Below are 57,671 nucleotides of genomic sequence, written 5' to 3'. Positions count from 1 at the left end.
TCCCTACTCGCGCGAAAGCCCCGAAACCGCCTCACGAGGCGTGCGGCTCGTAGCGTGACACGATACGCTTGTCCCAGCAGCGGGCGCACGCTGCCCGCCTCTTTGCACGCTGACGACGACAGGTGTTGGAACGAAAAGAGAAGGTTCTGACCGTGGCGAGCGACCTCCTGCGAGTTCTCGAATTCGACCGCGTGCGCGAGCTACTGGCCCAACGCTGCCAGTTCTCGGTGGCAGCCGAGCGCGCCTCCGAGCTCGGCCCAACGGGTGATCCTAGCCAGGTCGCCTACCTGCTCGGCGTTACCCGCGAGGCTGTAGCGCTGCTGACCGAGCACCCGCGGTTCGGGGTCGGCGGCATGCGGGATATCCGGCCGATCCTCCAGCGCGCTGAGCATGGGCAGCTTCTGGGCCCGGCCGAGCTGCGCGAGACGCTCGACGCCGTGCAAGCAGCCCGCGCGCTGGCCCGAGCATTCTTCACGCTCCCGAACTGGGCCGAGCGCTACCCGCGGCTCGCCGAGTTCACTCTCGCGATCCCCGAGCTCAGCCGGTTGGAGGCCGACCTCGCGCGCACGGTCGGGCCGCGCGCTGAGATCCTCGACACTGCCTCCGACCGGCTGGTCGAGATCCGGCGCGAGCTGAAGCAGGCCCACGAGCGGCTGCTCGAGCGGCTTCGCCGGCTGCTGGCGAGCACGAACGTCGCCCAGGCGATCCAGGATCCGATCATCACCATGCGCGAGGGGCGCTACGTGATCCCGGTGCGTGCCGATCGCCGCAACCTGGTGGCCGGGGTCACGCACGACGTCTCGGCCAGCGGGCAGACGCTCTTCATCGAGCCGCTGGAGGTCGTCGAACTCAACAACCGCTGGCGCGAGCTCCAGCTCGCCGAGGAGCACGAGATCCAGCGCATCCTCCGCGCCCTGACCGATCAGATCGCGCTGGCCGCCGACGACCTCTACCGGACCGTGGACGCGGTCGCCGCCATCGACCTGGCGCTCGCCAAAGCTCGCCTGGCGTTCGACCAACGCGCCGTCGAGCCTCAACTGCTGGAGGCCAGCGGCCGGGCCGACGAGGGCGGCCATCCTCGTCACCGGGTGCTGCTGCGCCAGGCACGGCATCCGCTGCTGGATCCGGCGACGGTGGTACCGATCGATATCTCGCTCGGGGAGACCTACCGTATCCTGGTCATCACCGGGCCGAACACCGGCGGCAAGACGGTGGCGCTCAAGACCGTGGGCCTGCTGGCACTGATGGCCCAGAGCGGGATGTTCATCCCGGCCGCCGAGGGCTCGGGCCTGAGCGTCTTCCCGGCCATCTTCGCCGACATCGGCGACGAGCAGAGCATCGAGCAGAGTCTCTCGACGTTCTCCTCGCACATGACCCGGATCGTCGCCACGCTGCGCAGCGCCGACTCCGATAGCCTCGTCCTGCTCGACGAGCTGGCAGCCGGAACCGACCCCCAGGAGGGCGCGGCGCTGGCCCGGGCGATCCTCTCCCGCCTCCTCGAACTCGGTGTCCTCGGTGTCGTGACTACTCACTACCCCGAGCTGAAGGCGTTCGCCTACGCCACGCCTGGGCTGGAGAACGCGAGCGTGGAGTTCGACCTCAAGACGCTGACCCCGACCTACCGCCTGGTCACCGGCATACCGGGGCAATCGAACGCGCTGGTCATCGCGCGGCGACTGGGCCTCGACGAGGCAGTGATCGAGGAGGCCCGCAGCTACCTCGACCCAGCCGCCGAGCGGGCCGAAGAGCTGCTGGCCGAGATCAGGCGCCGTCGCGAGGCGGCGGAGCGTCACCTCGAGGAGGCGCGGCAGGCGAGAGCCGAGGCCGAAGCGCTGCGTCGGCAGGCCGAGGAGCTACTGCGCGAGGCAGAGCTGGAGCGACGCCGAGCGCGCGAGGAGGCACTGGCCGAGCTCGAGATCGAGCTGGCCGAGGCTCGCGAGCTGATCCGGCACCTCCGGCGCCAGGCCGCGCGCGAGGAGCGCCCCACGCCGGTCGAAGTCGAGCAGGCAGCAAAGGCGCTGGAATCGGCGCGCCGGAGCGTCCGCGCCGCGGCTCGGCGCCGCCGGCCGGCCGTCCAACCAGACGCCGTTCGCGTGGGCGACCAGGTGGAGGTTCCCTCACTCGGGCTTCAGGGAGAGCTCGTGGCGCTGCACGACGGCGACGAGGCCGAGATCCAGGTCGGCGCCTTCCGGGTACGCCAGCCGCTGGGCGTGCTCCGTAAGGTGGCCGCGGCTCCCGAGCCGCGGCCCACCCGCCCGGTAACGATCGCGGCGCCGCCACCGCCGCGGGTCGAGCCAGAGCTGCACCTGCGGGGAATGCGCGCCGCCGACGCGATCCAGCGCCTGGAGCGCTACCTCGACGACGCCGCCCGGGCCGGGCTGCCCTGGGTACGCATCGTGCACGGCAAGGGCACCGGAACCCTGCGCGCGGTCGTGCACGAGACCCTTCGCGAGCACCCGCTCGTCGACCGCTTCGAGCTGGCTGGGCTCGGGGAGGGCGGCGAAGGCGTCACGATCGTCTACCTGAAGGGGTAGGGCCATGAGGACTGGTTCGCTGGGCACGGACGATCTCGAAGACGCTGCGGTGGTGCCGGTGGCGGTCGCGCCGAACGAGATCATCGCCGCCCTCTGGCGCGAGGCGCTCGCCGAGGAAGGCATCGTCGCGCTGGTCAAGGCGACCGGGCCCGGGCTAGCCTACTTCACGAACTTCGCCAACGAGCACGTGCTCTACGTGCTGGAACCTCAGGCCGAGCGCGCGAGGGAGATCCTGGCCACCCTCGAAGACGGGGAAGTCCCGTAGCCACAGCGCCATCGCGACAGCTCCCGAGCAGATCTCCCGCGCAGTGGGCAATACTCCATGGGCTCAACCTGCCGAGAGGAGCAGCGTCGCGTTCGCCTCCTCGATCGCATCGAGAACCGCCACCACCGCCTGCCAGACATCGGTCGCGAGCCGGGCGGCAACCAGCCGCACCTGGTGCGGGGTGACGTAGACTCCGGCCCCGAGCTGGCGGCGAAGCGCCCCCTGGTCGAGCCGCGTGCCGATCACCGGCCGGATGTAGACCTCGCCATCTCGCTCGAGGATGGAGGTAATGCCGATCCCGTTGGCGCGCACCCGGAGACGGGCCAGATCGACCATGCGCTCGACCGGCGCCGGGAGCGGCCCGAAGCGATCCACGAGCTCATCCACGAGCTCGCGCAGCTCGCCCAGTGTACGGATACGGGCGAAGCGCTGGTACAGGCTCATCCGAACGGCTTCGTCGCCACAGTAGGATTCGGGAATCGTCGCCTCCACGGGCAAGTCGATGGTCACGCTGGTCGGCTCCTCGATCGGCCTGCCCTGCTTGATCTCCTCCACGGCGCGCGCTAGGAGTTGCGTGTACAGCTCGAAGCCGACGGCCGCGATGTGGCCACTCTGCTCGGGGCCGAGCACGTTGCCGGCACCGCGGATCTCCAGATCGCGCAGGGCGATCTGAAACCCAGCGCCCAGTTCGGTCGCCTCCTGAATCGCCTCCAACCGCGCCTGGGCCTCCTTCGAGAGCGGCTTTCGGTCGTTGTAGAGCAGGTAGGCATACGCCCGCTGGTAGCTGCGCCCGACGCGGCCGCGGAGCTGGTAGAGCTGGGTCAGCCCCAGCATGTGCGCCTGGTCGATGATGATCGTGTTGACATTCGGGATATCCACCCCCGACTCGATGATCGTCGTACAGACGAGAACATCGAACTCCTGGCGGATGAACGCCAGGATCACGCGCTCCAACTCGTCCTCGGGCATCTGACCGTGAGCGATCGCAAACCGGGCCTCGGGCACGAGGTGCTGGAGGTGACCGGCCAGGTGGCCGATGCTCTGCACCCGGTTGTGAACGACGTAGACCTGGCCCCCACGGGCGATCTCCCGCAGGATCGCCTCGCGGATGACCGTGTCCCTGGCCGGGGTGACGAAGGTGCGCACGGGTGCGCGATCCAGCGGCGGCGTGTTGATCACCGACAGATCGCGGATACCGGAGAGCGCCAGGTAGAGCGTGCGCGGGATCGGGGTGGCCGTCATGGTCAGGACATCGACGTTGGTGCGCAGGCGCTTGAAGTGCTCTTTGTGCGCGACCCCGAAGCGCTGCTCCTCGTCGATGATTACTAGGCCCAGGCGCTTGAAGCGAACGTCCCGCTGAAGTAGCCGGTGCGTGCCGATGACGATATCCACTTCGCCACGGGCGATGGCCTCCACGATTTCGGCCTGCTCCTGACGGCTGCGCAGCCGCGAGAGCATCTCCACGCGCACTGGGAACGGCGCCAGGCGCTGCTGGAATGTGGTGTAGTGCTGGAGCGCCAGCACGGTGGTCGGCACCAGGACGGCGACCTGGAAGCCATCGTTCACCGCTTTGAACGCCGCGCGCACGGCCACCTCGGTCTTGCCGAAGCCCACGTCGCCGCAGAGGAGACGATCCATCGGGCGCGGCCGTTCCATGTCGGCCTTGATCTCCTGGATCGCCCGCAACTGGTCAGGGGTCTCCTCGTAGGGGAACGACTCCTCCAGCTCGTGATCCCAGGCAGTGTCAGGCGAGAACGCATGCCCGACCGCGGCCTCGCGCGCGGCGTAGAGCTGGAGGAGATCGAAGGCCAGCTCGCGCACCGCCTGCCGTACCCGGCGCTTGATGCGCGACCACTCCGGCGAGCCCAGCAGGGTCAGAGCCGGCTCGCCGTCGAAACTCTCGTAGAGCGTGATGCGGTCGAGCTGGTCGACCGGCAGATAGAGCCGGTCGTTGTCGGCGTACTCCAGCAGGAGGTACTCCCGGGTCACCCCGCTGATCTCGAGCGTGACCAGCCCGCCGTAGCGGGCGATGCCGTGCTCGACGTGAACGACGTAGCTGCCAGGCTTCAGCCGCTGGAGCAGATCGGCCGACGTGGCTCGCGGCCGGCCGGCCGGGCGGCGCACGGCGCGGCGGTAACCGAAGATCTCGCGATCGCTGAGGACTAGGATCCGTTGCCCGGTATGCTTCCAGCCGCCGCTGAGCCGCTCACGGGCGACCTCGATCGTGCCTGGCTCCAACGGAGGAGCACCCTGGCCATCGAGCCCGGCCGGAGACTCCTTCTGGACTCGCGGGAAGATGCCGTGCTCCTCGAGCAGCTCGGTGAGCCGGTCGCGCTGCTCGCTCGCCAGCACCAGTCGCCAGCCGCCGGCAGTGAACTCCTCGACGAGCTTTGGGAGGTGGCCGAGGCGACCGGCCAGGTTGGGTAGATCGGTCGTGTAGCCATCCTGAGCAGCAGAGGCGGCGATATCGCGGGCCGGCCACTGCGGGGGCCGGGAACCGAGGAGAAGCTGGCGCGTACTCTCCACCCGCTCCAGGACTCGTTCGAGCGGGTGGTACGGGAGTGGGAGATCCTGGGGCAGCTCGCCGCTCTCCTCGAGCGTCGCCCGGAGTTCCTGGGCCTGCACGTCGATCTGCTCCAGCGCGAGGTAGACCGCGCCCGGATCCACCACGACGACTAGGTGGGGCTCCGGGAGATAGTCGAGCAGGCTTACCGGGCGATTCAGGAAGAAGGGGGCGAAGAGCTCGGGCCCAGGGGTCATCTCCCCGCGTTCGAGCTGTGCCAGGAGCCGCTCCCACTCCGCCAGCACCTCCGGCCTCAGCGATCCGGTGTCGATGCGGCGCAGCCGCTCCACCGCCTCCGCAAGCCGGCTCTGGTCGATCTCGACTGGCGGCAGGACAGTAGCCGCCTGGACTCGCTCCACCGAACGCTGGGTATCCGGATCGAACCGGCGGATCGACTCGATCTCGTCGCCGAACAGCTCGAGGCGCAGGGCAAGCCGGCTACCGGGAGGCCAGAGGTCGACGATGCCGCCGCGGTGGCTGAACTGCCCGGGAGCGCTGACGACCGCGGCGCGCTGGTACCCGGAAGCTAGCAGGTGAGCGAGGAAAGCGCGCAGCGAGAGCGTCTCACCGACTCGGAACTCGATCGCCTGCGACCAGAGCGTCTCGGGCGGGCTGAGGAGCTGCGTCAGCGCGCGCACCGGGGCAATGACCACCGCAGAGGGGTCGGTCGCCAAACGCCGGAGGAGCGCGACGCGCTCGGCGCTAGCGGCTCGGTCAGGGGCGAGGAGGTCGTAGGGGAGCGTCTCGGGCGCCGGCCAGAGGAGCGGCGACTGGCCCGCGGGGAGGTAGGTCGCGAGCGTGTCCTGGAGCTCGAACGCCTGGTCGTGCCGGGCAGTCAGCAGCAAGAACGGGCACTGGAGCCGGCGGATCAGCGTGGCCAGGACCGGCGCCCGGGCAGCAGCCGGGATACCTTCGACTTCGAGGACTTGGCCCTCACCCAGCGCGCGGAGGCTCTCGGCCAGCTCGCGGTGCCACGGATCGTCTACCAGTTGAGCGGTGATGTGCGCGAGCGTCATCTCTCCAGCAAGCCCAAGGCGTGTGCGAGACACGCAGAGACCGGCCATCGGCCATAGGTGGCCGTGGCAAAGTGGTTCAGTATACCACCTCGGTTCGCTGTCCACATGCCTAGGCTGCTTTACAGAGCTCCGAAGGCCGGCTAGGATCAGCCAAACAGTGGGCAGAGCCACGACGGGAAGGCAGAGGGCGTGGGGCGGTTGCAGCGATTCACCCCGATCCAGACGCTGATCCTCGGATTCGTTGTTGGACTGCTCGTCGCGCTGGCGCTCGCGCTGCTCCGGCAGGAGCGCGGGCAGGGCGACCTCGTCCTGCGCGTCGAACCGCTCGAGACACCTGCGGATATCACCGTGTATGTAGACGGGGCGGTGGCGAAGCCGGGGTTGTACACTCTGCCGACTGGCAGCCGGCTGGCGGACGCGCTCGACCGTGCCGGCCTGTTGCCCAGCGCCGATACGTCCCGCCTGCCGCTCGCCGAGCGACTGCGAGACGGGCAAAGCATCGTCGTCCCCGAGCGGCAGGCCCAGGTTGCAGAGGGCACCACTGCAACGGCACCCGCGCAACCAGGCTCGACGCTGATCGACATCAACGCGGCATCGGCTGACGAGCTCGAGACATTGCCCGGGATCGGCCCGGCGTTAGCCGAGCGCATCGTCGCCTACCGGACGGAGCACGGCCCGTTCCAGTCAGTGGATGAGCTGGCTCGAGTGCGGGGCATCTCGCCGCGCATGGTCGACGAGCTGCGCGATCTGGTGACCGTCGGTGGAGTGCCGTGATCGGCCTCTGGCTCGGCCTCGCCTTTCTCAGCGGCGTGCTCGCGCACGATCTGGGACTGGCTCTCGCGGCAGCGGTGACCGCTGTGGCCGGTGCCGCGCTCGTCTCCGTCGTCTGGCCTACCAGGCACGTCCGGTTGGCATCGATGGCGGCTCTCGTTTGCCTGCTGGCCGGCGCCGCGCGGGTTGCGACGGCGCCCTCGCCGGCCACGCTCCCGCCCGACGTCGCCGGGAGGCACCGCTTCACGGGCGTCGTCCTCAACATGCCCCGCGTCTATCCCGAGCGCACTGATGCGCTGCTCCGGCTGCGCTCGCCGGTCGAGGCCACTGTGCTCGCGCGCTTACCCCCGACGGCGACAGTGCGGCAAGGAGACGTGCTGTCCGGGGCAGGCGAGCTTGTCGTCGCTGAGCGAGCACAGTCGAGGAGTGGGGGTGTGGCAACGCTCCGCGTCTTCGACTTCACGGTCGAAGGCAGCGAGGCGACGTCACTGCAACGCCTGCGAACGCGCGCCCACGAGGCCATCGGCGAGCGCGTGCTGCGGAGCGTGGCGGAACCAGCCGGCACGCTGACACTCGGCGTGCTGCTGGGGGACGACAGCCGGATGACTGGCCCGACGCGGCAGGCGTTCCAGGCCGCCGGGTTGACGCACTTGACGGCGGTGAGCGGCTGGAATGTGGCGGTGGTGACTGGCGTGTGCGAACTCGGGTTGCGACGCTGGTTGAGCGTGCGACGACGCTTGCCCGTGGTAGCGGGCATCATCTGGAGCTATGCGTATCTCGTCGGCCTCCAGCCGCCGGTCGTGCGCGCCTCGCTGATGGCGAGCCTGTACCTGGCCGCGCGCTGGCGAGGACGCCCGCGCGACCCGGTCACCGCGCTGCTCTGGTCGGTCGTCGCAATGATCGCCGTTCAACCGGCGATACGGTTCGACGTGGCGTTTCAGCTCTCGGCGCTCTCGACCGCGGCGCTGGCATTGCTCGGGCCACAGATCGCCCGGTATCCGGCCTGGATAGGGGCGATCGTGCTGCCAGTCACGACGCAGCTCGCGGTGTCGCCACTCCTCCTGCACTGGTTCGGCGCCTACTCGCTCGTCGCGCCGGTGGCGAACCTGCTCGTCGGGCCGGCCGTGGCACCAGTCATGGCAGGCGGCGTGCTGGTCGCGGCCGCCTCGCTCGCACATCCCGTTGCTGCCGATGCGCTGGGCGTGCTGGCCTGGCTGCCAGGACGCTGGGTCGTTTGGATCGCGGAAGTCGCTGCTAGCGTGCCGGGACTCGCCGGCCGGACGCTGTCGCCGGGTGCAGACGCGACTGTGCTCGTGTACCTCGGGGCCGGCGTCCCGATCCTCTGGTGGTGGCAACGGACCACGGCGGTACCACTGCCGGAGGGGCTCGCGCTCCTGGCTCCGCAGGTAACAGAGATCGAGACTGAGGACTCGCCACAGCGGGAACCGGCGTGACGAGCATGCATCTCTATCCCTGGTCCCGTTTCGCTGCCCGCACATGGGACAACCACGCCCCATCGCGGAAAATTGACGAGATTCCATCCTGGACCGTACAATGAGTCGGATACGGCTATGAGCCGGGCGGCCGGCAGATGCCACGCAGGCCGGATCTCGCGTCGTCAGAGAGGATCGTGGAGGAGCTGTGGGTAGCAAGAAGATCCGCGTAGCCATCATCGGCGTCGGAAACTGTGCCTCCTCGCTGGTGCAGGGAGTCCACTACTACCGGAACGCCGATCCCGACCAGTTCGTCCCCGGCCTGATGCACGTCGACCTCGGCGGCTATCACGTCGGCGACATCGAGTTCACCGCCGCGTTCGACATCGACTCTAACAAGGTAGGCAAGGACCTCTCGGAGGCAATCTTCGCGCCGCCGAACAACACCTATAAGTTCACCGACGTTCCTTACCTCGGTGTCCCTGTCTACCGCGGTATGACACACGACGGCCTCGGCAAGTATCTCTCGCAGATCATCACTAAGGCGCCAGGCCCGACGGCGGACATCGTCGGGATCCTCAAGGAGACCCAGACCGATGTCGTCATCAACTACTTGCCGGTCGGCAGCGAGATGGCGACCAAGTGGTATGTCGAGCAGGTCCTCGACGCCGGGTGCGCATTCGTGAACTGCATCCCGGTCTTCATCGCCCGTGAGGAGTACTGGCAGAAGCGCTTCCGCGACCGCGGGCTGCCGGTGATCGGTGATGACATCAAGAGCCAGGTCGGCGCCACCATCACCCACCGGGTGTTGACCCGCCTGCTGGCCGACCGCGGCGTGCGCATCGACCGCACCTACCAGCTCAACTTCGGCGGCAACACCGACTTCCTGAATATGCTGGAGCGCGAGCGGCTCGAGTCGAAGAAGATCTCCAAGACCAACGCCGTGCTCAGCCAGCTCGACTACCCGATTCCTGACGAGAACATCCACGTCGGCCCCAGCGACTACATCCCCTGGCTCCAGGACCGCAAGTGGTGCCACATTCGTATTGAGGGCACCACGTTCGGCGACGTACCGATCAACCTGGAGCTGAAGCTCGAGGTCTGGGACTCGCCGAACTCCGCCGGCGTGGTGATCGACGCGATCCGCTGCGCCAAGCTCGCGCTCGATGCCGGCATCAGCGGCGCCTTGATCGGGCCGAGCGCCTATTTCATGAAGTCGCCACCCGTCCAGTACCGGGACGAGGAAGCGCGCGAGCTGGTCGAGGCATTCATCCGCGAGACCGCTGCCCAGCGCGAGCGGTACATCCCGGCGGAGAGCTGAGTCGACCAGGTACCGTTCGTACCGACACTCGCAGGCGAGGGGGCAGCGGGCAGGGCTCGCTGCCCCTTTCAGCACCGTGGTACCAGGTGATGGACGAGATCCGGTCGCAAGAGGCGATCCTCCGGCTCAACCTGTCCTATGTCCTGCACGAGCCGTCTACGAGTCCAGCCGTGGGCGCGCTCGCCCGCCAGGTGCTGTCCAACTGGCGCCGTATCAGCGCGGCCACCCGGCGCCTGGGTTCTCTCGACGACCTGGCGTTGCTGACGCGCGTCGTGGTCCGGAACTATCGGAGCTTGTGGGCCGCTCAGGCGCAGCCACCCGACATGCTGCTCACCGTCCGCCTCGGAGCCTGGCCTCTGCTCGAGCGGATAGTCGGCCTTCATCTGGGCGAGCAGCGGTCCCCGGCACAGCTTCACCTCCTCGACGGCCAGCCGGCCAGCCCTGGCTGGGATCTGCCGCTCTTCCGGGCGCCCGCACGGGTCTCGCTGCCGCCAGTGGAACAGTTCGCTGGCCAGCGCGCGTGTTTTGCTACACTCGTATTCCGTCCTGGCTGGCGTACGCTCTTGCTCGATCTGACGCCGCTCGCCGGGGATCCGGCTGAGGAACGAGAGCCTTGGGTCGCGTCACTGGGCACGGCGGCCGAGGCGGCCATCCGCGGCTTCACCGACCAGTGGCTTTGTGCGCATGCGCTCTGGGAGGCTCCGGCAGAGCGGGCATTGCCCGAGTTCGTCGCCGATAGGAGATGAGCATGTGGCTGCTCTGGGCAATGCGGGTGGGTGCGCTGCTCACGCCGATCGTCCCTGCCCGCGCGGGCTACTGGATCTGCCGGGTGATCGGCCTGGTGCTCTACCTGCTCAAGCTGCGCACCCGCCGTGCCGTCCTCGATAACCTGCGTCACGTCGCGCCCCAGCGAAGCTGGCTCTGGCGCCAGCGCCAGGCCGCGCGGGTCTTCATCACCGCCACGATGAACTATTACGATCTGGTTCGCCTGCGCTCGGTCGACCGCGACCGCTTGACCGAGTTGATCGAGGTCCACGGCTGGCCGCACCTGGAGGCCGCGCTGGCTCGCGGCAAGGGCGTCATCGTGCTGTCTGCCCACCTGGGCAACTTCAGCGTGGTCGCGCAATACCCGGCTACACTCGGGCTCCAGGCCGCCGTGATCGCGGAGCAAGTGCAGCCCCCCGAGCTGTTCCGGTACCTGGCCCGGCTCCGCTCGGCCATGGGCATCACCGTGCTGCCACCGGGCGCCGGCTCGGTGCTGCCGATCCTGCGGCTGCTGCGCAAGAACGGCATCTTGCTCGTCGCTGGCGACCGGGATGTCACCGGCCATGCTCGGATCGTGCGGTTCTTCGATGCGCCCGCCTCTCTCCCAGTCGGCCCGGTCGTGCTCGCCCTTCGTACCGGCGCGACGCTGCTCCCCGCCTATACCGTTCGGAGATCGACTCGCAAATCGGTCGTCTTCGTCGAAGCGCCGCTCGAACTGGTTCGGACTGGCGACGAGGAACGCGACCTGGACGAGAACATGAAGCTCGTCGCCCGGGCGCTCGAGCGCATGATCCGCGTCGATCCCGGGCAGTGGTCGGTACTCCAGCGGGTATGGGATCGCCCGCTCGCCGAGGTGGTGCCGCAAGGCGAAGCGATCGGCCAGATCCCACCGGAACTCGCCCAATACCCCGTCGAGGAAGCCACCCGAGGCTGACCACTGGCCACCCCGTGACAGCCCGTCACGGCCGCATTTTCGGCATCGCCAAGCCCAACGTGGTACAATCGACCTGTACGTTCTACCGGCCGGACGTTGAACCGGCAAGGGAGTTGGAAACCGTGGATATCGGCCGAGTCGAACAGGTCAGCATCGACGAAGAGATGCGGCGCTCGTATCTCGACTACGCGATGAGCGTGATCGTCCAGCGAGCGCTGCCCGACGTGCGCGACGGCCTCAAGCCGGTGCAGCGCCGCATCCTCTACGGCATGCACGAGATGGGACTCCGGCCCAACGCCAAGTACCGGAAGAGCGCTGGCATCGTCGGCGAAGTCCTGAAGTCGTATCACCCCCACGGCGATGCCGCCGTCTACGACGCGCTCGTCCGGATGGTGCAGCCGTTCTCTCTCCGTTACCCCCTGATCGACGGGCAGGGCAACTTCGGCTCCGTCGACGGTGACAGCGCGGCAGCCATGCGGTACACCGAGGCCCGGCTCGCGCCCATCGCCGAGGAGATGCTGGCCGACATCGAGAAGCAGACGGTCGACTTCGCTCCCAACTACGATGACAGCGCCCGTGAGCCGGTCGTCCTGCCCGCTCGCCTGCCGAACTTGCTGGTCAACGGAGCCTCCGGCATCGCGGTCGGCATGGCCACCAACATCCCGCCCCACAACCTAGGTGAAGTCTGCGATGCGTTGATCTACCTGATCGACAACCCTGAGGCGACCGTCGAGGAGCTGGCGGAGATCATCCCCGGGCCGGACTTCCCGACCGGCGGCGTGATCCTCGGCCGGGAAGGCGTCCTCGCCGCCTACGCGACCGGGCGAGGCCGGGTGGTCGTCCGTGCCCGCGCGCATATCGAAGAGGCTGCTCGTGGCAACCGCTACTCGATCATCGTTACCGAGTTGCCCTATCAGGTCAACAAGGCCGCGCTGATCGAGAAGATCGCTGAACTGGTCAAAACCGGGCGACTGGAGGGCATCCACGACCTCCGCGACGAATCCGACCGCAACGGCATGCGCATCGTCATCGAGCTGAAGCGCGACGCCCAGCCGCGCACGGTGCTCAACAACCTGTTCAAGCACACCCAGCTCCAGACGACGTTCGGCGTCAACATGCTGGCGCTGGTGGACGGCACGCAGCCACGCCTGCTGACGCTGAAGCGGGCGCTGCAGCTCTACATCGAGCACAGGCAAGAGATCGTGCGCCGGCGCACTGAGCACGACCTCGAACAGGCCCAGCGCCGGGCTCACGTCCTCGAAGGGCTGATGATCGCGCTCGACCACCTCGACGCGGTCATCCAGACGATCCGCGAGTCGAGCTCGGCCGACGAGGCCCGGACGAACCTGATGACTCGCTTCTCGCTGACCGAGATCCAGGCGAACGCGATCCTCGATATGCAGCTCCGCCGGCTGGCCGCGCTCGAACGGCAGAAAATCGAGGACGAGTATCGCGAAATCCAGCGTAAGATCGCTGAGCTGCAAGCGTTGCTCGCCGACCCGGCCAAGATCCTGGGCGTGATCAAGAAGGAACTGGCCGACCTCAAGGAGCGGTATAACGACCCACGCCGTACCGTGATCCAGGACATCAGCGGCGAGATGACCGAGGAGGACCTCATTCCCAAGGTCGACGTCCTGGTCACGATCACCGAGCGCGGCTACATCAAGCGCAACCCGAACGGAGCCTACCGGACGCAGCACCGCGGCGGTCGCGGGGTCAACGGGATCACCGTCCGCGACGAGGATCAGGTGCGCCATGTCGTCCACGCCACCACCCACGACGCCATGCTCTTCTTCACCAACCGAGGGCGGGTCTTCCAGCTCCCGGTGCACGAGATCCCGGACGCCGGCCGGAGCGCGCGGGGTATCCCGGTGGTGAATCTGATCAATGTCCAACCGGACGAGGAGATTACCGTGCTCGTCCCGGTGCGGGACTTCGCTGGCGCCACCTACCTCTTCATGTGCACGCGCCAGGGCCGCGTGAAGCGCACGCGCCTGGAGGAGTTCAGCAGCGTGCGATCCTCCGGCCTGATCGCGATCAGTCTAGAGGACGGCGACGAGTTGTGCTGGGTGCAGCCGACGTCGGGCAAGGACGAGGTGATCCTGGCCACCGCGCGCGGGCAGGCGATCCGGTTCTCCGAGACCGACGTGCGCCCGATGGGACGAGCAGCGGCCGGGGTGATCGGCATCCGGCTGGACGAGGGTGACGAGGTGATCGCGGCCGAGGTGGTACGGCCGGGAGGCGACCTCCTGATCGTCTCGCGGCACGGTGTTGGCAAGCGCACCTCGCTGGACGAGTTTCGCCGGCAGGGTCGCGGCGGCAGCGGGATCATCGCCCTGAAGGTGACACCGCAGACCGGGCCGGTCGCAGCGGCCCGGGTCGTCGGAGCGCAGGGAACCATCGTCCTAATGAGCTGCCGGGGCAAGGTCATTCTGATTCGATCCGACCAGGTGCCGCGCCTCGGGCGGAGCGCCCGCGGGGTCAGCCTGATGCGCTTGCAGGACGGCGACGAGGTGGCCTCGCTGACCGTGGTCGAGTCTTCGGCCGAGCAGCATCTCCAACCGAGCGAGATCGCGGACGAGGACCCCGCGGCGGGTTAGGGCTGCTCCGGCGGCTCGGCCCGTCGATGACCGGGGGCGCTCGGCCTCCGCGTGCTTGTCCCGAGACGTGCGGCTCGCCGAGGGGGATTCGCTTCGATCGGCCCTTCGACAGCCAGCATCAAGACGCCCGCCAGCGAGATCAGCAGGTGCACGAGTGGAACCGGCGAGGGCCGGCTGAAGAGTGAGGCCAGCCCGCCGGTGACGATCCCGACCAGCCCGAGGTAGAGCAGCAGGCCAGCGAGCGCAAGCCAGCCGCGCGCCTTGCCGGGCAGCGCCCAACCCAGCGTGGTGATCGTCCCCGCCGCCAGGTACATGCCCCCGAGCGCAACCAGCAACGAGCGTGGGTCGCCCTGCCGCGCGCTCGGTAACAGGACGGCCGCTTGCAGAGCCGCGGGGAGCAGGACATAGGCCCGTAAGGCAGTGTCGCCGCGCGCGAGCCGCCGGCCGAGCAGGAGCAGCCCGATAATGGCCGCGCACAGCGCCAGCGCAGTCTCGAAGTAGAGCGACGCCTCCACGCCTGTGAGTGCGCGGTCTTGCGTCGCCACGTACGCGTTGACCGTGGCCAGCGGCGTGATCAGTCCGAGCGTCCAGGCGTCGGCCAGCCAGGTGGCCCGCCAGCGAGCCGGCAGCGCCCAGCGGCTCGCCAACCCGCCCACGACCAGCGCGACCAGCAGAGCTGTCAAGGCGAACGCCAGCGGCCCACGCGCATACGCCACCGCCGCTGCCGTACAGGTTATGCCCGCCAGCCAGCGACCGGCGGCCATACCGAGTCCCTCGCCGAGGCCAGCCGCCGAGAGCCGCGGCCTCGACCGGCGACGCCGCTCTGCGGCCTCGATCAGCGCTCGCCGCGGTGGCTCCCAGCGCTCCCCCACGCCGCTCCACACCTCATGAAGCCAGGTACTCCCCAGACCGCTCGCCATCGCCTCGCAAGCTCACCATGCGCCGCACCCACCGTCAACCCGCGAAAACGAGAGCGAACCGGCAACACGTAGTACGATTCGTTCACCCTGTCGGAGGGCTCGATGCACCGAGCAGGTTACCAGGACGTGAAGCGGCGTCACCTAGGCTAGGAAAGGAGCAGAGCGCGCGTGGCCCGTCTCGGCATCTTCGGCGGCACCTTCGACCCTATCCATCTTGGTCATTTGCTCATCGCCGAGGAGTTCCGCGAACAGCTCCAGCTCGACCGCGTGCTCTTTCTCCCCGCCGGGCAGCCGCCGCACAAGATCGGCCGGCCAATTAGCCCGGTGCAGCACCGCCTGGCCATGCTCCATCTGGCGATCGGGGGCGAGCCGGCCTTCGGCATCTCATACGTGGACGTGCAGCGTCCCGGGCCATGCTACACGGCCGACAGCCTGGCCATCCTGCGATCCCAGTATCCTGGCGACGAGCTCTTCTTCCTGATGGGCGAAGATTCGCTGGCCGATCTCCCGAACTGGCACGACCCGAACCGGATCGCGGCCCAGGCCATCCTGGCCGTAGCGCTCCGGCCGGGTGTCACTATCGATCTCGACAGGGTGATCGCCGCAGTGCCGACCGCGCGTGACCGGATCCAGCTTGTCCGCGCGCCGCTCATCCAGATCGCCGCGAGCGACATCCGCCGGCGCGTCGCCGAGGGGCGAAGTATCCGCTACCATGTCCCGCGCGAGGTCGAAGACTACATCTACGCGAACCAGTTATACGTGCAGGCGGTGACCCCCTCGACGACCGCGCCCGGTGCCTAGCCGGAGCGCCTGTGTATAATCGCGGCTGGCCTGAGGGCGGATGCGGACGTGACGCTCCGAAACCGCGAGCTCGGTGAGACGAAAGCGAAGTTGCTGTGCGGATCAAGCCCTGGCAGACGCTGATTGCCATCCTCCTGCTGACGCTGGCTGCGGTCTGGGTCGATCTCCCCGGGCAAACGCTCGATCCCTTCGGCTGGAAGTCGGGGATTACGGTGCAGCAAGGGCTCGACCTCCAGGGAGGCATCCAGATCGTCCTCGAGGCCCGGCCACCGGCTGGTGTCGAGGTAACCCAGGACGTGCTCCAGGGCACCCGGGACACGATCGAGCGCCGCGTCAACGGGTTGGGGGTAAGCGAGCCGGTCATCCAGACCCGCGGGAGCAATCAGATCCTGGTCGAGCTGCCCGGCTATCGCGACCCTGAGCAGGCAGTGCGCGTGCTCCAGCGCACCGCGCTGCTGGAGATCATCGACACGAACGGCCAGTACCTGGCGCCGGGCACCATCGTGAACACCACAGCCGGCCCCGCCAGCGACGTTCTCGGCAACGAGCCAACGCCGACCGCAGAGCCGGCGGCGACGCCCCAGGCAACGGCTAGCCCCGCGACGGCAACAGCGACACCGTCACCCGGGGCAACTCCGGGTGTGGAGTCGACGCCAGCGGCCGGCGAGCCGGCGGGGACGACGGCCAGCCCGACCCCCGAGGCAGGGGCGACGCCCACGCCGGACGCCACATCGGAAGCCGAGGGCCCCGTCTACGAGACGATTATCACCGGCGCTGATCTGCAAGATGCCTACCCGACGACTGACCAGTTCGGCACGCTGGTGGTCGGTTTCGAGCTGAAAGGGGAAGCCACCCGCAAGTTCTGCGACTACACCAGCAGCCATGTCGGGTTCCCGATGTCGATCGTGGTCGACAAGCAAGTGATCAGTTCCCCACAGATCGAGAGCGCGATCTGCGAAGGGCGCGGGATTATCTCTGGGCTGAACGCGCAGGAAGTCAACGAGCTGGTGCTCCAGCTCAAGTCCGGCGCGCTGGCCGTGCCGCTGGAGGTCGTGCAGAGCCGCACGGTCGGCCCGACGCTCGGGCAGGACTCGATCGACAAGAGCATCGTGGCCGGCCTGGTGGGACTGGGCCTGGTGGCGCTGTTCATGATCCTCTATTACCGCTTGCCGGGGATCATCTCGGTGATCGCGCTCTTGATGTACACCTCGTTCGTGTTCGCCCTCTTCAAGCTCATCCCGGTAGTCCTGACGCTGCCGGGCATCGCCGGCTTCATCCTGTCGATCGGCATGGCGGTCGACGCGAACGTCCTGATCTTCGCGCGCTTGAAAGAAGAGCTGCGCCGCGGGCGGACGATCGCCCGCGCGATCGAGGAGGGCTTCGAACACGCCTGGCCCTCGATCCGCGATTCGAACATCTCGACGATGATCACCTGCGCGATCCTGTTCTGGTTCGGCCGGTACGTGGGTGCCACGATTATCCAGGGGTTCGCGTTGACGCTCTTCATCGGCGTGGCGGTGAGCATGTTCACGGCCATCGTCGTCAGCCGCAACCTGCTGCGGGTGTTGCTGACGAGCGGGCTCTTCCACAACCTGTGGTGGTTCGGCCTGGAACGGCGGCCGGCGGAGCCAGCGCCGGCACCGGGTGACTAGCGACTGGGAGACACGGCTCGTCGATATGCTCGATCTGGTCGGCAAGCGCTACTACTGGTTCCTGCTCTCGCTCCTCGTAATCGTCCCGGGGCTCGTCTCGTTGATGCTGCACGGCCTCGACCTGAGCATCGACTTCACTGGTGGCACGCTCTGGGAGCTCCAGATGTCGCGCCCGGTGCAGCCCGGCGAAGTGCGGGATGTGCTCGCTGCCCGCGGCTACCCCGACTCCATCGTTCAGACCTCGCAGGACAACGTCGTCCTCATTCGGATGAAGGAGCTCAAGGAGGGCTCACCGGAGAAGGCCGAGCTGGCTGCTGCGCTTCGCGAGCGCTTCGGTGACTTCACCGAGCTGCGTATCGAGTCGGTCGGCCCCACGCTCGGCACGGCCATCCGCAACCGCGCGGTGATCGCCGTGGCATTGGCGTCTCTCGGTATCCTGGCCTACATCGCCTGGGCGTTCCGGAATACCAACAACCCATTCCTCTACGGCATCGCGGCGATCATCGCCATGCTCCACGACGTCGCCGTCGTTGTGGGCAGCTTTTCGATCCTCGGCTGGCTGCGCGGCGTTGAGGTGGACGCGCTCTTCGTGACGGCGCTGCTGACCATCATCGGCTTCTCCGTCCACGACACGATCGTCGTCTTCGACCGCATTCGGGAGAACCTAGCGCGGCGGGCCGCGCCGACGTTCGAGGAGATCGTGAACTACAGCGTAGTGCAGACACTCGTCCGCTCGCTCAACACGTCGCTCACTGTCGTCTTCACGCTGCTCGCGCTCTTCCTGTTCGGCGGCGAGACGATCCGCTACTTCGTCCTCGCGCTCCTGATCGGAGTCATCAGTGGCACGTACTCATCGATCTTCAACGCCAGCCAGATTCTGGTCGTCTGGGAGAACCGGGAGCTTCACCGCTTTCTGGCCCGTCTCCGGGGCCAGCGGCAACGCGTCCCCGCATAGACTGTCGGGGGTGACGCCATGACGACGCAGTTGCGTATCGGCGTCATCGGCGGGGGCATCGCCGGGCTCACCGCGGCATACCGCCTCCTGCAGCAGGGACATCAGGTAACGCTCTGGGAGCAGAACCGCCAGCTCGGCGGACAGGCGGCAGCCTTTCCGGTCGCCGGGACAGCGCTCGAGTACTTCTATCACCACCTGTTCATGAGTGACCGGGACATCGTGGCGCTGATCGAGGAGCTGGGCATCGGCGATCGGCTCCTCTGGCTCCCCTCGAAAGTCGGCTTCTATGCTCAGGGGCGGATCTATCCGCTGGCCAGCGCGCTCGATGTGCTGAGGCTCGGAGTGATCCCCCTCCATGACCGCCTCCGGCTGGGCCTGGTGACGTTCTACCTCCAGCACGTCAGGGATTGGCGCAAGTTCGAGGAGGTCACCGCGGCCGAATGGCTGCGGCGGGCACTCGGCCGGCGCGCCTTCGAGCGCGTCTGGGGCCCCCAGCTCCGCGCCAAGTTCGGGCCGCGGGCCGGCGAGGTCTCGATGGCCTGGTTCTGGAACAAGATCTACCTGCGCACGCAGTCGCGGGAATCGCTCTTTAAGCCGGAGCGGCTCGGCTATATCGAGGGCAGCTTCAATGTGCTGATCGACCGGCTGGCCGAGGCGATCCGGGAGATGGGCGGCGAGATCCGGGCTGGCGTCGGCACGGCCGCGATCTGGCGAGACGACGACGAGTGGGTGGTGCGTGACACCGAAGGGGTCGAGACCTGGCACGACGCGATCGTGGCGACGATCCCATCGCCACTGTTCGCCCGGCTCTTCCCCGGCCTCCCCGAGGACTACAAGGCTAAGCTCACCGGCACTGTCTACCAGGCCGCGGTCACGCTGCTGCTCCAGTCGCGGCACCCGCTCAGCGACATCTACTGGCTGAACATCGGCGACCCGGAGGTTCCCTTCACCGGGATCATCGAGCACACGAACTTCATCGGGCCGGAGCACTACCAGGGCTGGCATTTCATCTACGTCAGCAAGTATGTAGAGCAGAGCCACCCGTACCTGGGAATGAGCGACGAGCATGTCTTCCAGGAGTCGATCCCGCACCTGCGCAAGATCAACCCGAACTTCTCCGCCGAGTGGGTCGAGCGCTACTGGGTGTTCCGCGAGCGGGCGGCGCAACCGATCATTACAGTGCGCTACTCGGCCCGCATCCCGGAGCACCGGACACCCTTGCCCGGGGTCTATCTGGCTAATACCGCGCAGATCTATCCCGAGGATCGCGGAACCAACTACAGCGTGCGCATCGGTAACCGCGTCGCCGAGCTAGTGCGCGAGGACATCCAGCTCGGTCGGCTCCCGCTGGCTGCGACCAAGGCCGCCGCCCGCGATTGAGGGGTCTCCTTAACGGCGCTCGTCCGTGCAGCTCTGGGCGTCAGAACGGATCGTGGATACCACCGCGACAACACACGCTTATCCCTCGCCCACTGGTGATCGAGCCGTCCCGGGCAAGCGCTCCATCGCACGAGATTGTCATTCGGCCAACCGCGGAGGGAAGCGCTGGCAGCCAAGTCCAGGGTTGACGCGGCCGGGCTGATCGCGTAAGGTCGGTTGGTCATACGACCGGTCGAGCGTTCAGCGAGCAATGCGCCGGAGTGAGAAGCATGAAGTACAGCGTGACGCCTGAGGGGAAAAAGCTGGTCACGTTGATCCCCGGTGACGGGATCGGGCCAGAGGTCGTCGAGTCGGCTCGCCGGATCGTCGAAGCGACCGGCGTGCCGATCGAATGGGACGTGCGGCGTGCCGGAGCCAGCGTTTTTAAGGAAGGCATCGCCAGCGGCGTGCCGGACGATACGATCGAGTCGATCTTGCGATCGCGGGTCGTGCTCAAGGGGCCGCTCGAGACACCGGTGGGATACGGCGAGAAGAGCGCGAACGTCACGCTCCGCAAGCTCTTCGAGGCATTCGCCAATGTCCGGCCGGTGCGGGAATTGCCCGCCATCCCCACTCCGTACCGGGGCCGAGGGGTCGACCTCGTCATCGTGCGCGAGAACATCGAAGACCTCTACGCCGCGATCGAATACCGGGAAACGCCGGGAGTCTGGAACGCGACGAAGCTGATCTCCCAGAAAGGGAGCGAAAAAGTCATTCGCTTCGCCTTTGAGCTCGCGCGCGCGGAGGGACGCAAGACTGTCCACGGCGCGACCAAGTCCAATATCCTCAAGCTCACCGAGGGCAGCTTCAAGCGCATCTTCGAAGAGGTGGCGCGCGACTACCCCGACATCGAGGCGCAGCACATCATCATCGACAACTGCGCCCACCAGCTCGTCAAGCAGCCGGAGCAGTTCGACGTCATCGTGACGACCAATATGAACGGCGACATCATCAGCGACCTCGCCTCCGGGCTGGTCGGGGGACTCGGCTTCGCACCGTCGGCCAACCTCGGCCACGGCATCGCGATCTTCGAGCCGGTGCACGGCTCGGCGCCCAAGTACGCCGGCAAGAACGTGATCAACCCGACCGCGATGATCCTCACCGCGGTGATGATGCTGCGCTACCTCGACGAGTTCGATGCCGCCGAGGCGATCGAGCAGGCCGTCATCGTCACGCTGGAAGAGGGAAAGGCGCTCACGCGCGACGTCGTGGGGGACGAGCGCGCTGCGAGCACGACCGAGTTCACCGACGCCATCATCGCCAACCTGGGACGGCGCTCCAGCACCTGGCAGTCGCGCACGTACCGCCCGATCCAGATGCCGCCGCTGAAGCCGGAGCCCGACACCGTAAAGGTATCCTCGCGTGGGGTCGCTGGGGTCGACGTCTATATCGAGGCTGCCGAGATGCCGGAGACCCTCGGCCCCGCGCTCGAGCAGCTCGCCAACGGCACGCCGCTGCGGCTGCACCTGATCTCCAACCGGGGACTGCAGGTCTACCCGCCGACCGGGGCTACGACGGACTACGTCGACCACTGGCGCTGCCGGTTCCTGGCACGCTCGGCTGGCAACGGCGTGACCGACGCCCAGATCTTCCAGCTCGTATCGCTGATCGGCGAGCGCTATCCCTGGTTCCGGATCCAGCGCCTGCTCGCGTTCGACGGAGAGCTTGGCTTCAGCAAGGCACAAGGCGAGGACTGAGGCGGGCAGGCCAGGCAGCGTCTCGTACCCGGCGATGGTTCCAGCTAGGAAGGATGAGTCGCCCAGCGATGCAGGGCCAGCCCTCACGCCTTCACGATGGTGAGCAGGTACCCGATCGCCCCCTCGTGGGCGTGATCATGGGCTCTCGCTCCGACTGGGAGACGTTGTCCCACGCCGCTGCCACGCTCGAGCAGCTCGGCATCCCGCACGAGGTGCGAGTCGTCTCGGCACACCGGACGCCGGACTTGCTCTTCGAGTACGCCAGATCCGCCGAGGCGCGCGGCCTGGAGGTGATCATCGCCGGAGCCGGCGGCGCCGCTCATCTACCGGGGATGACCGCGTCCAAGACGGTGCTGCCGGTGCTGGGCGTGCCAGTGCAGTCGCACGCGCTGAACGGGCTTGACTCGCTCCTCTCGATCGTCCAGATGCCGGCCGGCGTGCCGGTGGGCACGCTGGCGATCGGGCGAGCCGGTGCCATCAACGCCGCGCTCCTGGCCGCCGCGATCCTCGGCATGAAGTACCCAGCGATTCGCGAGGCGCTGCGCCGCTACCGGGAGGCACAGACCCGGGCCGTGCTCGAGCATCCGGATCCGCGGGAGAGATCCTAGACACGAGGAGGGTCGGGTGAGGATCGGCATCCTCGGCGGTGGACAGCTCGGCCGCATGCTAGCGCTGGCCGGCTACCCGCTGGGGCTCCGCTTCCGCTTCCTCGACCCGGCACCCGATGCCCCAGCCGGCCAAGTCGGCGAGCTGGTGGTGGGCGCGTACGACGATCCCGAAGCACTCGGCTCGCTCGTCGAGAGCGTGGATCTGGTCACGTACGAGTTCGAGAACGTGCCGGCCGGTGCAGTCGAGTGGCTCACCGGCCGGGTGCCTGCCTATCCCCCGCCGCGAGCGCTCGAGACTGCGCAAGATCGGCTCTCCGAGAAGCGCCTGTTCGAGGCCTGCGGCATCCCGGTGCCAGCCTACGCGCCGGTGAGCAGCGAGGACGAGCTCGAGCATGCCCTGGCGTCGATCGGCCTGCCTGCGCTCTTGAAGACGCGCCGGCTGGGCTACGACGGCAAGGGACAGGCGCGCATCATGGACGGCTCGATGGCCTCGGCGGCCTGGCGGCAGCTCGGCGGGGTACCCTGCCTTCTCGAGCGGCTCGTGCCGTTCGACCGGGAGGTCTCGGTACTCGCAGCGCGGAGCCGTGACGGCTCGACGATCGTCTATCCCATCGTCGAGAACGAGCATCGGGAGGGGATCCTCTTCTGCTCGCGCGCCCCAGCCAGGATCGAGAGACGCTACCTCCAGGAGATGGCCGAAGCCTACGCGTGCCGGGTGCTCGACGCGCTCGACTACGTCGGGATGCTGGCCATCGAGTTCTTCGTCGTGGGCGACCAGCTCCTGGCCAACGAGATGGCACCGCGCGTGCACAACTCTGGCCACTGGACGATCGAGGGCGCCGAGACTAGCCAGTTCGAGCAGCACCTTCGGGCTATCCTCGGGCTACCGCTGGGTGAGGTCAATCTCCGAGGCTACGCCGGCATGGTGAATCTGCTGGGCAGCCTCCCGCCGCTCGAGGCGCTGCTGCGCGTCCCCGGCGCGCACGTCCACATCTACGGCAAGGCACCCCGCCCGCGCCGCAAGCTGGGCCACGTGACCGTCCTGGCCGCCAGCGCCGAGGAGCGCGAGCGCCGGCTGGCCCAGCTCTTCGAAGTGATCGAGCGCGCGGGCGAGCCGGCCCCCCGAGCGTAGCTGGGAGCAGCCAGCGATCGCTACCGGCGGGCATCCCTCCTGGCCAGATCCGCCCGCCACGGCTGGTCTGGCGCCGATCTCAGACGGGCATAGACTGCGAGCTAGAGCGTCTGGCCGCTCCCCCTGAGGCATCTGTAGCTGATCTCAGACGGGCCGAGACGCTTCCGCGCGCGAACACGCCGCCGATCTCACGGCCCGCGGCGGGCTGACACCGGCGGTGGTTGTTGCCGTGACCAATCGCGTACCGCTCTCCGATTGGTGGGCTGCTAGGCGTCTCAGCTACGGCTCCAAGGACACTTGTGGCTTGGCAAAGCCCAGCCGCTCGATGAGCGGTAGAGCGTCCTTGAGCCGCGCGAGCAATACCCGGTAGCGCTCCTGCTGCTCAAGCGTCATCTGGCCTCTGCGGTAGGCCGGGTCGAGGTCAAGCTTCAGCCGCGACATGTCGGAGTTCCAGACCAGCATCTCGTGATAACGCACCGTGTCCGGTTCCTCGTCTCCCGCCTCGGCAAGGTCGAGCACCCCATCCAGCGCACGGTTCAAGATGTCGAGCTCGAAATCGATCAGATCCTGCGTCGTAGCCATCGCACACGCTCTCTCCCGGCGGTTCGTATAAAGTCAGTATACATGTCTCTAGGCTGGAAGACCGTCGTCCAGTGTCCAGTTTCGACGCGATACTCGACGACGATGAACTCGTTCCCATGAGGCCCGCGCCAGTTCCCTGACTCGCCGATCACCGCGAGCTGCCACTGTCCCTGATACGCGCTCACGAAGACGCTGCTCCCTGAGTTCAGGATCGTCTGCCGAGCACTTTCGAGATAGTCCTCCAATGACGTGCCCGCCGGCCACTCTCGGCGCAGAAGCACATGCTTCACGTAATGCCGCTCGGCCGGCGGCAGCAGCGTCGAACCACGCAGCACCTGGCCCTGCCAGACGAGGCCGGCAAGCTCTCCTCGCGCCCGCTCGCGCGCATTAGGATCGAAGCCGGCCCGTGCCACATGCTCCAGTACCTCGTGTAGCTCCTCAGCGGTGAGAATACGCGCGCCCGCGGCCGCATCCATGATGAGCTGGTCTGCCCGTAACACGGCTCCACTCGCCATCCGTTGAAATCTACTGATCCGCGTGTCGAGATCGGGCAGCCGGCGGAAACAGCCGAGCCCGGTGACGAAGGCGTCCCTCCTCTCGCCAGGGCACGGCGAGATGCCGATCGAGTCCACCGAAACGCAGCCTGAGCCGCGGGCACAGGAGAGTTCGGGCACGCCCCCGCGCCACGACGCGGGAAGATGGCAGCTAGCGTGCCTGGCTTGCGCTCACACCCAGGACGGCGTCCGCAGTATTGCCCCCTCGGATGCCGAGCTGACCAGCGCGGCATAGCGCGCGAACACGCCGTGGGTGAACCGCGGTGGCGGAGGAGTCCAGCCCGCGCGGCGCTCGGCTAGCTCGGCGTCCGGCACCTCGAGGTCGAGCCGCCGCTTCTCGATATCGATCGTGATCGTGTCGCCGTCGCGAACCAGCGCGATCGGTCCGCCCAGCGGAGCTTCCGGCGCAACGTGGCCGATCATCAAGCCCTTGGTACCACCGGAGAAGCGGCCGTCGGTCACCAGCGCCACCTTTGGCCCCAACCCTTCGCCGACCAGCGCCGCGGTCACGCTGAGCATCTCCCGCATCCCCGGCCCACCCTTCGGCCCCTCGTAGCGGATGAGGACGACATCGCCCGGCTTGATCTGCCGGTCGAGCACGGCCCGTAGCGCGTCTTCCTCGGCGTCGAAGACGCGAGCCGGGCCACGGAAGTACGTTTGCTCGGTGCCGGCGAGCTTGAGCACAGCGCCCTCCGGCGCGAGCGAACCGCGCAGGATGACCAGTCCCCCGTGCGGCTTGAGCGGTTTGGCCGGATCGTAGACCACCGGCTGGCCGGGAGCCTCCGTCGCGTCGGCCACCGTCTGGGCCAACGTCTCGCCGGTCACGGTAACGGTCGAGCCATCGACGAGCCCGGCATCGAGCAGCCGCTTGGTCACTAGCTTGCTGCCGCCGGCCTTGTAGAGGCTCCAGGCCACGTATTTGCCCCACGGCTTCATGTCGGCGATCACTGGCGTGCGGCGGCTGATCTCGTCGAACTCCTCCAGCTTCAGCTCGATCCCGACTTCATGGGCGATCGCGATCAAGTGCAACACAGCGTTGGTCGAGCCGCCGGTCGCCGCCACTGCCGCGATGGCGTTGTGGAAGGACGATTTGGTCAAGAACTGCTTCGGCGTGCGCCCGGCCCGCACAACCTCCATGAACCGGCGTCCGGCCTCGCGGGTCGCCTCGGCCTTCTCCGGCGCGACCGCCGGGATCGCGTTGTATCCCATCGGCGACAGACCGAGCACCTCGAGCGCGATGGCCATCGTGTTCGCGGTGTACTGGCCGCCGCAGGCCCCCGGCCCGGGGATCGCGTGCCGCTCGATCTCGCGCAGCTCCTCGTAGCTGATCTTCCCCGCGGCGTAGGCACCGACGGCCTCGAAGACCTCGACGATCGTCAGCTCGCGCCCGCCCCACTGGCCCGGGGCGATCGACCCGCCGTAGAGCACCATCGCCGGGACGCCAGCACGGATGACCCCCATCGCTCCGCCGGGGATCGTCTTGTCGCAGGAGACGAGCGCGACAACAGCGTCGAACTGGTACCCGTGCGCCATGAGCTCGATCGAGTCGGCGATGACCTCCCGGCTGATCAGTGAGGCTTTCATCGCCTGCGTACCCATGCCGATGGCATCGTTGACCGCCACCGTGTTGAACTCGACCGGAACGCCGCCCGCCTCGCGGATCCCCTCGCGCAGGTGCTGGGCCAGCTCCCGCAGGTGATAGTTGCACGGCATCGCGTCAGTCCAGGTATTGGCGATGGCGACGATCGGCTTTTCGAAGTCCTCGTCGGTGAACCCGACCGCCCGGAGCATCGCCCGGGCCGGCGCTCGCTCGATTCCGTGGGTGATCAACTCGCTGCGCATTCGAGCCTCTCCTTACGTCGTCACCTCGCCGGCATGCCTCACCTGGCGGCATTGTACCGTGAGTCCGAGGCTGAAAGACCCGCTCGGCTCAGGTTGCGTCAGGGCTGCGCCACCACTACTATCAGACAACGCCGGTGCGCCTGGCACAGCCCGGGCACGCGGTATCGAAACGCGGAGGGAGTGGAGCGTGGCACCCTCGACAGTCGTGCTGGTGATCCTCGACGGCTGGGCTATCGGGCCGGATTACCCTGGCAATGCCATCCTGGCCGCCAGCACGCCGGTTATGGATCGACTCCAGGCCAGCTACCCTATGACGACCCTCCGCTGCTCTGGCCGCGACGTCGGGCTCCCCGACGGACAGATGGGCAACTCCGAGGTCGGCCACCTCAACCTCGGGGCCGGCCGGATCGTCTACCAGCTCATCACCCGGATCGACCTAGCGATCGAGGACGGGAGCTTCTTCGAGAACTCGGCACTGCTGGCCGCGGTCGAGCGGGCGAGCCAGCCCGGCCGGACACTTCACCTGCTCGGGCTCCTCGGTGACGGCGGCGTCCACAGCCACCAGCGGCACCTGGAGGCGCTCCTCGAGCTGGCCGCCCGTCGCCGGCTCGAGCGCGTCGCTGTCCATGCCTTCACCGACGGGCGCGACACCGAGCCGACCTCGGGCCTCGAGTTCATGCGCCGGCTACTCGCGCGCATGGACGAGCTCGGCACCGGCCACGTCGCGAGCATCTCCGGGCGCTACTACGCTATGGATCGAGACAAGCGCTGGGACCGCACCAAGCGCGCCTACGACGCCATCGTCTGCGGCCAGGGACCGACCGCAACCGACCCGGTCGCCGCGATCCAGCAGTCGTACGCGCGCGATGTGACCGACGAGTTCATCGACCCGGTCGTCATTACGGGCTCAGACGGACAGCCCATCGGGCCGATCGCCGACGGCGACGCCGTGGTCTTCTTCAACTTCAGAGCCGATCGCGCTCGCCAGCTCACGCAGGCGCTCACCGATCCCAGCTTTACGGCTTTCGAGCGCTGCCGCTTCCCGCGCGATCTGCTGATGGTGACCATGGCCGAGTACGAGCCCGACTTCCCGGTGCTGGTGGCCTTCCCGACCGAGAACGTGCGCCGGCCGCTGGCCGAAGTCCTGAGCGAGGCTGGCCTGCGCCAGTTCCACACCGCCGAGACCGAGAAGTATGCCCACGTCACCTACTTCTTCAACGGTGGACGCGAGGAGCCCTTCCCCGGCGAGGACCGCAAGCTTGTGCCCTCCCCGAAGGTGCCCACCTACGACCTCAAGCCGGAGATGAGCGCGCCGGGCGTGACCGACGCCGCACTCGCAGCGATCGATAGCGGGCGCTACGCGTTCGTGTTGATCAACTACGCCAATCCCGACATGGTGGGACACACGGGAGTCTTCGAAGCCGCTGTCCGTGCCGTCGAGTGCGTGGACGAGTGCCTGGGTCGGATCGTCCAAGCGACCCTGGGACGTGGCGGAGTGGCCATCGTCACCGCTGACCACGGCAATGCCGACGAGATGCTGATCCCCAGCACGAACGAGGTCTGGACGGCGCACACCAAGAACCCAGTGCCCTTCGTGGTCCTGGCGCCGGACGACTCACCCTATCGACACACCCGGCTGCGCGCCGGCGGGCGGCTCGCGGACGTCGCGCCGACGGTGCTACAGATCCTCGGGCTCCCGCAGCCGGAGGAGATGACCGGCCAGAGCCTGATCGAGGGCTGATCATCGCTACTGGAGCGGCAGCGGCGCTTGCAGCCAGGCCGGCTCCCGGCTCACCTCCAGCTCCACCACCCACTTGACCCAGCAGTAGCCCCGGTAGCCCGGCGCCACCAGCCGGGCCGGAGCGCCATGCGCGGCGGAGAGCGGTTCCCCCTCCACGTGGGTCGCCAGCAGCAGCTCACCGGCGCGGGCGAGCGGGAAGCGGCGGCTGTAGCCGGTCGCCGAGCGCGTGATCAGGCAGCGCGCTCCTTCCCTGACCCCCGCGCGTTCCAGCAGAGCCACGACCGGCACGCCTGACCAGCGCTGCACCGTGTACCAGCCGCCGGTGCAGTCGAGCAGCGCCTGGCGGGAGCCAGCGCGCAGCGCCAGGATGTCTTCATAGGAGAGCACCAGCTCGCGCTCGACGTGACCAGAGACGCGCAGTCGCCAAGCCGCGGGTTCTAGGCGCAAGACGGGATCGCTCAGCCAGTTCGTGACCGGGTGGGCGTTCCCCTGGAAGCTGGCTTCCTCGCGTGAGCCGGTGAAGCGTCGCCTAGCGCCAGAGAACCTGGCGGCAACCGCGACGGCCTCCTGCGCCCGCCAGAGCACCAGGCCGGCAGCCAGCAGGCCTAGGTAGCGCAGCGCGGCCCGGCGGCTCGCCAGGTCGACCCGGCGCGGGCGCGGCCAGCGCATCACAGCATGCAGCGCGACCAACGGAACCAACAGCAGCGAGATGGCAACGTGCAGGCTGAGACCGGTCCAGTCCCCGACGAACAGCACGCTAAGGCGCGGCAGGCCCGTCGTCGCCCAGAGCAGACCAGATCCCAGAGATACGAGGAACACAGCCGCCACCAGCGCGGAGAAGACTGTCCCAGGCGTCAGCCCGTGCCGGCGGTAGGAGCGAACCACGATACCCCACTTCCAGAAGAGCAGGCAGACCAGCCCCCACCCGCCGGCACGGTGCAGCCAGAGCACCCACTGGCCACTGGGCTGCCCGACCAGGAAGCTGCCGAAACCGCTTGCCAACTCCAGCGTAAGCAAGAGCAGGATAGCCAGGTTGACGAAGCGCGCGGTCATGTCCCGAGCTCCTGGTGAGGATCGCCACGGCGGAAGATGCCGGTCGATGTCGGGTCCTCACAGATCGTCTCAAGTATGCGGCGAGGACGCCCTGCCCGCGACCGCCGCCGTGGCTCCTCGGTGGGAATGCGTGCGCTGGCGCTGCCGGCGCGTCTCCCTTAGGCGAGGTGATGACGCCTCCTCTTGCGGGAACGATATTGACGGGAGGGGAGGAACCGCTCCCGGCCGGTGTTGACAGCCAACCTGCCCGGCCGTATACTTGGCCTGCCGTAGCGGCCGGAGCGCTGGCCGCGCGGGCATTTTTTTGACCGGGAGCGTGAGGACGAGAGGCGGATACCGTGCCGAAGCGGACGTACCAGCCCAAGCGTATCCCTCGCAAGCGGGAGCACGGCTTCCTCAAGCGCATGAGCACCAAGGCCGGACGGCGTATCCTCGCCGCGCGGCGGCGCAAGGGACGCTGGAAGCTGACCGTCTCCGACGAGAAGAAGCCGACCATCAAGAAGTAGCCAGGCCACCCGCATGATCGCCCGCAAGCTGCGGCTGCGTCGCAGCACCGACTTCGAGATCGTTCGCAAGCGCGGGCGATCGGTGAGCGGTGCGCTGGTAGTGCTCGCGTACCGGCCGAACGGCCTCGAGCACAACCGCTATGGCTTCGCCGTCGGCCGGCGCGTGGGCAAGGCAGTGCGCCGCAACCGGGTCAAGCGCTGGCTGCGCGAGGTGGTGCGTCGACTCCACCCGCAGCTCCGCCAGGGCTACGACCTGGTTCTGATCGCGCGCGGCCGGCTGGCTGAGCCTTCGGTGTCGTATCATCAGGTTGCTGGCTGCGTGCACGAGCTCGTTCGCCGCGCTGGCTTGATCGAGACGACCTCGATCGCTCAGGAGAAACCACCGGTTTCCCGTCCGGGAGGCCACCGCTGATGCTCACGTCCGTCGCGCTCAAGGCCATCCGCTTCTACCAGATCTTCATCTCACCGCTGTTCCCGCCGTCCTGTCGCTTCTACCCGACCTGCTCGGAGTACGGGTATCAGGCCATTGCCAAGTACGGTATCATCAGGGGCGGGGCCAAGACGGCCTGGCGGATCTTGCGGTGCAACCCGTTCAACCGGGGAGGGTACGACCCGGTCGAGTGACCTAGCCCGCTTCCGCCGAACTTCCGGCTACGAGCGCATCACGCCCGAACCGCCTGAGGAGGCACGCGCTTGGTTATCTGGGATCAGTTCGTCAACCTCATCGAGTGGGGATTAGCCTGGACAGCCGGTCATACCGGTAGTTCCGGCATTGCCATTATCCTCTTCACGATCCTGATCAAAACGCTCTTGCTCCCACTGACCATCAAGTCGGTGCGCTCGACGGCCATGATGCAGGAGCTGCAGCCGAAAATTCGCGAATTGCAGAAGAAGTACGGGCAGGATCGGCAGCGGCTCTCAGCCGAGACGATGAAGCTCTACCAGGAGTACGGCATCAATCCGATGTCGGGCTGCTTGCCGGTACTCTTGCAGATCCCGATCTTCTTCGGCCTCTACTTCGCCATTCGTAACCTGTCGACTCACGACGGCGGAAGCTGGAGCAACGGCTTTCTCTGGATCCCGAACCTGGCCCAGCCCGATCCGCTGCATATCCTGCCGATCCTCGCCGGGGTCTTCCAGTTCGTCCAGACGCGGATGACCCGGCCGGCCGGTCAGGGCAAATTCCAGGACCCGCAGCAGCAGATGATGTACACCATGATGATGTTCATGCCGCTCATGGTGGTCATTTTCGGCTGGAACTTCGCGGCCGGCCCGGTGCTCTACTGGGTGGTCTCCGCGCTCTACAGCGTCGTTCAGCAGTGGCTCATCACCGGCTGGGGCGCGATGCTCGATTGGTTCCCCTTCCTCCCCGACCTGCCGGAGCACCGGCGGCTCGGGTACCTGGATCCGGCCAAGCGTGAGGCGCAGCGACAGGCGGCCTCGCGCGGGCTGTTCGGTCGCCTGAACAAGCATATCGAGCGACAGATCCAGCAGGTGGAGCAGCGGGCCACCCAGCGACCGGAGGCGGCATCCGAGACGCGCAAGGAGCCGGCTCGTGCGAGGAAGGACGGGCGCCCGGCCGAGACACCCCCACCCCCTCCCGATCCGGCCGCGCTCGTGCCACGGCGAACCCGATCCTCCAAGCGGAAGCCGTCGGCACAGGGGAACTGAGGGTCGGCCCGCCGGCCGCAGGAAGGCAGGCGCGCGAGCATGGTGAGCAAGCAGGGCGTCGAGATCCAAGCGAGATCCGTCGAGGAAGCTGTCCGTTTGGCCCTCGAGCAGCTCGGCATGACACTCGACCAGGTTCAGGTCGAAGTCCTGGTCGACAACGTCGCCTACGGCGGTGAGGCGCTGGTACGCGTGACACCGTTACGACCGGCGCGGGAGCCGGCCGGCCTTGCCCGGGGAAGCGTCCAGCGCGTCGACCCGGACACCGAGAATGTCGCCAAGCAGGTCGTGCGCGAGCTCCTCGCGGCAATGGGCTTCTCCAATTGCGAAGTCGTCGCCGTCGATAACCCGTCGGTCATCGAACTCGGTCCCAACGACCCGCCGACGGTCTTCATCGACATCTTCGGGCCACACGCCGGCATGCTGATCGGTCGCCGCGGCGAGCATCTGGCCCAACTCCAGTACATGGTCAACGTCCTGGTCAACCGCCGGCTGCCGACCTGGACTCGCGTGATCCTCGATGTCGAGGGGTACCGGAGCCGGCGAGAGGAATCGCTGATCAACCTGGCTCAGCGGGTAGCTCGCCAGGTGGCGCGCAGCCGCCGGCCGATCACGCTCGAACCGATGCCGGCGAGCGAGCGCCGGGTCGTCCATGTCGTGCTGCGCGATCACCCGGACGTGACGACCCAGAGCAGCGGCGAAGGCGAGCAGCGTCGCGTGACCGTGTATCCGCGCCAGTAGAGATCCGGTCGCCGGCTCGCTCCGACCGAGCGGCGAGCACGCCCGAACTCCGGCCTCGGGACGATGCTCGTCCCGCTGCCTGGGGACAGGATGCACTGATGCTGACCCAGCTCGTACCTGAGTACCTGGCCATCGGGCATGTGACCGTCGATCTGTACCCCGACGGCCGTCCGGTTCTGGGCGGTACCGCGCTGTACGCAGCCCTCACGGCCGCGCGCTTCGGGCTGAGCGCCGCCGTCCTCACGCGCGGCAACTTCGAGCGGTATGGCCCTGACGTCGCGGAGGATCTGGCTCGCTACGCCCGCGAGATCGCGCTCATCGTCCAGGATGCCCAGTCGGCGACCGTCTTTACCAACCGGACGGTCGCGGGCCGCCGGGAGCAGACGATCCACGCCTGGGCAGGCCCGATCGACCTGAACGGGCTACCACCGCACTGGCGCTCGTCACGGGTCATCCATCTGGCACCGGTAGCACAGGAGATCGAGCCGCGCCAGGCAAGCCGGCTCAATCCCAGCTACCTGGGAGTCACGCCACAGGGATGGATGCGGCAGTGGCCGCGCGGGCACGAGGGACGAGTAAGGCTGACCCAGTTGCGGCTGCCGCTGGAGTTGCTCAGCCGGATCGACGGGATGGTGTTGAGCTCTGCCGAGCATACACTGGCGCGCGACGAGATCGAGGCGGTGGGTACGCGCGGTCTGGTCGCGATCACCAGAGGAGCCGACGGCGCCCAGATTATCGACCGTGGTCGATCGTTCGAGGTCCCGGCCTACCCTGTCCCCGTCCAAAACGATCTGGGCGCAGGCGATGTGTTCGCGGCCGTGCTGTTCCTGCTCCGCGCCGAGCGCGAGCCAGTATCGTTCGCTGCGCGGATGGCTTCCGCGGCAGCCGCGCTGCGCATCCAGGGGCTCGGGCCGGAGGCCGTGCCGACTCGAGCGGAGGTAGAAGCGTTCCTGGAGCGGCGCGGCGAGCTCCGGCGGTCGTAGGCACGGCGGCACGCGCTCTTCGCCCGGTCTCGCCTCTCCCACTCCCAGTGTCCGGCCTTCGCCTGGCTGGCCTCGTCCGGCTACTGTCAGCGCGCGACCGGCGCCGGCATCGACAACCGGCTCCCCGGCCCTGCCTTTTCGCCAGTTGCTCTCTCTCAGTCGGACAACTACCATGCCAGCGATGACGAGCGCTGAGTCAGGGAGGAGGAGCGATGGCCACCGGAACCCCAGCCCCCGTCCCCGTGATCGATGGGCACACCGACTACGTGCTCTCCTTGCTCGAGACCGGCCGCAGCTTCCTGGAAGAGAGCTCGATCGGGCACGTTGACCTCCCGCGGGCGCGCCGAGGGGGCATCGGCGCTATGCTCACCGCGATCTTCGTGCGGAACGAGCACCTGCCCCAGGGCGCCCTAATCCAGACCCTGCGCGGCGTCGACCTGCTCAAGCGAACCATCGCCGCCGCGAACGGCCAGATGGAGCTCATTACGAGTTACCCACAACTGGTGGACTGTCTCGAGCGCGGCGTGTTCGGCGCCATCCTGCACTACGAGGGGGCGGAAGCGATCGACCCCGAGTTCGCCACGCTCCGGCTCTCCTACGAGCTCGGCTTGCGTTCGCTGGGGCTGGTCTGGAGCCGTCCCAACATCTTCGCTGAAGGGGTCGGACCGGAGAACCGGAACCGGGGTCTGACCGGTCTGGGCAGGCGGCTGGTGTGCGAGTGCAACCGGTTGGGCATCCTGATCGACGTATCGCACCTCAACGAGGCCGGCTTCTGGGACGTGCTGGAGGTGAGCGAGCGGCCGATCGTGGCTAGCCACTCGAACGCGCGCGCCCTGTGCGACGTGGACCGCAACCTGACGGACGACCAGATCCGGGCGCTGGCTCAGAACGGCGGGCTGATGGGCATCAACTTCCACGTCGGCTTCCTGGTTGAGGGGGCGACGAGCGGCGCCGACGTGCCGCTCTCGGCGCTGGTCGACCACATCGACCACATCGCTGGGCTGGTCGGGGTCGACCACGTCGCCTTCGGCTCCGACTTCGACGGGGCGACCATGCCGGATGCCCTCGCGGATGCTGCGCATCTCGGCAACCTGATCGAAGAGCTGCAGCGGCGCGGCTACGACGAGCGGGCGATCGCCAAGATCTGCCGGGACAACTGGCTGCGGGTCTTGCAGGCCGCCTGGGCCGGGTGATCCGACCGGCACGCTCGCCCGCGCGGGAAACGTGAGCGGCCCCGATGCGGGGCTCACTCTGATATTCGATCCCCTTCGGTATACTTACGGTGGAGGAGGCGCCGCGCCGTCCGGTTGCGGCGCTTCCCTTCAGAGTGCGATTCCCGAGGTGAGGACGAGACGTGATCTTCAGCCGATTCTTCCGACGGCAAACCCAACCTGAACCGAAGATCGAAGCCGGGCTCCGGAAGAGCCGTCGCGGCATCTTCCGCGACATCGCGGCGCTCTTCGAGCGGAGCGAGATCGATGAGGAGCTGTACGAGGACCTCGAGGCGCTGCTGATCCAGGCCGACCTGGGCGTCGAGACCACGGTGGCTTTGCTCGACAACCTGCGCCAGCGGGTGCGGCGCGAGGGGATCAAGGATCCTGCCGAGGCCCGCGAGGCGCTCCGCGACGAGATGGTCGCCCTGCTCGAGGAGGCCACCCGCAACCGCAAGGTGAAGATCTACCAGCGGGGCGTCCCCTTCGTGACACTGGTCGTCGGCGTCAACGGCACTGGGAAGACGACCACCATCGCGAAGCTGGCCAGGTATCACCAGGATCAGGGCCGATCGGTCATGCTGGTCGCTGGCGACACGTTCCGGGCCGCCGCCATCGACCAGCTCAAGGTCTGGGGCGAGCGCCTGGGGGTGCCCGTCATCAGCCACACGCCCGGTGCCGATCCGGGAGCAGTCGTCTTCGACGGCATGCAGGCCGCCTTCAACCGTGGCGTCGACATTCTGCTGATCGATACCGCCGGGCGGCTGCACACCAAGTACAACCTGATGGAGGAGCTGAAGAAGGTCCGGCGGGTGATCCAGCGGCACGTGCCCGAGGCGCCGCAGGAGGTTTTGCTGGTCATCGACGCGACGACGGGACAGAACGGGCTGGTGCAGGCGCGGATGTTCACCGAGGCAGCCGGCGTCACCGACATCGCCATCGCTAAGCTGGATGGCACCGCCAAGGGCGGCATCGCCTTCGCGATTGCCCGAGAGCTCGGCACGCCGATCAGCTACGTCGGCACCGGCGAGAAAGTGACCGACCTGGCCGAGTTCGACCCCGAGACCTACGTCGACGCCCTGTTCTTCGGGGATGACGAGGAGGCTTGACCATGTTCGAGGCGCTGACCGACCGGCTCACCGACGTTTTCCAGCGCATCGGGCGCAAGGGCCGCCTCACCGAGCAGGACGTCGACGAGGCGCTGCGCGAGGTTCGCCGTGCGTTGCTCGAGGCTGACGTCAACTACCGCGTGGTCAAGGACTTCATCGCGGCGGTACGCGAGCAGGCCATCGGCGAGGACGTGCTCCGCTCGCTGACCCCGGCCCAGCAAGTGATCTCGATCGTCCACAAGGAGCTGGTGCGGGTGCTCGGCTCGGAGCGCGTGCCGCTGACCTGGGCCTCGCAGCCGCCGACGGTGATCCTACTGGTCGGCCTGCAAGGGTCGGGGAAGACGACGCACGTGGCCAAGCTCGGCCACCACCTGCGCGGGGAGGGCCGGCAGCCGCTCTTGGTCGCTGCCGACATCTACCGCCCGGCAGCCGTCGAGCAGCTCCGCACGCTCGGGCGCCAGCACGACCTGCCGGTCTACGACGAGGGCACGCAGGCCAAGCCGGTCGAGATCGTCAAGCACGCGATCAAGCTCGCCCGCGAGCGGCGGCTCGACCCAGTCATCGTCGACACGGCCGGCCGCTTGCAGATCGACGAGCGGATGATGCAGGAGCTCGAAGAGATCAAGGCAGCGGTGCGGCCGTCCGAGATCCTGCTGGTGGCCGACGCGATGACCGGCCAGGAGGCGGTAAGCGTGGCCGAGGAGTTTCACCGGCGGCTACAGCTCACCGGCCTGATCCTGACCAAAATGGACGGCGATGCGCGCGGTGGGGCCGCGCTCTCGATCCGCTCCGTCGTCGGCGTGCCGATCAAGTTCATCGGCACCGGCGAGCGCGTCGACGCGCTGGAGCCGTTCTACCCCGAGCGGTTGGCCACGCGCATCCTGGGTATGGGCGATGTGCTCTCGCTGATCGAGAAGGCCCAGCAGCAGATCAGCCAGGAGGAGAGCGAGCGGCTGCAGGAGAAGGTGTTGACCGGCACCTTCAACCTGGAAGACTTCCTCAACCAGCTCCAGCAGATCAAGAGGATGGGGCCGCTGACCCAGCTCCTGGAGATGCTGCCCGGCGTCGGCCAGGCGCTCCGCCAGCAGCAGGTGCAGATCAGTGACGACGAGTACAAGCACATCGAGGCGATCATCCTCTCGATGACGCCGGAAGAGCGTCGCCACCCGGATATCATCAATTTCAGCCGGCGGCGACGGATCGCCCGTGGCAGTGGCACCAGCATGGCCGAGGTCAACCAGCTCCTCAGCCAGTTCAAGCAGATGCAGCGCGTGATGGCACAGCTCGGCGACATGGCGGGCGTTGGCCGGCGCCGCGGTGGGCTGCGAGGGCTGCTGGGCGGGGGTAACCCGCTGGCTGGGCTCGGCGACGGTGGCCTCGACGCGCTGATGAGCCAGGGGATGGTACCCGGCGGGATGCCGCCCGGACCGTCGGCCCGCCACCCCACCGCGCAGCGGCCGAAGCCGAAGGCGGGCAAGAAGGCGAAGAAGCACAAGAAGAAGCGCCATTGACCCAGTCCCGGAGCTGCTGAGCCATGACCTCCTGACGAGCCGAGACCGGAGCGTGCCCGATGACGATGTCCCAAGTCCGAAGCCTGCTTCCCACCTTGGTCCGGCGCCTCCTCGGGCTTCCGATCTTCTATAAAGTGCTGATCGCCAACTCAGTCATCGTCGTCGGCGGCGCGGTCGTCGGCACGACGCTCACGCTGCTCAGCACTGGCAATACCGAGCACCTGCCGGAACTGGTTGCCCTCTTCGCCACGACCGGCACGCTGCTGAGTGTCGTCATCAACTGGATCGTGCTACGCGCCGCCTTCCAGCCGATCGCCGCGCTCGAAGAGACCGCCGACCAGGTGCGGCAGGGCAACTTCCAGGTGCGGGCGCCGAGCGTCGCCTTCAGCGATCCCGATCTCGACGCGCTCACCGCGACCTTCAACGCCATGCTCGACACCGTCGTCGCCTACCAGAACCGGCTGCGCGAGCTCTCGCTGCGCGTGCTTACCGCGCAGGAGGAGGAGCGCCGCCGGATCGCCCGCGAGCTGCACGATGACACCGCCCAGAGCCTGACCGCCCAGCTCCTCCGGCTCAAGATGCTGGAAGATCGCGGCGGGGTGACCGACCGCCAGACGCTGTCCGAGCTGATCGGCCAAACCGCGGCCACGCTCGAGTCGATCCGCGCGATCGCCCACGAGCTGCGCCCTCCCAGCCTGGATGACCTCGGCCTACCGGCAGCGCTCGAGGGTCTCGCGGCACAGCAGCGGCAGCGCTTCGGCTTGCCGGTCACCGTCACGATCCGCGGCCCCCGGCGACGGCTCGACCCCGACGTGGAGCTCGCGCTCTATCGGATCGCGCAGGAGGCACTCACCAACGTCGCCAAGCACGCCCAGGCTGGCCAGGCGCAGCTCCAGCTCTCGTTCGAGAACGGCCAGGTGACGCTAGAGATCCGGGACGACGGCCGGGGCTTCGACATCGGGCAACTGCCGTCCCGCCACGGTGGGTTAGGGCTGTTCAGCATGCGCGAGCGGGCCCAGCTCGTCGGGGCAGAGCTGACGCTCGCCTCCACCCCGGGCAAGGGCACAGTCGTGCGAGTCACCGCACCCCTCAGCCCGCAGGCCGTAGCTGGCTTCTTCGATCACCGGCGGGATACGGCAACCGAGACACCGGTTACAATGGAGGCACACCGATGAGCACTGCATGCCGGCCAATCCGTGTCGTGCTGGCCGATGATCACCCGATCGTCCGAGCCGGCCTGCGCGCCCTGCTGGAGGCGCACGCCGATATCGCCGTCGTCGGCGAGGCAGGCAGCGCCGACGAGGCGGTCGAGCTCGTGCGAGCGGAAGCGCCAGACGTGGCGATCCTCGACATCTCGATGCCGGGAGGCGGTCTGGAAGCGCTGCGCACGATCGCCGAGCTGGGGCTGCCCACCCGGGTGCTGATCCTGACCGTCCACGCTGAGGAGCGGTACCTCCTGCCGGTGCTCCAGGCTGGTGGCTCCGGCTACGTGCGGAAGTCGAGCCTGCACACCGACCTGATCGAGGCGATCCACACGGTGGCCCGGGGCGAAGTCTTCGTCGACCCCGAGGCGGCGCGCATGCTCTTGCAGGGGTATCTCGACCGGGCCCAGGCCGGCGAGGTACAAGACCCGGCCCAGCTCCTGTCGGAGCGCGAGCGCGAAGTCCTGCGGCTGACCGCTGCGGGCTATACGGCCCAGGAGATCGCCGACCAGCTCTACCTGTCGCCCAAGACAGTCGAGACCTACCGGCACCGGGTGATGCAGAAGCTCGGCTTCAGCCGTCGCTCGGAGCTGGTGCGGTTCGCCCTGCGCGCTGGCCTGCTCGACCCGGCGACGGAGTGAGCCGGGAGCCGCGCTCTCCGAGCGTGCGCGCTCACTCGCGCCCGACCCAGACGCTGTGCTGGGGCCTCCAGAAATCGTAGCGCATGCGGCCGACCTGCCCGATGCTTCGAGCCTCTCTTCTTGGGGATAGCCCGAGCTCGGCGCCCTCCCTCTAGAGGGAGATCATCGGCGAGACTGCCCAGGCACCGGAGCTGGCCACGGGTCCTCAGATGAGGCGGCCGGGCTGCCGTCGTGCCGCCTCCCGGTAGGCAGCGATATCTGGCCCGGCCAGCCGGCCGATCTCCTCGATCAATCGACCCACCTGCTCCACCGCCTGCTGCACGTAGCGGTCAGGCCGGAGCATCTCCACGCCGTGGGCCGGATCCAGGGGGTCGCGCCAGAGTGCCGGGGGCATCTTCGCGTCGGCAGACGGGCGGATCAGCGAGGCGAACGCGCTGCTGGCTTCCTTGCGATCCAGCCACCAGAGCCAGCCCTCCTGCGGTCGCGACTCGCGGTCGAGGAGTTCCAGCACCGCGCTACGCGCCTGGACTGCGACGAAGCGATCCCGCAGGTTGCGCCGGGTCACCCGGCTCGCCGGCAGCGGGTTCGGCAGGAGCGAGTTGAACCCGTACAGCGCCGCCGTGACCGCCTTGAGTGCCTGATCGATCGCTGCGCACAGCGCCGATTCCAGACCTGCGTGGTCCCCTGACTCGAGTGCGGTCGACGCCTGCTCAGCCTGCCGCCGCGCGCCATCGAGGCGAAGCAGGATCTGTTGCTGGTTGGGCAACCTGGCCAGCCCTGGCTCGCCCATCGAAGCCCCCTCCCTCATCGGCATACGCAAGCGTTCCAGTATGGAACGTCGCCAGCAGCCGCGCAAGGCCGGCCGCGCGAGGCGCCAGATACCGCCAGCGCGCGAGCCAGCCCAGGGAATTCGCCCGCGCTACCCCGCAATACCTATACAACGGTAGAGGCGACCGGCCGGTCGCCCCTGCCAGATGTTCCATGCGAGAGGGCGACAAGCGGGCGCCGGGTGCGATTCCGGACGCCCGCTGCCGGTAGTCCCCGGCCCGCCGCTACGGCGTCCAGGTCTTCGTCGCGGTGGCCTCCGGCTCCGCCGGCGCGTCACGCACGTTGTCGCGGTCGAAGTCGGCGAAGGCCCGGATCTGGTCGGTAGCCGGCTGGACAGAACTCGTGAACGAGAAGCTCGCCTCGCCGTTCTCGTCGGTGACGTCTGCGCCGCTCGACGGTGACGGCGACCCGCCACCGGATTGCCGCGTCACGCGGAAGACGATCCGCACGCCCTCCACCGGGCCGGCGTCGTCGGTCAGCGTCGCGGTCACCGTGTGCTGCTGACCGACCGGATTGGTCAAGGTCTCCGGATCTAGCGCGATCTCAGGATTCACCACCCACCGTTTGGACGCCGTCGCGCTCGGCTCGCCGTCCTCGCAGCCGTCCTCGTCCAAGTCGAGACACGCCGTAATGGTGTCAGTGCCGGCTACCGTGTTCGTGTAGATGAAGCTGGCCTCGCCGTCGGCGTTCGTCACAACCGTATCGCCCTCAGGGTTGGGCGAGCCACCGCTCGTTACCGCGAACGTGACCGGCAGCCCGTCCTGCGGCGTGCCGTCCACCGTGACCTCGGCCACGACGGTATGCTCGGTCCCACCGAGGTTCACGTCGGCCTCAGGCGAGAGCGCGATCTCTGCCTCGGCCTCCCAGCGCTTGCTGGCCGTGGCCTCCGGCTCGCCGTCGTCCCGGACGCCGTCGTCGTCGAGGTCAGCGAACGCAGTGATCGTGTTGGTGCCCACCTCGCTGTTGGTGAAGGCGAAGGTCGCCTCGCCATCCTCATCGGTGCGATCGCTGCCGCTCGCTGGGCTCGGCTCGCCCGCCCCGGTGACGCGGAAGCGCACGCGGACGCCTTCGAGCGGCTCGCCGTCCTGCTCGACCTGCGCCGTTACCGTGTGCTCGGTGCCCACCAGATTCACGTCGCTCTCGGGTGACAGGCTGATCGTGATCTCGGGTGACGGGGTCGGCGTCGGCGTGGGTGTCGGCGTCGGGGTCGGAGTGGGAGCCGGCGGAGGAGGCGCCAGTCGCTCGGCCAGGAGCTGGGCGCCGAGCCGGCCGAGCAGGACGTCGTACCGCTCCGGCCACTCCCCCGGGTGCCACTCGAACCGCTGCCGCTCGAAGTACTGCACCGTGTACTCGCGCCCGTCGTCCGGGTTGACCTCCCGGAACTCTTCAGAGATCGGATAGCCGAACACCGCTAGTCCGCCGAACTGCTCCCAGTAGGCCCGGAAGCCGGCACACAGGTGGTGCCGCGTCTCGGGGAAGTAGATGCAGTCCGGCCGAGCACTTGCCGCCACCGGCTGGAAGGGCGGCTCCTGGCTGCGGCCGGCCGTCAGCTCGCGACCGAGCAGGCCGAGCAGCACGTCGTAGCGCGCGGGCCAGGCACCCGGATGCCACTCGAAGCGGGCGCGCTCGAACCACTGCATGGTGCGCCCAGTCTCAGGGTCGCGGTACTCCTCGGTCAGCGGGTAGCCGTAGATCGCCAGGCCGCCGAACTGTTCCCAGTAGGCGCGGAACCCGGCACAGAGGTTGTGCTGCGTCTGCGGGAAATAGGTGCAGCCAGGCTTCGGCTGAGACGGCTGCGCCGCCTGGGAAAGGGGGTCGTTCTCGGCGGCCAGCGCGCTCGGGCTGTCCGGCTCGAGCGCGGAACCTGGCACCAGCAGCGCCGCCCCTCCGAGGAGCGCCAGACCCAACGCCAGCGTCACGGCGAGTGCAGCCCGCTGCCGTCCTCGCGTCGAGCTTCTCCCCTCCGCGCGCATCGCGGAGCGTCCATACCGATCCATCACGACTCTACCCTCTCATGCTCGAGAACCTCACAGCTACACCGTGGAGAACCACATCTTGCCGCTGGAGGTTCATGCACCCCACCGGCACGACCGCAGGCGGAGCGCGCGCATCCCGCCACGCCAGCCCCGGCCGCCAGGAAATCGCCAGATTCGGGAGCGGCCAGTTTCGGGCCTCGACGAGCCTGGGGGTTCTCTGATCGAGGGCACACGGAGGAATAGTCATCGCCAGCCCTGCTCCTAGTCCGAGCTCGACCCGGCATCGGGCTGCACGAGCAGTCGCTCTCTACTGTCAACAACGAACGACCAGCAAAGAGGTTGCCGATCTCGAGATCGCAGAAATTCTTAGAAGGTCGATACCCAGGCTCTGCGCTCGCCGGTGCGCTTGTCGGATCGGGACATAGCCAGTGCGGGTGGCCGCCCTGCTGCGGGAGAAAACCCGTGCGCCGTGCTGCCAGCCCCGCGGCGGGTAAATGCGTGAACCCGGGACGACATGGCTGGCACTCTTCAGGCCCGTGTCGAGGCAAGGGGGTGAGCGTGCCTCCCGCAGCGCTCGACACCGATGGCGCGCCTCACCCCGGCGCACCTGTTCGACGCCGAGCGAGACGCCGCACCTTTCGACGTCTCGGTTCATCCCCGAGCATCGAGGGGCTCTGGCAGGACTCGTGAGGGATCGAGGGCCGCCGGAGCGGCGCGGCAGGGAGCGATCAGCTCGTCCCCAGCCCGGCGAGCGCGCGCTCCAGCTCGCCGAGGTCGGCGTCGATCTCGAGAGGCCGACCGTCAGAGCGGGCAAATCGCGGTGTCTTGAGCAGCGTCCCGGTCACCAGGATCACGACGCGCTCCTGCCGGCCCACCAGGCCACACTCGAGCGCCCGCAGTAGCCCTGCGTAGGCTGCCGCCCCGGCTGGCTCGGCCAGCACCCCGGCCCATGCCGCCAGCTCCCGCATCGCCTTCAAGAGCTCCGCGTCCGAGACCGCGATGAACCCGCCACCCGACTGCCGCACGTCGCGCAGGGCGAGTGCCCCGCTGATCGGGTCGCCAACGGCGATGCCGTCGGCGATCGTCGCTGGCTGGACGGGCTCGACGCGCGAGGCATGCGCCTCCCAGGCCCGCTTGATCGGCTGGCAGCCCTCGGCTTGCACGCCGATCAGCCGCGGCATCCGCTCGGCCACGCCGCAGGCAACCAGTTCGCGGAAACCTTTGGCCAGGCCGCAGAGCGTGGGGCCATCGCCGACCGGCGCCACCACCGCGTCAGGGACGGTACGACCGAGCTGTTCCCAGATTTCGAGCGCCACCGTCTTCTTGGCCTCGACCGTCAATGGGTTGACGCCGGTGTTGCGGTCACACCAGCCGAAGGCACGAGCTGCCTCGCGGGAGAGCCGGAAGGCCGCCGCGTACCCCTGCCGCACCTTGACGACAGTCGCCCCCGCGAAGAGCATGAACGCCAGCTTGGTATCATCCACCTCCGCCGGCACGAAGATGACAGCCCGCTTGCCGGCCGCCGCCGCGCCCACTGCCAGCGAGACCGCCACGTTACCGGTGGAGGCGCAACTCACCGTCTCGTGCCCCTGGCGCAGCGCCTGCTCGAGCACCAGCGCCGTGGCGCGGTCTTTGTTGGATCCGGTCGGCCCCCGGGTCTCGTCTTTTACCCAGAGACCGTCGCATCCGCTCGCGCGGCGGAGCCCGGGAGGCGCGATGAGCGGCGTGCCACCGACAGGCAGGGGATAGGCGATCGGCCCGGGATCGAGCGGCAGGAGATCCCGGTAGCGCCACATGCCGATCGGGTCGAGCGGCCCGCGTGGCACCAGGTCAGGCCCGTACTCGTAGAGCAGCTCCACCCGAGCCACATCGCCCAGCGCCAGAGCCTGGGCGACATCGTCGACGCACCGGCTGGTCCCGTCTTCGAAGGTCACGGTGGCAGCGACCGGAGTCCCCATCCTCAGCCTCCCAGGCGCACGAGCTGGCAGGCGATGGCCGCGTAGCCGCGCGCTGCCAGCACCAGCTCGTCCACATCGATGTACTCGTCGACCCGGTGGGCCAGCTCCTCGTCCCCTGGCCCGAACCCGATGGTCGGAATCCCGAGTCGGCCGGCCGTGCCGCTGCCGTTGGTGCAGAAGGCGTAGTGCGAGAGCTCCGGCGCGATCCCGGCCTGGCGCAGCCCCTCGACCGCCCCGGCCACGATCGGGGCATCCTCGTCGAAGAACCAAGCAGGGGCGAAGTTCGGGGCCGCGATCCGCTGCCCGGTATAGGTCTGGAAGTCGTCCTCCGCGATCGCGACCTGCGCGTGTGCCCCCGAGCCCTCGAGGGCGCGCTCGGCCAGCGTGCGGATCGGCTGCAGGATGTCGTCCTCCAGTTCTCCCGGCAGCGTGCGGCGGTCGTAGGTCGCGAGGCAGTAATCGGGGACGACCGAGAGCCCCGGGTAAGGCTCGGACTTCACGTCGGTCAGGACGAGAATGCCGGGCCCGAGCACCGGATGGCGCGGCGGCTGGAGCTCGCGGAGGGCGCGGACGACATCGACCATGGCCTCGGCGGCGTTGACGCCGAGCTCCGGCCGGGACGAGTGCGTCGGCTTGCCGAACACCTCCACCCTGACCTCGGCGCGGCCGCGCTGCCCGCGCGCCAGCTTGAGCGAGGTGGCCTCGCAGATCACGACGAAGTCCGGGCGAAGCCGCTCGGCGACGCGCACGAGCGCCGGCCCTTCGACCAGCTCCTCGGCCACCGTGGCCGAGACGACCACTGTCCCGCGCTCCAGGCGTCCCCGGAGCGCGGCGATGCCGTAGACAGCGGCTGCGAGCGGCCCCTTCATGTCCATCGCGCCGCGCCCGTAGATGCGGTCGCCCACACGCTCGCCCCAGGGGTTACGCGTCCAGAGCTCGGGGCTAGAGACGCCGACGGTGTCCATGTGCGCGTCGAGCAGCACCGCCGGCCCCGGTCCGGCGGAGACGGTGCCGATGACGTTACCGAAAGCATCGATCTGCACCTTGAAGCCGAGCTTTGCCATCTCCTCGAAGACCAGGCGTGCCACGCCGTCTTCCTGGCCGGACGGGCTCGGCGTGCGGATCAAGCGCAGCGTGAAGTCAGCGATCGCCTCGCCTGAGAACGGGAAAACGGACCCTGTCATCCTTCCCTCCGCAGTCACCGGCCAGTCCACACGCCACCGGGTCGCTCGCCGGTCGGCGCACCAGCTCGGGGGCAAGCGCGTTACAGCCCCCTGAAACAGCGACGTCCCTTACAGCGGCCCGGTCGAGGACAATGACGTTTCGACCTCGCGAACGCTCTCCCTCCGACCCACTGGCGGCCTGGAGAGCGCGGCCGCCGCATATCATATCGGCGGCAGGGCGCGGGCTCCAGGTCTGCTCGAAGGGACCAGGAGCTCGTATAGCAGGGGCGGCAAGGGGTGGTCACCACTACGAGAGACACCCAAGTCCTCGACTCGCCGCACCGAACCGATCGGCAGCGGGTGCCCCCAAACCTGTCCTGGTGACTGCCCACCTCAGGCATCGACGCTCGCCACCTTGGGGAAAAGTGCAGATTCCCGGGGCACGAGGGCATCGTCGAGCCCTCTCTTTCCACCGTGGGGGAAGAGCGTGTGGCGTCGCGCATCGTTGCGCCTAGCCAGTCAACAGGGGGCAACACCGAGCTGAGCGGCAGAACGGTGATCCCTTGTCGTGGGTGGGAGGAAAGGACACATCGCCCCCGCCGGTCTCACCGCCTGGCGGTGTCCTGTCTTACTCCCGTCCAGCCACGGACGCTCCAGCATGACGCTGAAGGCCGATGACCGGAAGCGAGATCGGGTTGCTGCCAGGGCTGTCGCGTCGGTGGGGGAAGTGGGACTCGAACCCACACGCCTCGCGGCACGTGATCCTAAGTCACGCTCGTCTGCCAATTCCGACATTCCCCCAAGCGCGTGCGGCGCGTGCCTCTGTCGCGGCCACACCACCACGCAAAAGTATACGAGACTGAGCGTCCGGACTCACTGACGTGACCGCCCCATCAGCGCACTCGGGCGACTCCACCGCGCCTCTTCGCAGAGGCGCGGTGGAGTCGCCCACAAGCAGAGACGCACAGGCCACACTCACCTGTGCGTCGATCGACGTGCGCTTCAGGACGCGACGCTACCAGCCGCTGCCGCAGCCGCAGCCCTGTGCCGTCGCTGCGTTCCCACCGGCATCGAAGGAGTGGCCGCAGGCACACGTCGCGACAGCGTTCGGGTTGCGGACGGTGAAGCCACCGCCCATCAGGCTGTTGATGTAGTCGATCTCGGCGCCCTCGAGGTACATGGCGCTGAACTGGTCTACCACCACCCGTACCCCGTCGATATCGACGACGTGGTCATCTTCCTCCGCCGTCTCCTCGAGCGCCATGCCGTACTGCAAGCCCGAGCAGCCACCCGGCGCGACGAAGACACGGAGCAACGCATTGGGCATGCCCTGCTCTTCCATGAACTCCTTGAGCTGCTCGACTGCTTCCGGCGTCATCGTCAACATCGCGGCTCTCCTCCAGCGTCCGGGAACTCCAGGATTCGCAACCCAACCATTGCGAAAGCCAACCGAGGCAATGATAACGCATCCACACGCGATGTCAAGCCGCCAGCAAGCCGCGCTCGAACGCTCGCGGAGCAACTCTACCGTTCGGGAGACGTGAAGTGCCGTGCTATCCTTCCATCCGAGAGGACGGGCTCGCGTATGGAGCGCAACGTCTCCGCCCCGCTCCCCGCCGAGCAGCGGCTGCGTCGCCTGAAGCGCATCGCGATCCTGGCGCCGGCCGCCTATATGCTGCTGCTCCTGCTCGGCAGCCAGCTCATGGAACGGCTCCTGCCAAACCCCTGGGCTCCCCGGCTCGCGGTCATCGCGCTCGTCCTGATCGGCATCGTCGTCTTCGCTGAGTGGATCTTCCGCATCATCGCCAGGCAGCAGGCCACGCTGGCCCAGCAGAACGCCGAACTCCAGGCTCTCCACGAGGCCGGACTGGCGATCGCCTCCGACCTCGACCTGGATAAGCTCCTGGCACAGGTCGTGGATCAAGCTCGCCGGCTTATCGGCGCGCGCTACGGCTTGCTGATCATGCGCGAGCAGCCCGGCATGCCGCCGATCGTCTTCGCCTCTGGCTTGCCCGCCGATCGCGAGTGCCGGATCTCCGAGATCACCTCGCATGGCCTGCTCGACCAGGTCTTGCGGGAAGGTCGCTCCCTCCGCATCGACGACCTCGAGCGCTACCCCGGCCAGCGGCACTTCCCGGAGGGCCACCCAGCGATGCGCACGCTCCTGGGCGTACCGATCCGGAGCGGGGACACGATCCTGGGCGCACTCTACCTCGCTGATCGAGATAACGGCGCCCCGTATACGACGCAGGATCAGCTCCGGCTCGAGCGGTTCGCCACCCAGGCAGCGCTGGCCATCACCAACGCCCGGCTGCACCGCAGGATTACCAGCCTGGCGATCGCCGAGGAGCGCGAGCGGCTCGCCCGCGAGATGCACGATAGCCTGGCACAGGTGCTCGGCTACGTGATCACCAAGGCATCGGCCGCGCGCGAGCTGCTCGGACAAGCCGGGCGAGTCGCCGACGCGGAGCAGCACCTGCGCCAGCTCGAGCAGGCCGCGCGCGATGCCTACGCCGACGTGCGCGAGGGTATCCTCGGACTCCGGACCGGCCTCGACCCCTCGCAGACCCTGCTCCAGGCGCTGGAGCGCTACCTGGAGCGCTGGCGGGAGCAGAGCGGCATCGCAGTCGAACTGACCGTGGAGCCGCCGGGCGACGAGCTCACCGGGCTCTCGACGATCGCCGAGCTCCAGCTCCTGCGGATCGTCCAGGAGGCGCTGACCAACGTGCGCAAGCACGCCGGCGCCACCCGCGTGACCGTCCAGATCTGCAAGACTGACGATGCTGTGACCGTGACCGTTACCGACAACGGCGCCGGCTTCGACCCCGAGGCCCACGAGCGTACCGGCTACCCGCGCTTCGGGCTGGCAACGATGCGCGAGCGGGCCGAGGCGGTCGGCGGCACGCTCGATATCCGCTCGCAGCCTGGGCAGGGTACCACCGTGGAGGTCGAGATCCCGCTCAGGCAGCACGCACTCACTGTGGGAGGAAGCGATGCGCGTCTTGATCGCTGATGACCATGCGCTCTTCCGCGATGGCCTGCGCAGCCTGCTCGAGGCGCGCGGCGTCGAAGTCGTCGGCGAGGCGAAGAACGGCCGCGAGGCGATCGAGCTGGCGCGACGTCACCGGCCCGACATCGTGTTGATGGATCTGACGATGCCGGAGGTCGACGGGCTTACCGCCACCCGGCTGGTGGCCACTGAGCTGCCGGATGTCCGGGTCGTTATCCTCACCGCGTCCGACGACGAGGCCGACCTCTTCGAGGCGATCAAGTCCGGCGCTCAAGGCTATCTGCTGAAGAACCTGGAGGCAGACGAGTTCTTCCAGGCGCTGGAATCGGTGATGGCCGGCGAGCCGGTGCTGACCCCGCGGCTGGCCCGCCGGCTATTACAGGAACTGGCCCAAGGCCCGTCCGCGCAGGAGCCGGCAGCCGCGCTCACCGACCGCGAGCGGGAGATCCTGGAGCTGCTCGTCCAGGGGGTCACCTCGAACCGCGAGCTGGCCGACCGCCTCTTTATCAGCGAGAACACGGTCAAATACCACCTCAAGAACATCATGGCCAAGCTCCACCTCGAGAACCGGGCCCAGGTCATCGCCTACGCGCTGCGCACTGGCCTGGTCAAGCCAGCCGGGCCTCCCAGCTAAGCCGCTCGACGGCCCAGTAGATCCTCAGAAGCGCTGGCACCCACCCGCGCTCAGCACGGTATGCGCTAGTTCTTCCCCTACCCGAACGGGCGGGACCGGAACTACCCTGCCAGCAAAGAGAATCCCACCCAACGAGGGCTGATCACGCGCATGCGCCTCGGCTACTCTGGAGCCAGACAAACGAGAGACCGAGGCGAAGGAGAGGAACCATGGAACCGCTCGGCTACATCATCACGGTCATCGTGGCAGCGACAGCGGCTGTGCTGGGGCAACGGCTGATCGCCCGGCAGGTGACGCTGGATCGCCAGTTCGGCTACCTGCTCGTCCTGGGATTCCTCGGCGGCTGGGGAGGGAGCCGGATCTTCGGCCCGCTGGGGCCGATCGAGTCGCTGAGCAAGGTCGGCCCGTCGATCGGCGGGTTCTACCTGCTGACCGGCATCCTCGGCGCGCTGATCCTGGTGCTGGCCGCAGTCTACCCGCTGCGCCAGGCCACCCGTGGCGAGTCGACCGATGTCGCCCAGATCGGTATCCGCGATCCCCAGCTCGCCCACTGGCTGTTCAACGACACGCGCTCGGCCCCGCTCTGGCTCGGCGTGCGGCTCTACCTCGGCTACCAGTGGCTGGAGGCGGGCTGGCACAAGCTGGAGGATCCGAGCTGGACGCAGGGCGGCACGGCGCTCAAAGGGTTCTGGGAACGCGCGGTCGCGATCCCGGAGCAGGGCCGGCCACCTATCGTCTACGGCTGGTACCGCGACTTCATCCAGTTCATGCTGGATCAGGGCTGGTACGGCTGGTTCTCCTGGGTGGTCATCGGTGGCGAGATCCTCGTCGGGCTCGGCCTGATCGTCGGCGGGCTGGTCGGGATCGCCGCCTTCTTCGGGGCGATCATGAACCTCAATTTCATGCTCGCCGGAACCGCCAGCACTAACCCAGTGCTCTTCTCGCTGGGCATCCTCTTGATCCTGGCCTGGAAGGTCGCCGGGTACTGGGGCATCGACCGCTACCTGCTCCCGGCGCTGGGCGCGCCCTGGAGCCCGGGCCGGCTGTTCCGGGGTCAAGCCCCTGCGAACGGGTACGCGTAGACCACGCCACGGCACTCTCCCCTTCGCCGGCCCCGGGTCGTCCCGAGGCCGGCGGCACGTTCCTCCGCCTCCCTCACCGGGCAACCACGGCCTGTACCTACCCAGGCGGGTAGGAGGCAATTACCCCTCCCGGGCAGTCGAGAACTATCCCTCCGCGCGTGGTAGCGGGCTGCTCAAAGGCCGATCCTAGTGACTGGAAAGAGAGAACCGGACGCAACGAGCGCGTCGGAACACAAACGAGAGGATTTCGAAGGTGGTGGAGACGATGGTTCGGACGATGGCAGGACTGCGAGAGGTCAACGGGCCGCTGACCCGCCGCCAGGCGTTGCAGCGGCTGGGTCTGGCCGGCGCCGCCGTGCCCCTAGCCGCCACTATCCTGGCCGCCTGCGGGGAGCAGGAAGCGCCGCCCGCATCGGCTGCCTCCACGCCGGCCGCACCGGCAACCTCCGAGAGCGTCGAGGGCCTGACCCGCCTGCCCCTGCCGGCAGTCGCGCCGCCGGTCGGGGGGCGCGAGCCGCAGCTCGTCAAGGTCGAGCTGGAGACGCTCGAGGTGGAAGCGCTGATCGACGACGGCGTGGCCTACACGTTCTGGACGTTCAACGGCACGGTGCCTGGCCCGATGATCCGTGTGCGGCAGGGCGATACCGTGGAGCTGACGCTTAAGAACAACCCGAACAACAAGACGCCGCACAACATCGACCTGCACGCGGTGACCGGCCCGGGCGGCGGCGCTAAGTACACCGTGGTCAACCCGGGTGGGTCGGCGACGATCCGGTTCAAGGCCCTCAACCCGGGCGTCTACGTCTATCACTGCGCCGTGCCGCCGATCCCGATGCACGTCTCCAGCGGCATGTACGGGCTGATCGTCGTGGAGCCGCCTGGGGGTCTACCACCGGTCGACCGCGAGTTCTACGTGATGCAGGGCGACTTCTACTTGAGCGGACAGCGGGGCCAGCCCGGCCGTCACGGATTCTCGCTGGAGAAGTGCCTGGCCGAGCAGCCCGACTACGTGGTCTTCAACGGCTCGGTGGGCGCGCTGGCCGGGGAGCGGGCACTCCAGGCTAAGGTCGGCGAGCGGGTGCGGATCTTCTTCGGCAACGGCGGCGTCAACCTGACCTCGAGCTTCCACGTGATCGGCGAGATCTTCGACCGGGTCGCGCTCGAGGCCGGCTCGGTCTGGGCCGAGAACGTGCAGACGACGAGCGTCCCGCCGGGCGGGGCGACCATCGTCGAGTTCACGCTCGAAGTGCCAGGCGATTACGTGATGGTCGACCACGCGCTGGGCCGGCTGATGAAGGGCGCCAGCGGAGTCATCCACGTCGAGGGCCCGGAGAACCCCGAGGTGTTCGAGGTCGTCGTGCCCGGCGTCGAGCTGCATGCTGGCCACTAGCCCGGTACCCGCGCAGCCTGGCGGCAGCACGCGCGTGCTCCTGCGCGAGCGCTACCGCTGCCACCGGCGGGGGCTGCCCTGCTGATCGAACCGGTCTCGATCATCTCCTTCATCATGACGCGGGCGATGCTGCGAGGTATCCGGCACCGGGTAGAGCAGGCGGCACCACCGGCGGCCGCTGCCTGAGCCGCCACCGGACGCGCAACGGTCGACAGCAAGCGATGAGCCCGGCGGGAACGCTCGCCGGGCTCACCTGCTCTCGTCTTTCCTGGATCACCCTGCGCTGAGCCGTGCGAGTGCCCGCTCGCGCACGAGCCGGCCGAACTCCGCCGTGCCGACCGGTTGCGTCCCTGAGCCAGCGAGATCCGCCGTGCGGATACCGGCATCGAGCACGTCGGCCACCGCGGCTTCGACTGCGGTCGCGGCGGCCTCCTGCCCCAGCGTCCAGCGCAGCAGCATGGCGGCGCTCAGGATCGCGCCGATCGGGTTAGCGATGCCGCGGCCGGCGATATCCGGCGCCGAGCCGTGTACCGGCTCGTAGAGGCCGAAGAGCCGTGCCGGCGAGCCGGGCCGGGAGGGCGGCGCGCCGTGCAAGCTTGCCGAGGGCAGCATGCCGAGCGAGCCGGCCAGCACTGCCGCCTCGTCGCTTAGGATATCGCCGAACAGGTTCTCCATCACCAGCACGTCGAAGTCGCGCGGCCGGCTCACCAGCCGCATGGCGCAGGAATCGACCAGCGCGTGCTCCAGCGTGACCTCCGGGTAGCGGGAGGCCACTTCGGTCGCCACCTCTCGCCAGAGCTGCGAGGTATTGAGCACGTTGGCCTTGTCGACGCTGGTCACCTTGCGCCGTCGCTCGCGGGCCAGGCGGAACGCCAGGTCGACGATGCGGGCGATCTCCGCCTCGGTGTACGGGAGCGTATCGACCGCGCGCCGCCCCTCCGGCCCGCGCACCAGCTCCGATGGCTGGCCGAAGTACAGCCCACCGGTCAGCTCGCGCACCACGAGCAGGTCGACCCCGCGCACGATCTCCGGCTTGAGCGGCGAGGCGTCGGCCAGGGCGTCGAAGACCTTGACCGGCCGTAGGTTGGCGAAGAGACCCAGTTCTTTGCGCAGCCCGAGCAGCCCAGCCTCCGGCCGGGTCGCCTTGGGCAGGTAATCCCATTTCGGCCCACCCACGGCGCCCAGCAACACCGCGTCGGACTGCCGCGCCGCCTCGATCGTCTCCTCGCGCAGCGGCGTGCCATAGGCATCGATCGCCGCGCCGCCGATCAGATCGTCGCTGAAGCTGAAGCGCAGGCCGGTCGCCGGGCCGAGCGCCTCCAGCAGCGCCCGTGCCTCGGCCAGCACCTCCGGGCCGATGCCGTCCCCCGGCAGCAGCAGGACACGCACCTCGCTCATCCGGCCTGCTGCCTCGCCTTCACGCGCTCGGCCACCGCCTGCATCAGCCCGCCCGCCCGGATGATCTGCTGGATGAACTCGTCGTACTGCGTCGACTGGTACGTCTTGCCGGTGCGGGTGTTGCGCACGGTGCCCGCCTCGGTGTCGATCTCGATGACGTCGCCCGTCTCGGTCTCGGCGATCGCCTCCGGAGCCTCCACGACCGGCAGGCCGATATTGATCGCGTTGCGGAAGAAGATGCGCGCGAACGACTCGGCCACCACCGCCTGGACCCCGGCCGCCTTGATGGCAATGGGCGCGTGCTCCCGCGAGGAGCCGCAGCCGAAGTTCCGGCCGGCGACGATGATATCGCCCGGCTGCACCTTGCCAGCGAATTCGGGGTCGATGTCCTCCATCACGTGCTTCGCCAGCTCCTCGGGGTCGATCGTGACGAGATAGCGGGCGGGGATGATGACGTCGGTATCGACGTTGTCGCCGAACTTCCAGACCCTGCCACGGATGATCATCGCACGCTCCTCTAGTTGAGCTGCGCCGGCGAGGCCACCCGGCCCAACACTGCGCTGGCCGCCGCCACCGCTGGCCCGGCCAGGATGACCTCCGACTCCCGGTGCCCCATCCGGCCGCGGAAGTTGCGGTTCGTCGTCGAGACGCACCGCTCACCCTTGGCCAGCACCCCCATGTAGCCACCCAGGCAGGGGCCACAGGTCGAGGTCGAGAAGACCGCGCCCGCTTCCAGGAAGATGTCAGCCAGCCCCTCGCGGGTCGCCTGCTTCGCCACCTCCTGGCTGCCCGGCACGATGATGCAGCGCACCCGTGGGTGCACCTGCCGGCCCTTGAGGATCTCGGCAGCGATCCGCAGGTCGCTCAGGCGGCCGTTGGTGCAGGAGCCGATGACCACCTGGTCAATCGGCATGTCCTCGATCTCGTCAGCCGGGTACACGTTGGAGGGCAGGTGCGGCAGCGCCACCAGCGGCCGCAGGTTCGAGACATCGAATTCGATGACCTGCTGGTAACGGGCATCGGGGTCGCTGTCGACCGGCTCGTAGGGCTTGTCGGTGACGCGGGCCAGCCACTCGCGCGTCTTCTCGTCGAAGCCGAAGATGCCAGTCTTGGCGCCGGCCTCGATGGCCATGTTGGCCATCGCGATGCGGTCGTCCATCGGCAGGTTGTCGATCACCTCGCCGGTGAACTCCATCACCGCGTACAGCGCGCCGTCTACCCCGATCTGGCCGATGGTGTAGAGAATCAAGTCCTTGCCGCCAACGTCCGGCGGCAACGTGCCCTTGTAGACGAACTTGATGGTCGGCGGCACCCGTACCCAGGTGGTGCCGAGCGCCATGGCCGCCGCGATGTCGGTCGAGCCCATGCCAGTGGCGAAGCAGTTGAAGGCGCCGTACGTGCAGGTGTGCGAGTCGGCGCCGATGATGACCTGCCCGGGCAGGGTCAGCCCGTTCTCCGGCAGCACCACATGCTCGATGCCAGCCCGGCCGATCTCGAAGTAGAGCGCCCCTTGAGCCAGCGCGAACTCCCGCATGATCTTCGACTGCTCGGCCGCCTTGATGTCCTTGGCCGGGACGAAGTGGTCGGGGACGAAGACCACCTTCTGCGGGTCGAAGACGCGCTCCAGGCCGAGCTTCTTGAACTCGGCGATCGAGAGGGGCGCGGTGATGTCATTGGTCATCACCAGATCGACCGCGACCTCGATGATCTCTCCTGGCTCGACCGAGCGCCGGCCGGCCGCGCGCGCCAGGATCTTCTCGCTCATGGTCATGCCCATAGCTAGCTCACCACCTCCGCTGATGACGTCAGGGCTGCACGGTTCAGGGCCATCAGATAGGCGCGAACGCTGGCCTCGATGACGTCCGTCGCCACTCCCCGGCCATTATAGACGTGATCGCCGCACCGCAGATGGACGCTCACCTCTCCCTGGGCATCCTCACCGGGCGTCACCGCGTCGACGTGGAACGACGCCAGCTCGCAGTGCCGGCCTACCAGCCGGTCGATGGCCTTGAAGAGCGCGTCGATCTGCCCGTTGCCCGACGCCGACGCCTCGCGCTCGACGCCGTTGACGAGCAGCTTCACCCAGGCCTCAGCTCGGCCATCAGAGCCGGAGTGCGCTCGCCAGCCCTTGAGCACGTACTGCTCCGGCACCTGCGCGAGCTGCTCCTCGACGATCGCGACGATGTCGGCGTCGGTCACCGTCTTCTTGCGGTCGCAGAGCGCGATGAATCGCTGGTACAGCTCCTCGATCCGCTCGCGGGAGAGATCGCCGTAGCCTAGCTCCTTCAGCCGGGCGCTGAAGCCGGCCCGGCCGGAATGCTTGCCCAGCACGAGGCGGCTGGCCTCCCAGCCTACCGACTGCGGCGTCATGATCTCATAGGTCGCGCGGTGCTTCAGCATGCCGTCCTGGTGGATGCCGGCCTCGTGGGCGAAGGCATTCGCCCCGACGATCGCCTTGTTCGGCTGGACGTGGATCCCGGTGATCCGCTGCACCAGCTTGCTGGTCGGCACGATCTGCTCGGTGACGACCCGGGGCAGGACGCCTCCATAGATGTCCTTGCGGGTGTGCAGGGCCATGACCACCTCTTCCAGCGCGGTGTTGCCGGCCCGCTCCCCCAGCCCGTTGATCGTCACTTCGGCCTGCCGTGCGCCCACCTGGATCGCAGCCAGCGTATTCGCCGTCGCCAGGCCCAGGTCGTTGTGGCAGTGGACACTGATGGTGACCTTCTCGATGCCCGGCGTGTGCTCCTGGATGTAGCGCACCAGCTCCGCGAACTCCTGCGGCGTCGCGTAGCCGACGGTGTCGGGAATATTGATGGTGGTGGCGCCCTCCTCGATGGCCGCGGCGAAGATGCGGCAGAGGAAGTCCCGGTCGCTGCGGGTCGCGTCCTCGGCCGAGAACTCGACGTCGCTCACGTAACTCCGAGCGTGGCGGACGGCGGCGCGGGCGGCCTCGACCACCTCGTCCGGCGTCTTGCGCAGCTTGTACTCCATATGGATGGGCGAGGTGGCGATAAAGGTATGGATGCGCGGCTGCTCGGCATCGCGCACGCCCTCCCAGGCGGCGTCGATGTCGGCGAAGTTGGCGCGCGCCAGGCCGCAGATGGTGACGCCCTTGATCTCCTGGCTGATCCGCTTCACCGCGGCCAAGTCGCCCGGCGAGGCAGCCGGGAAGCCCGCCTCGATGATGTCTACTCCCAGCCTGGCAAGCTGGCGAGCTACCTCTATCTTCTCGTCCTCGGTCATGGTCGCGCCCGGGGACTGCTCCCCATCACGCAGCGTCGTATCGAAGATGATCAGCCGATCGCTCATCCTGCTCCCTCCTGGCTCTCAACGATACCGGCCTCCCCGATGGGGAGGCCGGCGGGCGAACCTGCATGCCTGTCCACTACGACAAACACGACCTCCCAGCTCTCCGCGTGGCCCCTCCGCGGGGCCGACTAAGGGAGAGACGAAGCAACCCGGCCAGTCGCTCCATCGACGTCGATCGTCGTCGTGCCATCGTCCGGCTCACTCTTCCTCGCGATCGGGCTGGCCCGCGCTCGCGCCGAGCGCCAACCCCAGAAACTGAAGTGGCCCGTCCACGAAGGGACGGGCCATGCCGTGGTACCACCCTACTTGGCATCGAACCGTATCCGGTACGATGCCCACTCTCCGCGCGATAACGAGCGCGACCCGGCGCCGACTACTCGAACGGTTCGCCGGCACGGCTCCGGGGCGAGTTCACGCGCAGTGCTCGGGCCGGGCTCCCACCGCAACCCCGGCTCGCTGGCCGGCCAGGCGCGCTACTGCTCCCCATCTGCGCCTTCGCCGGCATGCTAGCAGATCACGCGGGTCGCTGTCAAGCCATGACGCGAGTGCTGCCCCTTGAGCCTCACCACGCCGCACGGTGTCCTCCCTATGGCCTGTTCTCTTCCCTCTCGTGCTCCGATCCATCACCGAACGTCGCGAGTAACCCATCGATCGAGCTTTGGCGCTCGGCCGCCTTGAGTCGAGCAGCAGGGTGTGTCAACAAGTAGAACCAGGGAGGCATCGAGCCTCCTGAAACTGTCTCCGCTCGCACTGGCGGGTTGTCATGGGCTCGACCGTACGGAACGAGTTGGCTCAGGGGAACGGTACGTGTCCGTCCTGCCACTAGAGTGAGGCCGGGCTTCTCCCGGTCAGCACGCAGGTACGAAACGCGCGGGCTCTCCTCGCCTCGTGGGCTCGCACGCTACACCGCCCCGAGGAGATGCGCGTCTGTTGCCCCCACATGCTCCACCCAGACCAGCGTCACAGCGCCGAGTGGACGAGTCGCTCCAGCTACGGCCGGGTTCGCCGGCCGGTAAGCCGGGTGAAGAGCTCGGCCAGCGCGACGCCATAGACCGCATGGGCGGCGATCATCACCGCTGTGCGCGATCCGGTGTCCTGCTGAGGGCGAGGGTAGAGTCGCATCTCCGGCATCAACCCGAGATAGCTGGCCGCCCACACCCCTTCTCCGAAGGTCAGGCCAGCAAGGACAGGGCGCCCTGGGAGCAGCCGCCGCACCAGGGAGTAGACGACTCCAGCTGCTGACCCGTAGCCGAAGTGCGCGGCCAGCCAGCTCGCCTGGAACGCCGGCCGGGGCATCCGCCCCCGGCCACGTATCCGCTGCAGCACTCGCCCGGTGATCTGCCGGGGAGGCGGATTCCACAGTAGCCCGGCCCGCCGACCAGCGTAGATCACCGCCGTCATCGGGGCCGTCGCCAGCAGTCCGGCCAGTGCCCCACCGATTACCCGTCGCATCGTCTCTTCCTCCCGGGCGATAGCGATCCACACACGCCGGAGCCTCTTTCGACTCCGGACTTGTACATTATGTCAAAATGAGCTAGACTCCGGGTACCCGCCGGGAGGCGGGTCGAGAGAGGGAGCCGCGGCGGGATCGCGGCCTATCACAGGAAATCGGAGGGACAGGCTATGATCGACCAGATGCGCCTGCGACCCGGGATGGAAGTCCTCGCCGCAGACGGGGATGAGCTCGGCTGGGTGAAGGACGTCCGCAGCACGGACTTCCTGCTGGAGCGCTCCATGCAGCGCGATGTCTACGTTCCGTTCGACGCGATCCGCGATATCAGCAGCGACCGCATCGTGCTGAACGTGGCGAGCGACCAGGTCGACAGCATGGGCTGGGAGAACCCGCCGATGAGCATGTAGCCCATCGGTTCGAGAGCAGCCCTGCTGGCGATCGCATCGGCGATCGGTCGAGTCGAGGCGCACGCATGTGCGCCTCGACGGCCATTTGGGGATCTCCTGTCCAGCGGACAGTGGCTCAGGGCGATCCCTTTCGGCCCCGGGCCCGTCCCGTTCACCCGCTCGGCTCCTTAGATCTGGGCCAGCATCCGGGAAAGCGGCTAGGCGCCCGCCGTGCTGTCGTCCGCCGCGCCACTCGTGGCCACCGCCGGGCCAGCGACGCCCGGCCGGACGAACGCCTCATCGAGGTGCTCGCTCGCCAGCAGCGGAGACTCCCGGTAGAGGTAGCAGGCA

Annotated in this window: 49 protein-coding genes and 1 tRNA gene (1 of these 50 cut by a window edge); 32 read left to right on the top strand and 18 right to left on the bottom strand. The window is 68.1% G+C overall.

The features are described from left to right. The first annotated feature begins 152 nt into the window (after positions 1-152). Positions 153-2,534 (top strand): endonuclease MutS2, encoded by a 2,382-nt coding sequence (locus NET02_RS04135; protein WP_284056108.1) that lies wholly within the window; start codon positions 153-155, stop codon positions 2,532-2,534. A gap of 4 nt (positions 2,535-2,538) precedes the next feature. After that, a complete protein-coding gene (locus NET02_RS04130; RefSeq protein WP_284056107.1) occupies positions 2,539-2,799 on the top strand; it encodes a hypothetical protein in 261 nt (86 codons plus the stop codon). A 63-nt stretch (positions 2,800-2,862) separates the two neighbouring features. Here the strand turns inward: NET02_RS04130 and mfd are convergent, their stop codons facing one another. Continuing rightward, complete coding sequence (gene mfd / locus NET02_RS04125; RefSeq protein ID WP_284056106.1) at positions 2,863-6,378, bottom strand: transcription-repair coupling factor; 3,516 nt, start codon at positions 6,376-6,378, stop codon at positions 2,863-2,865. A gap of 189 nt (positions 6,379-6,567) precedes the next feature. Between mfd and NET02_RS04120 the strand changes: the two genes are divergently transcribed. The 6 genes from NET02_RS04120 to gyrA all read left to right on the top strand — a co-directional run bounded on the left by NET02_RS04120 (position 6,568) and on the right by gyrA (position 14,202). Continuing rightward, a complete protein-coding gene (locus NET02_RS04120) occupies positions 6,568-7,152 on the top strand; it encodes a ComEA family DNA-binding protein (RefSeq protein WP_284056105.1) in 585 nt (194 codons plus the stop codon). Then, entirely contained in the window at positions 7,149-8,603 is a 1,455-nt protein-coding gene (locus NET02_RS04115) for a ComEC/Rec2 family competence protein (protein WP_284056104.1), read from the top strand. Before NET02_RS04120 ends, NET02_RS04115 begins: the two co-directional genes overlap by 4 nt. A 187-nt stretch (positions 8,604-8,790) precedes the next feature. Then, positions 8,791-9,903, top strand: a complete 1,113-nt coding sequence (locus NET02_RS04110) for an inositol-3-phosphate synthase (protein ID WP_284056103.1) — start codon at positions 8,791-8,793, stop codon at positions 9,901-9,903. Positions 9,904-9,992: 89 nt separating this feature from the next. Continuing rightward, positions 9,993-10,649, top strand: coding sequence for a hypothetical protein (locus NET02_RS04105; RefSeq protein WP_284056102.1), 657 nt, complete (start codon positions 9,993-9,995; stop codon positions 10,647-10,649). 2 nt (positions 10,650-10,651) lie between these two features. Next, positions 10,652-11,602, top strand: a complete 951-nt coding sequence (locus tag NET02_RS04100) for a lysophospholipid acyltransferase family protein (RefSeq protein WP_284056101.1) — start codon at positions 10,652-10,654, stop codon at positions 11,600-11,602. 122 nt (positions 11,603-11,724) lie between these two features. After that, complete coding sequence (gene gyrA / locus NET02_RS04095) at positions 11,725-14,202, top strand: DNA gyrase subunit A (RefSeq protein ID WP_284056100.1); 2,478 nt, start codon at positions 11,725-11,727, stop codon at positions 14,200-14,202. Here gyrA and NET02_RS04090 read toward each other — a convergent pair. Continuing rightward, complete coding sequence (locus tag NET02_RS04090) at positions 14,199-15,074, bottom strand: hypothetical protein (RefSeq protein WP_284056099.1); 876 nt, start codon at positions 15,072-15,074, stop codon at positions 14,199-14,201. The two genes, gyrA and NET02_RS04090, sit on opposite strands and share 4 nt — an antisense overlap. A 216-nt stretch (positions 15,075-15,290) precedes the next feature. Between NET02_RS04090 and nadD the strand changes: the two genes are divergently transcribed. From nadD to NET02_RS04055, 7 genes are all read left to right on the top strand, one after another. Continuing rightward, positions 15,291-15,923, top strand: a complete 633-nt coding sequence (gene nadD / locus NET02_RS04085) for a nicotinate-nucleotide adenylyltransferase (protein WP_284056098.1) — start codon at positions 15,291-15,293, stop codon at positions 15,921-15,923. A 95-nt stretch (positions 15,924-16,018) separates the two neighbouring features. Continuing rightward, positions 16,019-17,575, top strand: a complete 1,557-nt coding sequence (gene secD / locus NET02_RS04080) for a protein translocase subunit SecD (RefSeq protein WP_284056097.1) — start codon at positions 16,019-16,021, stop codon at positions 17,573-17,575. Between the two features lie 25 nt (positions 17,576-17,600). Continuing rightward, positions 17,601-18,530 (top strand): protein translocase subunit SecF, encoded by a 930-nt coding sequence (secF, locus tag NET02_RS04075; RefSeq protein ID WP_347710999.1) that lies wholly within the window; start codon positions 17,601-17,603, stop codon positions 18,528-18,530. Between the two features lie 18 nt (positions 18,531-18,548). Continuing rightward, positions 18,549-19,910: an NAD(P)/FAD-dependent oxidoreductase gene (locus tag NET02_RS04070; RefSeq protein ID WP_284056095.1), complete on the top strand. Its 1,362-nt coding sequence runs from the start codon at positions 18,549-18,551 to the stop codon at positions 19,908-19,910. A gap of 269 nt (positions 19,911-20,179) precedes the next feature. Next, positions 20,180-21,646 carry an NADP-dependent isocitrate dehydrogenase gene (locus NET02_RS04065; RefSeq protein ID WP_284056094.1) on the top strand — a complete coding sequence of 489 codons (1,467 nt, stop codon included), beginning with the start codon at positions 20,180-20,182 and terminating at the stop codon, positions 21,644-21,646. Positions 21,647-21,714: 68 nt separating this feature from the next. Continuing rightward, complete coding sequence (gene purE / locus NET02_RS04060) at positions 21,715-22,254, top strand: 5-(carboxyamino)imidazole ribonucleotide mutase (protein WP_284056264.1); 540 nt, start codon at positions 21,715-21,717, stop codon at positions 22,252-22,254. A 16-nt stretch (positions 22,255-22,270) separates the two neighbouring features. Beyond that, entirely contained in the window at positions 22,271-23,386 is a 1,116-nt protein-coding gene (locus NET02_RS04055; RefSeq protein ID WP_284056093.1) for a 5-(carboxyamino)imidazole ribonucleotide synthase, read from the top strand. A gap of 279 nt (positions 23,387-23,665) precedes the next feature. Here the strand turns inward: NET02_RS04055 and NET02_RS04050 are convergent, their stop codons facing one another. The 3 genes from NET02_RS04050 to ilvD form a co-directional block, all read right to left on the bottom strand. Further along, on the bottom strand, positions 23,666-23,968 hold the full coding sequence (locus NET02_RS04050; RefSeq protein ID WP_284056092.1) for a hypothetical protein: 303 nt from the start codon (positions 23,966-23,968) through the stop codon (positions 23,666-23,668). Then, positions 23,947-24,600, bottom strand: coding sequence for a hypothetical protein (locus NET02_RS04045; RefSeq protein WP_284056091.1), 654 nt, complete (start codon positions 24,598-24,600; stop codon positions 23,947-23,949). Before NET02_RS04045 ends, NET02_RS04050 begins: the two co-directional genes overlap by 22 nt. A gap of 93 nt (positions 24,601-24,693) precedes the next feature. Further along, positions 24,694-26,364: a dihydroxy-acid dehydratase gene (gene ilvD, locus NET02_RS04040; protein ID WP_284056090.1), complete on the bottom strand. Its 1,671-nt coding sequence runs from the start codon at positions 26,362-26,364 to the stop codon at positions 24,694-24,696. A gap of 187 nt (positions 26,365-26,551) precedes the next feature. Here ilvD and gpmI point away from each other — a divergent pair, with 187 nt between their 5' ends. After that, entirely contained in the window at positions 26,552-28,105 is a 1,554-nt protein-coding gene (gene gpmI, locus NET02_RS04035) for a 2,3-bisphosphoglycerate-independent phosphoglycerate mutase (protein ID WP_284056089.1), read from the top strand. Positions 28,106-28,111: 6 nt separating this feature from the next. Here gpmI and NET02_RS04030 read toward each other — a convergent pair whose 3' ends face one another. Further along, a complete protein-coding gene (locus tag NET02_RS04030; RefSeq protein ID WP_284056088.1) occupies positions 28,112-29,158 on the bottom strand; it encodes a molybdopterin-dependent oxidoreductase in 1,047 nt (348 codons plus the stop codon). Positions 29,159-29,496: 338 nt separating this feature from the next. Here NET02_RS04030 and rpmH point away from each other — a divergent pair, with 338 nt between their 5' ends. The 11 genes from rpmH (at position 29,497) to NET02_RS03975 (ending at position 38,730) form a co-directional block, all read left to right on the top strand. Further along, entirely contained in the window at positions 29,497-29,664 is a 168-nt protein-coding gene (gene rpmH / locus NET02_RS04025) for a 50S ribosomal protein L34 (protein WP_284056087.1), read from the top strand. Positions 29,665-29,677: 13 nt separating this feature from the next. Then, a complete protein-coding gene (gene rnpA, locus NET02_RS04020) occupies positions 29,678-30,076 on the top strand; it encodes a ribonuclease P protein component (protein ID WP_284056086.1) in 399 nt (132 codons plus the stop codon). Then, the gene (gene yidD, locus NET02_RS04015; protein ID WP_284056085.1) at positions 30,076-30,288 is read left to right on the top strand and encodes a membrane protein insertion efficiency factor YidD; all 213 of its coding nucleotides are present in this window, start codon (positions 30,076-30,078) and stop codon (positions 30,286-30,288) included. The genes rnpA and yidD overlap by 1 nt, the downstream gene beginning before the upstream one ends. Before the next feature lie 69 nt (positions 30,289-30,357). Next, on the top strand, positions 30,358-31,335 hold the full coding sequence (locus NET02_RS04010; RefSeq protein WP_284056084.1) for a YidC/Oxa1 family membrane protein insertase: 978 nt from the start codon (positions 30,358-30,360) through the stop codon (positions 31,333-31,335). Positions 31,336-31,374: 39 nt separating this feature from the next. After that, positions 31,375-32,073 (top strand): RNA-binding cell elongation regulator Jag/EloR, encoded by a 699-nt coding sequence (jag, locus tag NET02_RS04005; RefSeq protein WP_284056083.1) that lies wholly within the window; start codon positions 31,375-31,377, stop codon positions 32,071-32,073. Positions 32,074-32,171: 98 nt separating this feature from the next. After that, positions 32,172-33,056 (top strand): PfkB family carbohydrate kinase, encoded by an 885-nt coding sequence (locus NET02_RS04000; protein WP_284056082.1) that lies wholly within the window; start codon positions 32,172-32,174, stop codon positions 33,054-33,056. Positions 33,057-33,268: 212 nt separating this feature from the next. Beyond that, a complete protein-coding gene (locus NET02_RS03995; protein WP_284056081.1) occupies positions 33,269-34,249 on the top strand; it encodes a dipeptidase in 981 nt (326 codons plus the stop codon). A gap of 161 nt (positions 34,250-34,410) precedes the next feature. Further along, positions 34,411-35,376: a signal recognition particle-docking protein FtsY gene (ftsY, locus tag NET02_RS03990; protein WP_284056080.1), complete on the top strand. Its 966-nt coding sequence runs from the start codon at positions 34,411-34,413 to the stop codon at positions 35,374-35,376. A 2-nt stretch (positions 35,377-35,378) separates the two neighbouring features. Beyond that, positions 35,379-36,887, top strand: coding sequence for a signal recognition particle protein (gene ffh / locus NET02_RS03985; protein ID WP_284056079.1), 1,509 nt, complete (start codon positions 35,379-35,381; stop codon positions 36,885-36,887). 59 nt (positions 36,888-36,946) lie between these two features. Next, positions 36,947-38,062 carry a HAMP domain-containing sensor histidine kinase gene (locus NET02_RS03980; protein ID WP_284056078.1) on the top strand — a complete coding sequence of 372 codons (1,116 nt, stop codon included), beginning with the start codon at positions 36,947-36,949 and terminating at the stop codon, positions 38,060-38,062. After that, positions 38,059-38,730, top strand: a complete 672-nt coding sequence (locus tag NET02_RS03975; RefSeq protein ID WP_284056077.1) for a response regulator — start codon at positions 38,059-38,061, stop codon at positions 38,728-38,730. Before NET02_RS03980 ends, NET02_RS03975 begins: the two co-directional genes overlap by 4 nt. Before the next feature lie 205 nt (positions 38,731-38,935). On the opposite strand, the gene NET02_RS03970 is transcribed toward NET02_RS03975, so the two are convergent. The 6 genes from NET02_RS03970 to erpA form a co-directional block, all read right to left on the bottom strand. Continuing rightward, on the bottom strand, positions 38,936-39,520 hold the full coding sequence (locus NET02_RS03970) for a hypothetical protein (RefSeq protein ID WP_284056076.1): 585 nt from the start codon (positions 39,518-39,520) through the stop codon (positions 38,936-38,938). A 262-nt stretch (positions 39,521-39,782) separates the two neighbouring features. Beyond that, entirely contained in the window at positions 39,783-41,555 is a 1,773-nt protein-coding gene (locus NET02_RS03965; protein ID WP_284056075.1) for an Ig-like domain-containing protein, read from the bottom strand. 707 nt (positions 41,556-42,262) lie between these two features. Beyond that, complete coding sequence (gene thrC / locus NET02_RS03960; RefSeq protein WP_284056074.1) at positions 42,263-43,492, bottom strand: threonine synthase; 1,230 nt, start codon at positions 43,490-43,492, stop codon at positions 42,263-42,265. Between the two features lie 2 nt (positions 43,493-43,494). After that, positions 43,495-44,676, bottom strand: a complete 1,182-nt coding sequence (locus NET02_RS03955; protein ID WP_284056073.1) for a YgeY family selenium metabolism-linked hydrolase — start codon at positions 44,674-44,676, stop codon at positions 43,495-43,497. 698 nt (positions 44,677-45,374) lie between these two features. Further along, positions 45,375-45,456: transfer RNA gene (locus NET02_RS03950), tRNA-Leu, on the bottom strand. Positions 45,457-45,670: 214 nt separating this feature from the next. After that, positions 45,671-46,042, bottom strand: a complete 372-nt coding sequence (gene erpA, locus NET02_RS03945; RefSeq protein WP_284056072.1) for an iron-sulfur cluster insertion protein ErpA — start codon at positions 46,040-46,042, stop codon at positions 45,671-45,673. A gap of 198 nt (positions 46,043-46,240) precedes the next feature. On the opposite strand from erpA, the gene NET02_RS03940 reads away from it, so the two are divergent. From NET02_RS03940 to nirK, 4 genes are all read left to right on the top strand, one after another. Further along, on the top strand, positions 46,241-47,668 hold the full coding sequence (locus tag NET02_RS03940) for a GAF domain-containing sensor histidine kinase (protein ID WP_284056071.1): 1,428 nt from the start codon (positions 46,241-46,243) through the stop codon (positions 47,666-47,668). Beyond that, positions 47,649-48,299: a response regulator transcription factor gene (locus NET02_RS03935; protein ID WP_284056070.1), complete on the top strand. Its 651-nt coding sequence runs from the start codon at positions 47,649-47,651 to the stop codon at positions 48,297-48,299. Before NET02_RS03940 ends, NET02_RS03935 begins: the two co-directional genes overlap by 20 nt. 209 nt (positions 48,300-48,508) lie before the next feature. Next, the gene (locus NET02_RS03930) at positions 48,509-49,381 is read left to right on the top strand and encodes a DoxX family membrane protein (protein WP_284056069.1); all 873 of its coding nucleotides are present in this window, start codon (positions 48,509-48,511) and stop codon (positions 49,379-49,381) included. A 253-nt stretch (positions 49,382-49,634) separates the two neighbouring features. Then, complete coding sequence (gene nirK / locus NET02_RS03925; protein WP_284056068.1) at positions 49,635-50,771, top strand: copper-containing nitrite reductase; 1,137 nt, start codon at positions 49,635-49,637, stop codon at positions 50,769-50,771. 273 nt (positions 50,772-51,044) lie between these two features. On the opposite strand, the gene leuB is transcribed toward nirK, so the two are convergent. The 5 genes from leuB to NET02_RS03900 all read right to left on the bottom strand — a co-directional run bounded on the left by leuB (position 51,045) and on the right by NET02_RS03900 (position 56,966). Next, a complete protein-coding gene (gene leuB / locus NET02_RS03920; protein ID WP_284056067.1) occupies positions 51,045-52,169 on the bottom strand; it encodes a 3-isopropylmalate dehydrogenase in 1,125 nt (374 codons plus the stop codon). Next, positions 52,166-52,675: a 3-isopropylmalate dehydratase small subunit gene (gene leuD / locus NET02_RS03915; RefSeq protein WP_284056066.1), complete on the bottom strand. Its 510-nt coding sequence runs from the start codon at positions 52,673-52,675 to the stop codon at positions 52,166-52,168. The genes leuB and leuD overlap by 4 nt, the downstream gene beginning before the upstream one ends. 11 nt (positions 52,676-52,686) lie before the next feature. Then, positions 52,687-53,946 (bottom strand): 3-isopropylmalate dehydratase large subunit, encoded by a 1,260-nt coding sequence (gene leuC, locus NET02_RS03910; protein ID WP_347710994.1) that lies wholly within the window; start codon positions 53,944-53,946, stop codon positions 52,687-52,689. A gap of 2 nt (positions 53,947-53,948) precedes the next feature. Then, positions 53,949-55,481, bottom strand: coding sequence for a 2-isopropylmalate synthase (locus NET02_RS03905; RefSeq protein WP_284056064.1), 1,533 nt, complete (start codon positions 55,479-55,481; stop codon positions 53,949-53,951). 990 nt (positions 55,482-56,471) lie between these two features. After that, positions 56,472-56,966, bottom strand: coding sequence for a DUF6789 family protein (locus NET02_RS03900; protein ID WP_284056063.1), 495 nt, complete (start codon positions 56,964-56,966; stop codon positions 56,472-56,474). A 138-nt stretch (positions 56,967-57,104) separates the two neighbouring features. Here NET02_RS03900 and NET02_RS03895 point away from each other — a divergent pair, with 138 nt between their 5' ends. Continuing rightward, a complete protein-coding gene (locus NET02_RS03895) occupies positions 57,105-57,341 on the top strand; it encodes a DUF2171 domain-containing protein (RefSeq protein ID WP_284056062.1) in 237 nt (78 codons plus the stop codon). A 197-nt stretch (positions 57,342-57,538) separates the two neighbouring features. On the opposite strand, the gene NET02_RS03890 is transcribed toward NET02_RS03895, so the two are convergent. Further along, on the bottom strand, positions 57,539-57,671 hold the 3' portion of the coding sequence (locus tag NET02_RS03890) for an ABC transporter ATP-binding protein (RefSeq protein ID WP_284056061.1). 944 nt of this gene lie beyond the right edge of the window; 133 of the gene's 1,077 nt are visible here — the last part of the coding sequence; the start codon falls outside the window, past its right edge; its stop codon occupies positions 57,539-57,541.

Origin of the sequence: Thermalbibacter longus, assembly GCF_023806485.1 — a bacterium.
Lineage (GTDB): Bacteria > Chloroflexota > Chloroflexia > Thermomicrobiales > Thermomicrobiaceae > Thermalbibacter > Thermalbibacter longus.
This window is presented reverse-complemented; position numbering and strand designations above follow the sequence as displayed.

What these genes read in the sequence shown, in the direction of transcription:
- NET02_RS04130 (WP_284056107.1), top strand. Translation starts at nt 2,539, where the DNA reads ATGAGGACTGGTTCGCTGGGCACGGACGATCTCGAAGACGCTGCGGTG.
- NET02_RS03940 (WP_284056071.1), top strand. Translation starts at nt 46,241, where the DNA reads ATGGAGCGCAACGTCTCCGCCCCGCTCCCCGCCGAGCAGCGGCTGCGT.
- NET02_RS04065 (WP_284056094.1), top strand. Translation starts at nt 20,180, where the DNA reads ATGAAGTACAGCGTGACGCCTGAGGGGAAAAAGCTGGTCACGTTGATC.
- yidD (WP_284056085.1), top strand. Translation starts at nt 30,076, where the DNA reads ATGCTCACGTCCGTCGCGCTCAAGGCCATCCGCTTCTACCAGATCTTC.
- mfd (WP_284056106.1), bottom strand. Translation starts at nt 6,378, where the DNA reads ATGACGCTCGCGCACATCACCGCTCAACTGGTAGACGATCCGTGGCAC.
- jag (WP_284056083.1), top strand. Translation starts at nt 31,375, where the DNA reads ATGGTGAGCAAGCAGGGCGTCGAGATCCAAGCGAGATCCGTCGAGGAA.
- secF (WP_347710999.1), top strand. Translation starts at nt 17,601, where the DNA reads ATGCTCGATCTGGTCGGCAAGCGCTACTACTGGTTCCTGCTCTCGCTC.
- thrC (WP_284056074.1), bottom strand. Translation starts at nt 43,492, where the DNA reads ATGGGGACTCCGGTCGCTGCCACCGTGACCTTCGAAGACGGGACCAGC.
- NET02_RS03980 (WP_284056078.1), top strand. Translation starts at nt 36,947, where the DNA reads ATGACGATGTCCCAAGTCCGAAGCCTGCTTCCCACCTTGGTCCGGCGC.
- NET02_RS03975 (WP_284056077.1), top strand. Translation starts at nt 38,059, where the DNA reads ATGAGCACTGCATGCCGGCCAATCCGTGTCGTGCTGGCCGATGATCAC.
- ilvD (WP_284056090.1), bottom strand. Translation starts at nt 26,364, where the DNA reads ATGCGCAGCGAGTTGATCACCCACGGAATCGAGCGAGCGCCGGCCCGG.
- NET02_RS03995 (WP_284056081.1), top strand. Translation starts at nt 33,269, where the DNA reads ATGGCCACCGGAACCCCAGCCCCCGTCCCCGTGATCGATGGGCACACC.
- leuD (WP_284056066.1), bottom strand. Translation starts at nt 52,675, where the DNA reads ATGATCATCCGTGGCAGGGTCTGGAAGTTCGGCGACAACGTCGATACC.
- NET02_RS03895 (WP_284056062.1), top strand. Translation starts at nt 57,105, where the DNA reads ATGATCGACCAGATGCGCCTGCGACCCGGGATGGAAGTCCTCGCCGCA.
- NET02_RS03955 (WP_284056073.1), bottom strand. Translation starts at nt 44,676, where the DNA reads ATGACAGGGTCCGTTTTCCCGTTCTCAGGCGAGGCGATCGCTGACTTC.
- purE (WP_284056264.1), top strand. Translation starts at nt 21,715, where the DNA reads ATGCAGGGCCAGCCCTCACGCCTTCACGATGGTGAGCAGGTACCCGAT.
- NET02_RS03930 (WP_284056069.1), top strand. Translation starts at nt 48,509, where the DNA reads ATGGAACCGCTCGGCTACATCATCACGGTCATCGTGGCAGCGACAGCG.
- leuC (WP_347710994.1), bottom strand. Translation starts at nt 53,946, where the DNA reads ATGGGCATGACCATGAGCGAGAAGATCCTGGCGCGCGCGGCCGGCCGG.
- NET02_RS03970 (WP_284056076.1), bottom strand. Translation starts at nt 39,520, where the DNA reads ATGGGCGAGCCAGGGCTGGCCAGGTTGCCCAACCAGCAACAGATCCTG.
- NET02_RS04100 (WP_284056101.1), top strand. Translation starts at nt 10,652, where the DNA reads ATGTGGCTGCTCTGGGCAATGCGGGTGGGTGCGCTGCTCACGCCGATC.
- leuB (WP_284056067.1), bottom strand. Translation starts at nt 52,169, where the DNA reads ATGAGCGAGGTGCGTGTCCTGCTGCTGCCGGGGGACGGCATCGGCCCG.
- ffh (WP_284056079.1), top strand. Translation starts at nt 35,379, where the DNA reads ATGTTCGAGGCGCTGACCGACCGGCTCACCGACGTTTTCCAGCGCATC.
- erpA (WP_284056072.1), bottom strand. Translation starts at nt 46,042, where the DNA reads ATGTTGACGATGACGCCGGAAGCAGTCGAGCAGCTCAAGGAGTTCATG.
- rnpA (WP_284056086.1), top strand. Translation starts at nt 29,678, where the DNA reads ATGATCGCCCGCAAGCTGCGGCTGCGTCGCAGCACCGACTTCGAGATC.
- NET02_RS04050 (WP_284056092.1), bottom strand. Translation starts at nt 23,968, where the DNA reads ATGGCTACGACGCAGGATCTGATCGATTTCGAGCTCGACATCTTGAAC.
- NET02_RS03935 (WP_284056070.1), top strand. Translation starts at nt 47,649, where the DNA reads ATGCGCGTCTTGATCGCTGATGACCATGCGCTCTTCCGCGATGGCCTG.
- NET02_RS04070 (WP_284056095.1), top strand. Translation starts at nt 18,549, where the DNA reads ATGACGACGCAGTTGCGTATCGGCGTCATCGGCGGGGGCATCGCCGGG.
- NET02_RS04000 (WP_284056082.1), top strand. Translation starts at nt 32,172, where the DNA reads ATGCTGACCCAGCTCGTACCTGAGTACCTGGCCATCGGGCATGTGACC.
- NET02_RS04105 (WP_284056102.1), top strand. Translation starts at nt 9,993, where the DNA reads ATGGACGAGATCCGGTCGCAAGAGGCGATCCTCCGGCTCAACCTGTCC.
- NET02_RS03905 (WP_284056064.1), bottom strand. Translation starts at nt 55,481, where the DNA reads ATGAGCGATCGGCTGATCATCTTCGATACGACGCTGCGTGATGGGGAG.
- NET02_RS03965 (WP_284056075.1), bottom strand. Translation starts at nt 41,555, where the DNA reads ATGGATCGGTATGGACGCTCCGCGATGCGCGCGGAGGGGAGAAGCTCG.
- NET02_RS04030 (WP_284056088.1), bottom strand. Translation starts at nt 29,158, where the DNA reads ATGACCGCGCGCTTCGTCAACCTGGCTATCCTGCTCTTGCTTACGCTG.